We start from the raw sequence: 55,829 nt of genomic DNA, 5'->3' as shown, positions 1-55,829 counted from the left end.
CGTCCGCGTTCGCGTGGATCCTCTGCGCGGCCGGAGTCGGGCTCGTACTCCTCGCGGTGATGCTCGGACCCGCGGTGTTCGCGCGCACCGACCGCTACCTCGAGGCGACCCTGGCGCCGGACGCGAGCTCGGTCACCGTGCGCGCACATCCCGACTTCGCCCGATCGTGGTCCGGTCAGGCGCAGTGGTGACACCGATCAGCCGCTGACCGTCCACGGGTCGGTGCGCAGCGTCGAAACGCGGGTCCGCACCGCGGGGAGGGCGACGTTGACGAACTGTTCGGCCTGACCGCACCAGGGGAACTCGGTGGCCCAATGAGCGGCGTCGACGAGGGCGGGGCCGCCGCGTCGCAGATGTTCGTCGACCGGATGGTGGCGCAGGTCGGAGGTGAGGTAGGCGTCGACGCCCGCGCGGATGGCCTTGTCGAGATAGGAGTCGCCCGCGCCGCCGCAGACGGCTACGCGTTCGATGACGCGTTCGGGATCGCCCGCGGCGCGCACGCCCCAGACGGTGCGTGGCAGGCCTGCGCCGACGCGTGCGGTGAACTCGCGCAGGGTTTCGGGCTGTGCGAGTTCACCGATGCGGCCGATACCGAGCGAGGACGGCAGGGGCGCGCGTTCGGTGACGTGGTAGGCGGGTTCCTCGTAGGGGTGGGCGGCGCGCAGGGCGGCGAGAACGGCGAGCCGGGAGGTCGGGGGCGCGACCACTTCGACAGCGTCCTCGGTGACGATCTCGACCGTGCCGATCGCGCCGATCGCCGGGGCGGCGCCCGCGATGGGCAGGAATTGGCCGGTGCCCGCGGTGTACCAGGCGGCTTCGCGATAGTCACCGATCGCGCCCGCGCCCGCGGTGAACAAGGCCGACATCAAGGACGCCGTGTGGGTCTGCGGCACCTGGATGACCCACTTGTCCACGGAGGCTATCGGTTTGGGATCCAACGGGCCGGTGACAGTGAGGCCGACGGCCGCGGCCAGCGCGTCGGAGACGCCGCGGTCGGCGGAGTCGGCGTTGGTGTGCGCGGAGAACAGGGCACAGCCGGATCGGATCAGCCGGTGCAGCAGCGCGCCTTTCGGCGTATCGGCGGCGACGGTGTCGACCCCACGCAGCAGTAGCGGATGGTGGACGACCAAAGCCTGTGCGCCCCAGCCGATTGCCTCGTCGACCACAGCGGCGGTCGCGTCGACGGCGAAGACCACCTTGGTGACCTCCTGTGCGGGGTCACCGCAGACGAGTCCCACCGAGTCCCACGATTCGGCCAGTCGCGGCGGGTACGCCGCGTCGAGTACCCCGATCAGTTCGGCCAGGTCGGTCACCGCCGCCTCCTTCGTCGCGTGGGAATGCTCGTCACCACAGTGCCGCATTCAGTGTGTCGATCAACCGGTCGACTTCGGCGGCGCCACGGACCGCCACGCGGAGGTGGTCGGGCCCCAAGCCGGGGAACGTGTCGGCGCGGCGAACGGCGATGCCGCGGTCGGCGAGATGTTTACGCAGCAGCACGCCATCGGGAACGCGGAGCAGCAGGAACGGGCCGGTGGCCGGGGTGTGCACGTCGAGGCCGAGTGCGGTGAGACGGTCGATCATCGCGGTGCGGTCGACGGCGATGCGGTCCGCGTAGCGTCGCGACTCCGCGACGGCGGCGGGTTCGGCCGTCGCGATGATCGCCTCGAGCTGGAGGGTGCCGAGCGGCCAGTGCGGGCGGCCGTGGGCGAGCCGGGCCAGGACTTCGGGAGCGCCGAGGGCGTAGCCGCACCGGAGCCCGGCCAGTGCCCAGGTCTTGGTGAGGCTGCGGAAAACGATGACATCGGGGGCCGAAAGACCGGCCAAGGACTCCGGCTCACCGACAACCGGAGAACTCGCATCGACAAGGTCGTCGCCGGAGCCGACGAGCCCACCGATCGGCGATGGCGATTCGCCTGCGGCGGATCCGGCGGCGATGCCGGCGACAGCGTCCGCGAACGCTTCGTCGACGACGATGATTCTGCCTGGACGGCGCAGTGCCCGGATGGTTTCCACGGGGTGCAGGACCGAGGTGGGGTTGGTGGGGTTGCCGAGGACCACGAGGTCGGCGTCCTCGGGGACCAGGGCGGGATCGAGGGTGTACGGGCGTTCGAGGATCACCCTGGTGACCGGGACGTCTGCCTCGCGCAGTGCCAGTTCCGGCTCGGTGAAGGACGGGTGGACGACGGCGGCGAGGCGGGGGGCCAGGCGGGGCAGCATGGCGAAGCCTTCGGCGGCGCCTGCCAGCAGCAGGACCTCGTCGGGCGAGCGGCCGTGGCGGGCGGCCACCGCGGCGCGGGCGGCGTGCTCGTCGTCGGAACCCGGGTAGCGGCCGAGGTCGGCGAGGCGGGCGGCCAGGCGATCGCGCAGCCAGGCGGGCGGGGCGACGCCCTGGACGTTCACGGCGAAATCGAGCATGCCCGGGCGCGCCTCCACGTCGCCGTGGTGGCGCAACATCGCGGGGTCGACGGAGTCCTCGAGCACAACTGCACACCCTACGTGGCGGCGATTCGGCGCCACGGGCGAGAATGGCTCTCGTGGGTCCACTACATGTCTCGTTCATTTGCACAGGCAATATCTGCCGGTCACCGATGGCCGCGAAGATGTTCGAGGCGCACCTCTATCGAGCGGGTCTCGCGAACCGCGTGCGGGTGAGCAGCGCGGGCACCGGTTCGTGGCATGTCGGCGACGCGGCCGACCCGCGTACCGAGGCGACCCTGCGCCGCGCCGGCTACCCGACCGAGCACACCGCGGCGACCTTCGGTCCCGAGCACAGTGACGCCGACCTGATCATCGCCTTGGACACCGGCCACGATCGCGAGCTCGCGCACCGCGGCGTCCCCACCGAGCAGCGCAGGCTGCTGCGCAGCTTCGACCCCGCGGCCGACGGCCGCGACGTGCCGGACCCGTACTACGGCGACCAGTCCGATTTCGACCTCGTCCGCGACCAGATCGAGGCCGCCATCCCCGGCCTGCTCGACTGGGTCCACGCCGAGCTCGACGCGCGCAACCCCGCCGACGTGCAGCTCTGATGCGCAAACTCACCTTCCTGCTGCGCCCCAGCTGGCTGATCCTCGCGGTGATCGTCGCCGCGTTCGCCTACCTGTGCTTCACCGTCCTGGCGCCGTGGCAGCTCGGCAAGAACGACAGCACCGAACACCGCAACCAGCTGATCGCCGACTCCGTGCAGGCCGACCCCGTAGCCGTCACCGATGTCCTCGACGGCGACTCCGGCACCCACACCGAGTGGCGCAAGGTCACCGCGACCGGCGCCTTCGTCCCCGAGTCGACCGTCCTGGTCCGCCTCCGCCACCTCGACGGCGCCCCCGGCTACGCCGTCCTCGCCGCCTTCCGCCTCGACGACGGCCGCACCCTCCTGGTCGACCGCGGCCTGGTCGCCTCCGTCGACGGCACCCGCCCACCGGCGATCGCCGACCCGCCCGCCGGCCCGCAACGCATCGAAGCCCGAGTCCGAGCCTCCGAGGGCGTGGTCCCCGACAAAACGCCCAGCACCCAAGACGGCTTCCGCCAGGTGTACACGGTCGACACCACCCAGGAATCCGCCGTCCTCGGCACTCCCCTCACCCCCATTCCGACCGGCACCGACAAGGGCGGCTACCTCCAACTGGCCGCCGACCAGCCAGGCGCCTTCACCCCGACCCCCCTCCCCCAACTGGACGCGGGCCCCTACCTCTCCTACGGCCTCCAATGGCTCGCCTTCGGCCTGATGGCCCCCCTCGGCCTCGGCTATTTCGTCGTAGCCGAGCTCAAAGCCCGCCGCCGAGACCGCGCCCAACCGTCCACCCCGACGACCGCCACACCACCCGTAGACACCCCCCCCCCCACCCAACCCACCACAGAAGCCCGCCTAGCGGACCGCTACGGCCGCAACCGCTGACAGCTGCTCGGCCTCCCCCGAATCCAGCACGTCGTCCGCTAACTCAACCGTCTCCCAGCCGCACACCGCGAACCCCACACCTCTATCGCCACCCCGCCCCACCGTGCACCTCCCAGCCACACCGTGCATCCTCCGGTCACACACCATGCGCCCCAGCCGCACCATGCGCCACAGCCACACCGTGCGCCTCCAGCCACACCGTGCACCCTCCAGCCACACCGTGCACCCCAGGTCCGCCATGACCGCCCTCCCAACCCCGCCCCCGCGACCCCTAGGGAGCGGCGGCCACGAAGTGGCCGGTCCGCGGCCGGGCCGCGGACACGCGCGCGCCAGCGCGCCAATAAACACAGCCTCAAACCGTCTGGGACTACTTATCCCCCGTCATCCCGCTCACTACCAACCCGCACGCCTACCGCCCGCCCCGCAGCCAGGCGATCACACCCGCAACCACAACCGCCCCAACCTGCACAGCCCCGGACATCCGCACCGCACGCCGCAGATCCCCGGCAGTAGGTGTCGGCCCGTCACCCAGCGTCGGCCGAAGTTCGGTCCCATGCCGATACTGCGTACGTCCACCCAACCCGATACCGAGGGCTCCCGCCATAGACGCCTCGACAACCCCCGCATTGGGACTCGGATGCCCGGCAGCGTCACGCCGCCATGCGCGCAACGCACCCGAAGGTTTCCCGCCGACCACCGGAGCGAGGGCCGCCGTGAGCAGCCCGGTGACACGGGCAGGAACAAGATTGGCAACATCGTCGGTACGAGCAGCAGCCCAGCCGAACCGCTCGTACCGCTCGTTCCGGTACCCGACCATCGCGTCGAGAGTGTTGACCGCGCGATACCCCAGCACCCCCGGCACACCCGCGACCGCACCCCACAGCAACGGCGCGACCGCCGCATCCGAGGTGTTCTCGGCGATGGATTCGAGCGCGGCGCGCGCAAGCCCGTCGACATCGAGCACCGACGGGTCCCGCCCACACAGCGAAGGCAACAGGTCACGGGCACCGGCCAGATCGCCGGCGTCGAGACGATCGGCCATAGCGTGTCCGGCACGAACGAGGCTGCGACCGCCCAACGCGGTCCACGTAGCCACCGCGGTCAGCAGCACAGCACCAGCGCCCCTGCTCCGGGAAGCCAGCACACCGATCCCGACCACCGAGCCGACCGCGATCACCTCGTGCACCACCCCGGCACGTCGATCGTCGGCATAGGTCTCGGCTTCCAATGCCACTGCCGCCGAACCGAACCCGGCGACCGGATGCCACCGCTGCGGATCGCCGAAGACCCGATCGAGCACAAATCCCAGCACCAGCCCGACCGCCGTCGATGTCCCGTTCCGCACCGGCCGAGGGTAGCCCTCGACCCGAATGTCACACCCGCGACCACTGCTTCGTCATCACTGTGACGGCACTTCTAGACTCGCCGGGACCGAGCAAGATCAACCGAACGGGCGCACACCATGACCGCACCGCAGCCTCTCGATCAGGCCGAACTGGCCCGCCGCTTCGAGGAACACCGCCCCTACCTGCGGCGTCTCGCCTACAGCACACTCGGCAGCATCAGCGACGCCGAAGACGTGGTGCAGGACGCGTGGCTGCGCCTGCAACGGCAGTTCGACGCGGGCAAGGCGGACGAGATCGACAACCTGCGTGCCTGGCTCACCACCGTCATCGGCCGCCTCGCCCTGGACCAGCTCGGGTCCGCGCGCGCTCGCCGCGAACAGTACGTCGGCGAGTGGCTGCCCGAACCCGAGGTCACTTCCTGGGACGATCCGGCCGACCGCATCTCCCAGGACGAACGCGTCACCACCGCGCTGCTGGTCGTGCTCGAGTCGCTCTCGCCCGCCGAACGCACCGCGTTCGTATTGCAAGACGTGTTCGGCATGACCGGCCCCGAGGTCGCCGAGGTGGTCGGGCGTACGCCTGCCGCGGTCCGGCAGCTCGCCTCCCGCGCCCGCAAGCACGTCGAGAACGGCACTCCACGTTTTCCCGCTTCGCCCGCCGAACAGGAGAAGGTCGTCTCGGCGTTCTCGCTGGCCTGGCGCTCGGGTGATCTGAGTTCGCTGCTCGGCATTCTCGACGAGAACGTGGTCCTCACCGCCGACGGCGGCGGCAAGGTGCCCGCCATCCGTCAGCCGGTGCGCGGCGCGGAGCTCATCGCCAAGATGCTGCTCGGCTGGTACACCGCCGCGAACGGCTGGGGCCGGGCGGTGCTGGTCAACGGCATGCCGGGCCTGGTCGTCTTCGACGGCACCAATGTCGGCGTCTTCTCGTTCGTCATCGACGCCGGTCGCGTCGTCGCCATCAATGTGGTGCGCAATCCCGACAAGCTGCGCGACCTGCCCATCGACGGCGATCCGGACTGGTACCTGGGCGGCGGCCGGTAGCCGCGACGCGGCCCCGGTTACGCGCCGAGGGAATATCCGTGCGCGGCCGCGACTTCGGCGGACAGCAGCTTGCCGTCGACAGCCGTGAGTCCCGCGGCCAGACCGGGGTCGGCGGCACAGGCTCCGCGCCAGCCCTTGTCGGCGATCACCGTGGCGAACGGCAGGGTGGCGTTGGTGAGCGCCACCGTCGAGGTGTGCGGCACCGCGCCCGGCATGTTCGCCACGCAGTAGAACAGGGAATCCGCCACGGCGAAGGTCGGATTCGCGTGGGTGGTCGGCCGGGTCGAGGCGAAGCAACCGCCCTGATCGACGGCGATATCGACGAGCACCGAGCCGGGCCGCATCCGCGCGACGAGTTCGTCGGACACGAGTTTCGGTGCCCTGGCCCCCGGAACCAGCACCGACCCGATCACCAGATCCGCGGCGACAACGGCTTTTTCGATCTCGAGCGCGTGCGAGGCGAGGGTGCCGACCCGACCGGCGAAGCGAGCGTCGAGCTCGCGCAGGCGCGCCAGGTTCGTATCGAGCACGCTCACCACGGCGCCCATCCCGACCGCGATACTCGCGGCGTTCGTCCCCGCGACGCCGCCGCCGAGCACCACCACATCGGCCGGCCGCACCCCGGGCACTCCGCCGAGCAGCACGCCGCCGCCCCCCATCGGCGCCATCAGGTGATAGGCCCCGACCTGCGTGCTGAGCTTGCCCGCCACCTCGCTCATCGGTGCGAGCAACGGCAGCGACCCGTCGGGCCCGCGCACCGTCTCGTAGGCGATGGCGACGACTCCCGCGGACAGGATCGCGTCGGTGCACTCCTTCGATGCCGCCAGGTGCAAGTAGGTGAACAGCACCTGATCGCGGCGCATCAGTGAGTATTCCCGCGCGACAGGCTCTTTCACCTTCACCACCAGATCGGCCTGTGCCCAGACCTGATCGGCGTCGGCCACGATCCACGCACCCGTGGCGCGGTAGTCGTCGTCGGCGAAGCCGGACCCGACACCGGCCCCGGCCTGTACGAGCACCTCGTGCCCGTGCGCGACCAGTTCGGTGGCGCCGGCCGGAGTGAGCGCCACCCGGAACTCCTGCGGCTTGACCTCCGTCGGCACCCCGACGACTACGCCCGTTCGCGTCATCCGGCAAGCCTAGGACCTGGGCCGGAGCTCAGCCGTCGGCTCGATCGCGTGTCGCGGTCGCGCCGACTACGCCGGGGCCGGAACCGGCGGGCTGGACGTGGTTTCCGGGGCTGTCGCCGGGACGGTGGTGGTGGTCGGCGGTGCTGTTGTCTGCGTCGAGGTCACCGCGGGTGGCGTGGTGGTCGGGGCGAGGGTCGTCGTGACCGGCGGGACCGTTTCACCACACTCGTTGTGACCGCAGGAGTCTGTTCCGCACTCCGGGCCGGGCACACAGTTGTACCCGGGTGGGATGCCGCATTCGTTGTGACCGCAGGAGTCCGTTCCACACTCCGGCCCCGGTACACAGGTGTATCCGGGCGGGATCTCCCCTTGCGCGGGCGACCCCGGCGCGGCCTGCGTGGGTGAGTGGTAATACGACGACTCCGGCGTCGATCCACCACCCGAACCTCCCGGAACAGTGGATGCCGCAGGCGAACTCGTCGGCGTCACGGACGGCGTCGTGGTGGCCGACGTCTTCGATACCGAAGTCGATCCCGAATCACCGGAGTCACCACCGCCCGACGAACAGGCACCGACAGCGAACACCACCAAAGCCATCAGCACACCGAGCACGATCCGGAACAGGTTGCCCCTCGGTAACTTCCGCGACATGTCTTCTCCTCAGCCCAAGGCCCCGCACCTGGCAGGACCAGGTGCGGGGACGCACGAAAGATGTTAGATAGCAGAACTATTCGTTGAATCGCCGCTCACACGGAAAACATTTCACCTCGCACCGGCACGATCAGCTGGTGCGCGCGCTCGGCGTAGGCGAAGGTGCGCTCGAGATAGTCCAGCGACTCGCTGAAGTGACCCCACCCCTCCGCGTGCACGGCGACGATCACGGCATCGCCGAGCACCGCGGCGGCCGCGACGGCGGTGCGGGCGTTCAACGTGACATCACTGTCGCCGAACCGCCCCACATTGGCCCCGCCGATGTTCAGCACCGCGGCATCGATGCGCCCGACTCGCTCGACGATCCGCTCCACCAACTCCACCGAGGCGTTGTCGCCGGAGACGTACACCGTGGGCTCACCCGGCGCGCGCAGCACGAATCCGGTGACCACACCGCTGAACGGCTCGCATCCCGGCGGCCCGTGCAGTGCGGGCACCGCGGTGATCTCCACCGCGCCGACGGTCACCGTCTCCCACGGCGCCAGGCCACGCACACCCTCGATCCGGCTGGCGGCATCCGGTGTCGAGAGGACCGTGTCGACCTCGGCGAGAAGCGCACGGCCGGCGTTGTCGAGGTTGTCGGCGTGCTGGTCGTGCGAGAGGAGCACCACGTCGATCGTCCCGATCTCCTCGACCGGTACGGCCGGACCGCTGAGTTTGTGCAGGGTGATCGGACCCGGGTAGTCGCCGGGCTCGTCGAAGGTCGGATCGGTGAGCCAGGTCAGTCCGCCGTAGCGGAAACGCAGGGTCGGGCCGCCGATATGCAGGGCGGCTGCCAGGGCGGGGCGGGTGATCATCTCGGTCATGCCGATAACTTTCGCCGAGCGGGCCACCGCCCGACAGTGGCCTGCAGGCCGTACAACGCTAAGATCGGGCCATGACCTTGGTGGCCGTGATCGCGTTCGACGGAATCAGCCCGTTCCACCTGTCGGTGCCGAGCCTGGTGTTCGGCAGATCCGGTACCGGCGTCGACGACACGTCGCCCTATGACGTGCGGGTCTGCGCCGAGGAACCTGGAACACTGTCCACCGCGGCCGGTTTCGACATCACCGTCCGACACGGTCTCGATACCGTGAGCACCGCCGACCTGGTGGTCTTTCCCGGATGGGTCCGCGACCAAGGGATTTCGCCCGCGCTGAACGAGGCGGTCCACATCGCCCACGCCAGGGGCGCGCGGCTCGTCGGCCTGTGCCTCGGCTCCTGGGCGATCGCGGCGACCGGACTCGCCGACGGCCGCGAGGTCACCACCCACTGGGCCGCCGCCGACGCACTGGCTCTGGCCTACCCCGACGTCCACGTACGCGCCGACACCCTGTGGAGCGACCTGGGCGACGTGATCACCTCCGCGGGCGTCGCCGCCGCACTGGACTGCTGCCTGCACATCGTCCGCACCGATCTCGGCGTCCGCGCTGCCACCGAGCTGGCGCGATCGCTGGTCACCGCACCGCACCGCCACGGCTCGCAGGCGCAGTACATCCCGATCGCGGTGCCCGACGACGACCCCGACGACCCGATCGAATGCGCGATGGCCTGGGCTCGCGCCCGCCTCGACACCGCCGTCGACCTCGACCATTGGTCCCGCGAGGCGCTGATGTCGCGGCGCACCTTCACCCGCCGCTTCCGCGATCGCACCGGCACCAGTCCCCAGCAGTGGCTCCTGCAGCAGCGCATCGACCATGCCCGGCTGCTGCTGGAATCGACCGACGACACCGTCGACCGGGTCGCCCGCGATACCGGCTTCGGCAGCACGGTGAGCCTGCGCCACCACTTCCACCGCGTGCTCGGCACGTCTCCGGCGGCCCACCGCGCGCAGTTCCGCGGTGCGGCGCAATAATGACGTTCATGATCATCAAGGTGAGCGGGTTCACTCCCGAGATCGACGACACTGCCTGGATCGCGCCGAACGCGACCGTGATCGGGCGGGTCCGCCTGGGCGCCGAGGTCGGCGTCTGGTACTCGGCGGTGCTGCGCGGCGACCTCGAACAGATCAGCATTGGCGCGCGCACCAATATCCAGGACGGCTGCGTGCTGCATGCCGACCCCGGTTTCGCCCTCACCGTCGGCACCGGGGTCTCGGTGGGACACAACGCAATTCTGCACGGCTGCACCATCGGCGACGATGTTCTCGTCGGCATGGGCGCGACCGTGCTCAACGGCGCGGTGATCGGCGCGGGCAGCCTGATCGCGGCCAATGCCCTGATCCCTGAGGGCGCGCAGATTCCGCCCGGCTCACTCGTGGCGGGCGTGCCGGGCAAGGTGCGCCGCGAACTCACCCCGGCCCAGCAGGACGGCATCAAGCTCAACGCGGCGGTGTATCTGCACAATCTGACCAACCATCGCGACGCCGAGGTGTTGTGACCCGTCACACTGAGCAAGTGACCAGTAGGGAACCCTGATAGCATTTCTCCTGCGTATTGCGTCCGATCATAAGAGTGGCGGTCGGCACCGGATACGCGAGGCAGGAGGTATCACGGTGGCTTACGTGCATTCCGGTGTGCGCCGAGCGGCGGGACGGCTCAGCGTGGCCGATATCGCGGCCCAGCCCGGCGGGGTCGAGGCACTCCAATCCCGTGTTCACGAACTCCGTTCTCGCGGAGTACATTTCGCGGCCAATGCGATCGAGCAGGAGATGGCCGCCTTGGATCTGCCGCCGCGGGGATAATGGGGTAATGCCTACCGTTACGTCGATCCTCGCGCGGATACTCGAAAAGCCCGTCACCGACGGGGAGAAGCTGCTCGACAGCGCGCTGTCGGCATTTCTGGACTTCGGGATCAAGCGCACGAGCATGGGCGAGATCGCGCGGCGGGCCGGCATCAGCCCGGCCACCCTCTATCGGCGGTACGAATCCAAGAACGAGCTGGTCGAAGCGGTCGGCGTGCGCGAGGCGCAGCGCTATGTGACCGAGATCGATGAGCGAGTACGCGCGGTCACCGAACCCGGCGAGCAGCTCGTCGAGATCTTCGTCGCCTTCGTCACCACCATCGCAGGCAATGAGCTGCTGCGCCGGTTGCTCAGCACCGAGCCGGAGATCATCCTGCCCCGGCTCACCACCGACGCCGGGCCGATCCTCGCCGTCGGGCGCGCGTATCTGGCCGAGAAGCTGCGCGAGCTCCAGGTCAGTGCGCCGGTGCCCGAATTCGATCCCGATCTGGTCGCCGAGATCATGGCGCGGCTCGCCCTGTCGCTGGCACTGACCCCCGACGGACTCATTCCGCTCGACGACGCGGAAGCCGGGCGGGAGTTCGCGCGGCGCACACTGCTACCGATGGTCGGCCTCCGCGACATCCGCTGACACGCCGAAGGCCGCCGCCACCACCTCGTCGATGCCCGAATCAGCCACCGGTACACCGTCTTCCAGCAGCGCGCGCACCCTTCGCACGACCTCACCCGCCGCCGGGCAGCCAGGATCGGGCACCGGCAGTCGCGCCACGTACTGGGTGATCCAGCGGCGCCGGCCCGAGTACAGCCGGTTGCCGCAGACGGCGTCGTAGAACCGCAGTCCCAGTGCCGAGTTCGCCACGCCCATCAGCAGATACGCCAGATCGATGGCCGCGCGGCCCGTACCGAGATCGGTGAGCGAGATCCAGTAACAGTCACCGTTGACCACCGCACCCGATCGGTCGAGGGCGAATCGCGGACGTTCACTGATGTCGGGAAACACCAATTTCGCTGCGCCCCAGAGGTGTGGGCGCTGGGGAACCCAGATCTCGAACCACTTCCGGCCACCGTCGAGCACGTAACGTCTGCCCGACAGAGCTTGTTCGTGTGACTGTAAATACGCTGCCGCACAGGGGAATTCGGAAAGGTCGATCGGGGTGCGGCGGGGCTGCAGCAGATCGTAGGGATAGAGCACCTTCGTGCCGCGTGCCATCGCGACCCGCCAGGGTTGCAGATCGTGGTGAGTGATCAACTCCCGCAGCAGTTCCGGTTCCGGCGTAGGGTCCATCTGATCCCAGCGGTCCGAGATGAACACCCGATCGGCTGTCGTCTTGATCCCCACCCGGATCCGCGCGGCCTCCCCGAACGAGCGCCAGGTGCGGTCGGCGATCCGGCCGAGCCAGTCATCGACAGCGGGGCGCGACATGCGCCACGCGGTGTCACCGTGACGGCCGGAGCGGATACCGCCTCGCGGGGCGACCAGCCCCGCCGACTCCGCGTTCACCGCCGGTGGGGCCAACGACTTCGCCGGCCGCACCTCTGTCACGGGCGCACGGGCCACCGCGTCGCCTGTCGCCAGCACCCCGACCTCCACCGCGAACACCCGCCCCCCAGCGCCGACGCGGCAGGCATCCTCGCCCGCCAGCGCGTCGAAAAGCGCGGTGGTGCAGTCGGGTTCGACCCCCGATTCCTCATAGACCGAGACATAGCGGCAGTCGGGTGGTCCGGTGGCACGCAGGGCGACGGTGATCGCGGGCAGCACCGCGGCGGCGAAGAGTTTGGTGTCACCGAGGTCGTAGAGCTCCACCGGTGTCAGTTCATCGGTGAGAATTCGGCGCAGGTTCGATCCGGCCCGCGTGGTGAGAAAGCGGTTGGCACAGAGCAATCCGAGCACTCCCCCGGCAGTCAGCAGCCGCGGCGCGATGGCGACGAAGGGATGGGTGAGGTCGATCCGCCCGCGCAGGCCGAACTGTTTGCTCAGCAGTTGCGCGGTCGCGCCGCCCAACTGCTGGGTGCGGACATACGGCGGATTGCTGATGATCAAATCGAACGAGCCGTCGGCCAGCTGGGCCGCTGCTGCCAGGAAATCGCCGCCGCGGCACTCTATTTCGATGCCGAGCGCGGTGGCCCGGTCGGCGGTTTCGGCGACCGCGTGTCGATCCAGGTCATATCCCGTCAGGCGTACCGCCATATCCGGTGCGGTCGAGGCGACTTCCCGACGTACGGCCAGCAACAGCTCGCCGTCCCCGCACGCCGGGTCGAGCACGCGCAGCACGCCGGCGCGTGGGGTGTACCGCAGCGCTCGTCGCACCAGGAACCGCGCGAGCTCCGGTGGCGTGTAGTGCCTGCCGTGCCGTTTACGCTCCTGTGCGTCGCGGGCCTGCAAAGCCATGCGTTCGATTGTGCCCCGGAACCGCCCCGATGCGCCGCAGGCGCGAGCCGGGACGCAGCGCGACGACCTCACCTGCGCAAACCCGATCGAGTGTTTCAAACAGTGGTTTGCGCCACTTGATCAGGGGTGGAGCGAGCAGTGGGCGATAGGTAACGTCTGTCCGGTTTCACCCCGCTGCACCGAAGCCGAGGACGATGCCGAGACTCAGCACGCTGACCGCCGCACTCACCGCCGTAGCTCTCACCGTGCTGCCCGCGTTACCCCCGGTCCTCGCGCAGGCCGACCCCGGCCGGTACGCACCGACCATGCTCATCCTCGATGCCTCGGGCTCGATGGAGCGCCCCGATCAGGGTGGCACCATGATGGATTCGGCGAAGCGGGCCGTGCGCGCGTTCGTCGCCTCGGCGCCCGCCGAGTCCTCGGTCGGACTCACCACCTACGGCACCGGCACCAGCAATGCCGAGGCGGACAAGGCAGCAGGGTGCCGCGACGTCCAGGTGCTGCGGCAACCGACCACCATCGACAAGCCCGCCCTCACCACCGCTGTCGACGGTATCCACGCGCGCGGCTGGACCCCGATGGGCACCGCGCTGCGCCAGGCCGCCGACGCGCTGCCCGATTCCGGACCGCGTTCGATCGTGCTCGTCTCCGACGGTGACGACACCTGTTCACCGCCGGACCCGTGCGAGGTCGCCGAGGAGTTGAAGGCGCAGGGTCTGGACCTGATCGTGCATTCGATCGGGTTCGCCGTCGACGACAAGGCGCGCGCCCAGCTCACGTGCACGGCCCAGGCCACCGGCGGCACCTACAGCGATGCCGCCGACGGTGCCGCGCTGGAACGCATTCTGCCGCGGGTGAGTTCGGCCGCGCTGCGCAACTACCAGGCCACCGGCACACCCATCACCGGCACCGACGAATACCGGACCGCGCCGGTCGCGAAACCCGGCCAGTACCTCGACACCATCGGTCAGCAGCAGAAGCGCCTCTACGCGGTCGACGTGCCCGCGGGCGCGACCGCCCACTTCACCGGGATCGTCTCGTTCCCCCGGGCGAAGGGCGTCTCCACGACCGAGGACATGAACGCGCTGGAACTGCGGGTCTTCGGCCGCGACGGCGTCGACTGCGGTATTCGCGAGCGTGAACTCGAGACCAGGGCCAGCGACGGTGTCGCACTCACCGTCGCCAAGACCTTCGAGGGGGCGGCCGAGGAACCCACCAGCGCTGATTCCGCCAAGTGTAAGGGCGGCGGCCGCTACTACTTCGAGCTGAACTGGGATCTGGTGGCCAAGGGCTCGCCCGCGCGACTGCCGATGGAAATCCTCGTCGGCATCGAACCCGGAGTCACCGATCCCGGGCCGGCCGCGGTGAGCACCCCGGTGACCTTCACCGATCCGGCCGGGCCCGCCCAACCGATCAGCGGTGGCGGCTCGTTCACGACCGCCTCCACGCTGCCCGGCGGCGGCAACTTCACCGACACCCTCCAGTCCGGTGAGTACGTCTTCTACCGCGTGCGGCTCGATTGGGGGCAGGGACTGGCCTACCGCGTGCGGTTCGCCGAGACCGGCGGCGCGAACAGCACCGCCGCGTCGAATGTGGAGACCACCCTGTATTCGCCGCTCGGTCGCGACATCGACTCCGACACCACCGTTTACACGGGCAGGTCGAGCGCTGAGCTCGCACTGGCGTCGGTGCCGGTCCGGTATGCCAACCGGGATCAGTCAGACTCGCAGGTCCAACGGCAGGCGGTGGCCGGCTGGCACTACATCGCCGTCAAACTCGGCATCCCGATGGGCGCGGACGCGATGCCGCCGACGCCGATACAGCTCGACGTCGCCGTGTCGGGCGCGGCCGAAGCAGGGCCGACCTATGTCGGCGTCAGTGCTCAGCCGGAAGCCGAACAGACTGTCGCCGTGAGCGGTCCAGCGACGGTCGCACGGCCGTGGGCCCTGTACGCCCTGATCGGGGCGGGCGTGGCGCTGGTCGTCGGCGTCGGTATCGCGATCCTGGTCGTCGCTCGTCGACGCGACTGATTCCGGCTTCCGCCGGCACCCGAGTTCGTGGTGCCGGCGGGTTCCGCCGCGGTGACCGAACTGCTAAATTAGTCTCAAAATGAGACCAGTTCTCCGTACCGTAGGGAGCCGCGCGATGGCGCAGACCGAGCACGACAGCAGCGATTTCGCCACTCTCCAGCGGCTGGCCGACGAACGCTGGAGCTGCCGTCAGTTCACCTCCGAGCAGGTCGACCGCGCGACCATCGAACAGCTGCTGACCCTCGCCCAGCGCACGCCGTCGTGGTGCAATACCCAGCCCTGGCAGATCGTGGTCACCGCGGGCGAAGGCACCGAGCGGTTCCGCAAGGAACTCCTCGACCACATCCGAACCGCAGGCAACACACCTGATTTCGAATTCCCCGCCGCCTACGAAGGCGTCTACCGGGACCGTCGCCGTGCCTGCGGGTTCCAGCTCTACGACAGCGTCGGCATCGTCAAGGGCGACCACGAGAAGACCATGCGCCAGATGGTGCGCAACTTCGAATTCTTCGACGCCCCGCACGTCGCCATCGTCACCTCCGAAGCCGACCTGGGCATCTACGGCGCCGTCGACTGCGGCCTCTGGCTCGAGAACTTCCTCCTCGGCGCCCAAGCTCTCGGCCTCGGCGCCGCTCCCCAAGCCGCCCTGGCCTCCTACGCCCCCTTCATCCGCGACTACTTCGCCATCCCCGACAACCGCAAGGTCGTCTTCGGCGTCTCCTTCGGCCACCCCGACACCACCCACCCGATCAACGCCTTCCGCACCGCCCGCGCCCCCCTCGACGACCAGGTCACCTGGCACACGTCCTGACCGGGCGGATCACCGCGCCGCGTCAGGCAGGGTGCCCGGCCGAGGACATTCCGGGACCGGCTTGCGGTTCGACGTCGCGCGCGGTGATCTCCGCCGCGCACTCGTCGCACGTCAGATGCGCGTGCGCCTCCCCCGCGCAACCACGATGCCGGTATTCCACCGGCGGCCCATCCGGCGCCATGTAGGCATCGCCCCAATCGCGGATCGCCATCAGAATGGGGTAGATCGCGTGCCCCTTCTCGGTGAGGCGATACTCCTCGTAGACACCGTCATCAACCGGCCGCTTCACCAGAATCTCGTGTTCGACCAGCCGATCGAGCCGATCCCGCAGCCGACTCCGCGAAATCCCCAGCGCGCTCTGGAACGCGTTGAAACGCCGCACCCCGGCGAAGCTGTACTTCAGGATCAGCAAGGTCCAGCGATCACCGAAGATCACCAGCGGCCGCGTGATAGAGCACGGGACGTCTGCGAGTTCCTCATAGCGCACCCCGCCATTATCCCCCGAACACGCACGGCAGCGGCGCGGTAGACGGGGTTCGTCCCGAGCGGCCGGCTGACCCACGACGACCTCGGGCCCCGGAAGAATCTCCCGGGGCCCGAAGTCGTTGTGTCAGTTCAGATCACAGTGGGATGTTCTTGTGGTGGCTCTTGCGGGCCGGAGCCGCCGCGAGGGCCGCGGCGATGATGCTGCGGGTTTTGGCGGGGTCGATGACCTCGTCGACGACGCCGATGGCGACGGCGCGTTCGACGCCGCCCGCGAGCTGCTCGTGTTCGGCGGTGAGGCGCTCGTGGAGGGCTTCGCGCTCGGATTCGGGGGCGGCGGCGAGTGCCTTCTTGTGCAGGATGCCGACGGCGGCCTTGGCGCCCATGACGGCAACTTCGGAGCCGGGCCAGGCGTAGACGGCGGTGGCGCCGAGGGCGCGGGCGTTCATCGCGATGTAGGCGCCGCCGTAGATCTTGCGGGTCACCAGGGTGACGCGGGGAACGCGGGCTTCGGCGAAGGCGTGCAGCAGCTTCGCGCCGCGACGAACCACGCCCTCGAGTTCCTGGCCGACACCGGGCAGGTAGCCGGGAACATCGGTGACCACGACCAGCGGGATGCCGAACGCGTCGCACAGTCGCACGAAACGTGAAGCCTTCTCGGCACTTTCGGAGTTCAGGCAGCCGCCGAGGCGCAGCGGGTTGTTGGCCAGGACGCCGACGGTGCGACCGCCCAGACGACCGAGACCGGTGACCATGCTGCGGGCGTAACCACCCTGGAGTTCCTCGAAGGAGGACTCACCGTCGACGTTGTCGAGCAGCTCGTGCACGATCGGCTTCACGTCGTAGGCGCGCTTGGCCGACTCCGGCAGCATCGCCTTGAGATCGACATCGCCGTGCTCGGCCGCGACCAGGTCGAACTCGCCCTGCTCGGCGAACATCGACACCAGCCGGCGCGCGCGGTGCATGGCGTCGGCCTCGTCGTCGGCGGCGATGTGGCAGACGCCGGACTTCTTGAAGTGTGTGGTGGGACCACCGAGGGTCTCCATGTCGACGTTCTCGCCGGTCACCGAGCGCACCACGTCGGGCCCGGTGACGAACACGCGGCCCTCGGGCGCCATGATGACCACGTCGGTCAGCGCGGGACCGTAGGCGGCGCCACCGGCGGCGAAGCCGAGCACCACCGAGATCTGGGGAACGAGACCGGACGCGCGAACCATGGCCTCGAAGACCAGGCCAACCGCGTGCAGCGCCTCGACACCCTCGGCCAGGCGCGCGCCACCGGAGTGCCACAGCCCGACGACGGGAATGCCGGATTCGATCGCGGTGTCGATCGCGTCGACGATGTGCTTGCAGCCCTCCACACCCATCGCGCCGCCCATGACGGTCGCGTCGGAGCAGTAGGCCACGGTGCGGACCCCGTCGACCTCGCCGATCGCGGCGAGCACGCCGGAGCGGTCACGCGGATGCAGCGGCAGGACGGTGCCGGGGTCGAAGAAGCGCTGGAGCCGACCCAGTGGGTCGCGCGGATCGGTGGTGGTGTCTTGAAACGCGGGAGCAATGATGGTCATCGCGCTCACTCCTTCGTAAAGATTGCCGCGGCGGCGGCTGCTGTGGCGAACCGCCGGTGGGAGTCGAACCATTCAGTTGGCACGACCCCCACCGGGGATCGGAATGCAGTCGGCGGCTTATGCCCGACCGAAGGCGAGCGCGACGTTGTGCCCACCGAAACCGAAGGAATTGTTGATCGCGTACTCGATTTCCTGGCGACGGGCTTCCCCGTGCACCACATCGAGATCGATCTCCGGATCCTGGTTGTCCAGGTTCAGTGTCGGCGGAACAATGCCGTCCCGGATCGCGAGCACCGTGAGGATCGACTCCAGGGCGCCGACGGCGCCGATCGAGTGACCCAGTGCCGACTTCGGCGCGTACACCGAAGCGTGCTTACCGATCGCCTTGTGGATCGCGTTCGCCTCGGCGGAGTCACCGATGGGCGTCGCGGTCGCGTGGGCGTTGATGTGGGTGATGTCGCTCTTGGTCAGACCAGCGGTCTGCATCGCGCGAGTCATCGCCCTGGCCGCACCGGTGCCCTCGGGATCGGGAGCGACCAGGTGGAACCCGTCGGAGGTGATACCGGCACCCAGCAGACGAGCGTGGATGGTGGCACCGCGCGCCTTGGCGTGCTCTTCGGTCTCGATGACCATGAGCGCGCCGGCCTCACCGAAGACGAAACCGTCGCGATCCTTGTCGAAGGGACGCGAAGCACCCTTCGGATCGTCGTTGCGGGTACTCATCGCACGCATCATGGAGAACGCCGCGATCGGCACCGAGTCGATGAAGCCCTCGACACCACCGGTGACGACGATGTCGGCGTCACCCATCACGATCATCCGCCACGCGTTGGCGATGGCCTCCGAACCCGACGAGCACGCCGAGACCGGAGTGACCACTCCCGCCCTGGCCTTCAGCTCGAGACCGACGACCGCCGACGGACCGTTCGGCATGACCATCTGAACAGCCAGCGGCGAAATCTTGCGATAGCCACCGTTCTTCAGCTTGTCGACCGAGTCGATCAGGGCGTCGCCGCCGCCGAGTCCGGTGCCGATCGCGACGCCGAGACGGTCGTTGTCGACCTCAGGGCTGCCCGCGTTCTTCCACACCTCGCGACCGAGAACGGTCGCCAGGCGCTCGACATACGCCATGCGGCGGATCTCGACCCGGCTCAACAGGGTGTCGGGGCTGACCTTCAGGTGACCGCCGATTCGCACCGGCAGGTCGTATTCCTCGATGAAGGAATCCTCGAGAACGTCGATTCCGCTCTCACCGTTGAGGAGTCCCTTCCACGTCGCATCGACATCACCAGCGATCGACGTGGTCGCCGCCATCGACGTGACGACGACGTTGGGGAAGTTCCCGTTCAAAGTACTGGGAGCAGGAGTGGTCAAAGTTCGGCCCTACTCGCCGGCGCTGTCGAACTTGGCCTTGAGCTCGGCGGCGACATCGGCGTTCTCGGCCTCGAGCTTCTGGACGTAAGCGACGGAGTCGCCGACGGTCTTCAGGCTGGCCAGATCCTCATCGGGGATCTTGACGCCGTACTTGTCTTCCATCTGCACAGCGATCTCGACCATGGACAGCGAGTCGATGTCCAGGTCGTCGACGAAGGACTTCTCGAGGGTCACCTCGGAGGGTTCGATACCCGTAACCTCTTCGATGATCTTGCCGAGTTCTTCGACGATCTGTTCCTGGGTCAGAGCGGCCACTTTGGTGGCTCCCTTCTTGTTGCTATTTGTAGGGTTCGTGAACGGCCTGCACTTCGCTGTGCACGACCGCCGGGGGGAAAGCTAGCCCGAGGTGGTCAGTTCGGCCAACGCGGGGAGGTCTTCGGGGGTCTTCAGGGCCAGATTGGGCGTGCCCTTCAGTTCCCGTTTGGCGATGCCGACCAGCGTGCCCGCCGGCGGCAACTCGACCACGGCCGAGACGGCCGCGGCGCGAATGGTCTCGTTGCACAGGTCCCAGCGCACGGGGCGAGTGACCTGAGCGGCAAGTCTTTCGATCGCGTCGGCGCCCGAGGTGACCGGTTGTCCGTCGAAGTTCGACAGCAACGTCCGGATCGGGTCGCTCGGCGAGATCTGGGCGATGGCATCGGCGACAGCTTCCTGTGCCGGGGCCATGAAGACGGTGTGGAACGCACCGGCGACGGGCAACGCGCGGACCCGTGCCTTCTCCGGCGGGTTCGCGGCGAGCTCCGCCAGAGCTTCCAGGCGGCCCGCTGCCACGATCTGGCCTACCGCGTTGCGGTTGGCCGGGACGAGATCGAGTTCGGCGAGCCGTGCGAGCACGGTGGCCTCATCGCCACCGAGCACTGCGGACATGCCGGTCGGCTCCAGCGCACAGGCCTTGGCCATCTCCCGGCCGCGGATGGCGGCGAGGGCGACTGCCTCGTCGGCGGTGATGACACCGGCGACAGCGGCTGCGGCGAATTCGCCGACCGAGTGTCCGGCGACGACTGTATCCGCCGGAATCGACCCGGGGGTGATTTCGGCGAACGCGAGGAGTGCGGCGGCGACCACGAGCGGCTGCGTCACCGCGGTGTCGACGATCTCCTCGGCCGTCGCGGTGGTACCGAGACGGACCAGATCTAGGCCTGCGGCCTTCGACCAGAGCTCGAGGCGATCAGTCGCACCGGGAAGTGCGAGCCACGGCGTGAGCATGCCGGGTGTCTGGGACCCCTGTCCAGGGGTGAGCAACGCGATCACCCCCTAAGACAACACTGTGACCCCCGCCGCATGAGATGTCGGCGCGAATGAAGCTTTCCGATCGCTTTTGTAGGGGTCCCACAAAATCCGAGGTGGGGTGTCGGGATCGACCGATTCCCCAATCCCGTTACAGGGGGTCGTGAGCCAATGGGACAGGCGGGGTTTCTGTGACAGGAGGAGACGATTCGTTATGCGTTCGTGTCAAACGGCCCACTGTGGCTGCGATTCGGAGCACATAGGCGTCCCGCGGATTCATGGGATCGCGGCCGGTGACCTCGCCGATTCGTTTGAGTCGGTACCGAACGGTATTTGGATGGACGTACAGCTGCCGAGCGCAAGTTTCTACTGCTCCGCCACAATCCAGGTAGGCGTCGAGTGTGTCGGATAACGAAGATCCGGCAGCAGCCAACGGGAGCACAAGATACTCGTTCAACGCCTCTATCGCAGCTCTATCGCCCAGCAACGCGCGTTCCGGGAGCAACTCCGTGGCGTGAACGGGCCTTGGCGCCGCGCGCCAGCCCACCACGGCCTCCATTCCCGCCAGCGCCTCGATCGCCGACGCGTGCGCGGCGCCGAGGGTACGCATCGTCGGACCGATCACCACCGGACCGTCGGAGAACACCTCGGCCAGCAGGTCGGTGAGGAACGGCGAGCCCATGCCCGACTCCCCCAGGTGCCCGCTGACCACCATCACCAGCCGCGCACCCTGCACCACCGCCAGCGCGGCCCTGCCGTGTTTGGTCGCGATGGTGTGCACCGCACCGACCGTCGACACGCCCTGGTCCAGCGGCGGTGTGCCGACCAGCACTGTGGCGGGCGCCGTGGCGTCCCAGTTCAACGTGGCGGCCCGGGAAAGCATGTCCGGGCCCGTGTCGCCCCGGACCACCGCGTCGACCACCAGGGCCTCCAGGCGGGTATCCCAGGCGCCGCGCGACTCGGCGGCGCTGGCGTACACCGAGGCGGCCGCGAAGCCGAGCTCACGCCCGTACCGCAGCACCGCCTCGGTGAGCGCCACCAGCTGCCGATCGTTGCGCGCCAGCGCGGGCAGCCACTGCTCGAAGAAGTCCATGGCCACCCGCACCATGTCCACGGTCTGGCGCAGCGTGAGCCGCCGCGCCAGATCCTGTGGAATCACCTGGAACGCGTCCAGGCTGAAGCGGATATCGGAATCGGGATCCTGCAACCACTCCAGGAAGTTCACGACCGCCGTCTGCACCAGCATCTGCACGCCCGCTCGCTGCGCGGCGTCCAGATCGGCGAAGAACGGCAGCCGATCCTGCATCGACCCCACCGCCTCGGTGGACAGCCGGCCCGAGAACTGCTTGACCCGCTTGAGCAGCGTGTCGGGCAGCGGATCACGGGTCTGCCGATTCGGGGACAGAGCCCCCGTCGGCAGATAGACCTCGTGTTCGCTGGTGCCCTCGGTGATCCGACGGGGCCGCGGCGGTTTGCGCTCCACAGTCCAATAGTCCGCTACGCGAGTTCCTCTGCCGCGTCCGCACTCGGCTTCGGCGCGGCGGCCACGCTGTCGATGCCGTATTTCGCGGCCGCTTCCACCGCCTTGGCCTTGTCGAACGTGCCGTCCCGGACGAGACCCTCGAGCACCGCCACCACGATCGACTGCGCGTCGACGTTGAACACCCGGCGCGCGGCCGTGCGGGTGTCGGAGAAGCCGAACCCGTCGGTGCCGAGGGTGATGTAGTCGCCGGGCACCCACTGCCGGATCTGATCGGGCACCGCGCGCATCCAGTCCGTCGCGGCGACCACCGGTCCCCGCGCGGCCGAGAGCGCCTGGGTGACGTAGGGCGAACCCGAATCCGCGTCGGGGTGCTTGAGCGCCGCGATCTCCTTGTCGAGCGCCTCCCGGCGGAGCTCGCCGAACGAGGTCACCGACCACACATCCGCGGCCACACCCCACTCCTGGGCCAGGATCTCCTGCGCGCGCAGGCCGTCGGGCACGGTCACGCCGGACACGAGGATCTGGGCACGAACCTCGCCCTCACCGCCGCCCTGGTACAGGTACAGACCTTTGAGCAGACCCGCGACGTCGAGGTCGTCGGGCTCGGCCGGCTGCTGATAGGGCTCGTTGTACAGGGTGATGTAGTAGAAGATGTTCTCCCCGCCGAACGTGCCGACCGCGGGCACCTCGGTGCCGGGCAGCTGACTGGCCGGGGCCTCGCCGCCGCCGTACATCCGGCGCAGACCGTCGCGCACGATGTGCGCGATCTCGAACGAGAACGCCGGATCATAGGTCACCACAGCGGGATTCGACGACGCCAGCAGCAGCGACTGCCCGTCGTTGTGCTGCAGACCCTCACCGGTGAGGGTGGTGCGGCCCGCGGTGGCGCCGAGGACGAATCCGCGCGCGAGCTGGTCGGCCGCGGCCCAGAAGCTGTCGCCGGTGCGCTGGAACCCGAACATCGAATAGAAGATGTAGAGCGGGATCATCGGCTCGCCGTGGGTGGCGTAGGAGGTGGCGACCGCGGTGAACGAGGCGGTGGAACCGGCTTCGTTGATGCCCTCGTGCAGGATCTGGCCGACCGCGCTCTCCTTGTAGGCGAGCATCAGTTCCGCGTCGACCGAGGTGTAGAGCTGGCCGTTGCGGTTGTAGATCTTCAGCGTCGGGAACCACGAGTCCATGCCGAAGGTGCGGGCCTCGTCGGGAATGATCGGCACGATCCGCTTGCCGATCTCCTTGTCGCGCAACAGTTCCTTGACCAGGCGCACCAGCGCCATCGTCGTGGCGACCTTCTGCTTGCCCGAACCCTTGCGCACCGAGCGATAGGCCTCGTCGCCCGGCAGCTTCAGCGCCTTGGCGGACGAGCGACGCTCCGGCACGAAACCGCCGAGCGACTTGCGCCGGGCCAGCATGTACTCGATGGCCGGATCGTCCATGCCGGGGTGGTAGTACGGCGGCAGGTACGGATCCTTCTCCAGCTCGGCGTCGCTGATCGGGATGCGCTGCAGATCGCGGAAGTCCTTGAGATCTTGCAGCGCCAGCTTCTTCATCTGATGGGTGGCGTTGCGGCCCTCGAAGTGCTTGCCGAGGGTGTAGCCCTTGATCGTCTTGGCCAGGATCACCGTCGGCTGGCCCTTGTGCGCCATCGCCGCCGAATACGCCGCGTAGACCTTGCGGTAGTCGTGGCCGCCGCGCTTGAGATTCCAGATCTCGCTGTCGGACATGTTCTGCACCAGCGCTTTGGTGCGCGGGTCGCGGCCGAAGAAGTGGTCGCGCACGTACGCGCCGTCATTGGCCTTGTAGGTCTGGTAATCACCGTCGGGGGTGGAGTTCATCAGGTTCACCAGCGCGCCGTCGCGGTCGGCGCCGAGCAGCGCGTCCCACTCGCGACCCCAGACCACCTTGATCACGTTCCAGCCGGCGCCACGGAAGAACGACTCCAGTTCCTGGATGATCTTGCCGTTGCCGCGCACCGGGCCGTCGAGCCGCTGCAGGTTGCAGTTGATCACGAAGGTGAGGTTGTCGAGCGCCTCGTTGGCGGCCACCTGGATCAGGCCGCGCGACTCGGGTTCGTCCATCTCGCCGTCGCCCAGGAAGGCCCAGACGTGCTGGTCTGAAGTGTCCTTGATGCCGCGATCGGTGAGGTAGTGGTTGAACCTGGCCTGGTAGATCGCGTTCATCGGGCCCAGGCCCATCGACACCGTCGGGAATTCCCAGAAGTCCGGCATCAGCCGTGGGTGCGGGTAGGACGGCAGTCCCTTGCCCAGGCCGCCGTGGCTGTACTCCTGACGGAATCCGTCGAGCCGGTCCGTACTCAGGCGCCCCTCGAGGAAACCGCGCGCGTAGATGCCGGGCGAGGCGTGGCCCTGGATGTAGACGTGGTCGCCGCCGCCGGGGTGATCCTTGCCGCGGAAGAAGTGGTTGAAGCCCACCTCGTAGAGCGCCGCCGAGGACGCGTAGGTCGAAATATGGCCGCCGACACCGATTCCGGGGCGCTGCGCGCGATGCACCATGATCGCGGCGTTCCACCGGATCCAGGCGCGGAAGCGGCGCTCGACTTCCTCGTCACCGGGGAACCACGGCTCGTTCTCGGTGGGAATCGTGTTGACGTAATCGGTGGAGGTGAGCGCCGGAATCGAGACACGGCGTTCGCCCGCTCGCTCGAGCAGGCGCAACATCAGGTAGCGGGCGCGACCCGGGCCTTCCCGGTCGAGCATGTCGTCGAAGGATTCCAGCCATTCACTGGTCTCTTCGGGGTCGATATCCGGTAGATACGACGCCACTCCTTCGCGGATGACCCGTACCCGTTCACCGGTGGGTTTGGTGGTGGATTCACCGCCCCCGGTGGAGGTCGCTACTGGATCGTTGGAAGCTGCAGAGTGGATCAGGTCGGTCAAATCTGCTCCTCGTGATGGGGGCTGAACTGCTTGGTCGGCGTCGCTATCCCCGGGCCTGCCCGCTTGGTGTGCGGACCACCCGTTGCGAAAGGTTCGGGTGCACCCCCCATCCTTACCGAAACGGCTGCCGAGGTCATCACCTCAGCGCGAATACCATTAGGTAGGTTCTGCGGGGAAATACGAGTCGCGCACGTGAGTGAGAGGGAACGCCGGACGATGAGGGTGCTGCACGCGCGCCGACTGGGGCTGATCTGTGCCTTTGTCGCCGTGACCGCGGGTTCGGTGGTGGCGGGTTGTGCCGAGCAGATCCCCGGCACACCGACGACCGACGCGGCCGAAGTAGCCGCCTACAAGACCACCGCCGCGGCGTCGTCCTCGGCCGCCGCGTCCTCGCGCGCCGCGGCCGCGCGCGAGCGCGCGATCACCGACAACTGCGGCCAGTTCGCCACCACCACCGGCGCCGGCGTCACCGCGTACAACGACTTCGTCTCCGCACACGACACCAACGCTCCCGACTACGCCGCCAAGCGCGAGTCCGCGGCCACCACCCTCGACAACGCGGCGACCAAAGTGGAGTCGGGCGTCGTCGCCGCGGCAGGCGCGTTGCCGACCGAACTGGCCGACAAATTCACCGCGTACGTCGTCGCGGCACGCGAGCTGGCCGTGCAGACCAGAAAGATGACCTACAACTCACCTGTCGGCAAGCTCAACGAGGCCAGCCGCACCATCAACCAGGCACGCACCGCAGTCCACGACGCCTGTTGAGACGGCCGATTTTGCCCTCCCGACACGCGGCATACGGTCCCAATTCATCCGATCAGCTTGCGCTACGGCCGATAACCATGTTCGCTTGCACCTATCTTACTGTCGGAAGTTTAGGGAGGACACCACCGTGGTCGCCGCGGCGGACGCGCAGAACTACGCTCAGAAGCTTGGCATTTCTCACGGCTTGGTTGTTCAGGAATTGGGCTGGGACGAGGACACCGACGACGCATTGCGCGCCGAGATCGAGGAGGTCAGCGGCGGCGAAATGGTCGACGAAGACTCCGATGAGGTCGTTGACGCCGTCCTGCTGTGGTGGCGAGAAGGTGACGGCGATCTGGCCGACGAGCTGATGGATGCCATCAGCCCGCTGGCCGATGAAGGCTTCATCTGGGTCCTCACCCCCAAAACCGGTCAACAAGGCCATGTCGATCCGAGCGAGATCGCCGAAGCCGCACCCACGGCCGGCCTGACCCAGACATCCACCATCAGCCTCGGCAGCTGGACCGGCTCACGCCTCGTTCAGCCGAAGGCACCGTCCAAACAGCGCTGAATCCGCCGTTCGCTAGGGTCTCAGTTGGGCTCGCATGCCCGGCTGGGACCCGACACGACGGAGGATTCGTAGTATGCCGCTAGAAGTTGGCACTCTCGCGCCGGATTTCACGCTCAAGGACCAGAACAACCAGCCCGTCACCCTGTCGGATTTCCGCGGCAAGAAGAACGTGCTGCTGGTGTTCTATCCACTCGCCTTCACCGGCATCTGCCAAGGCGAGCTGTGCAAGGTCCGCGACGAGCTGCCCAAATTCCAGAACGACGACGCCGAGATCATCGCGATCTCCGTCGGACCGCCACCCACCCACAAGATCTGGGCCGCGGAACAGGGCTACCTGTTCCCCTTGCTGTCGGACTTCTGGCCGCACGGCGCCGTCACCCAGTCCTACGACGTCTTCAACGAGAAATCCGGTTACCCCAACCGCGGAACCTTCGTCGTCGACAAGTCCGGCTACATCACCTTCGCGGAGATGAACGGCCCCGGACAGGCCCGTGACCAGGCGGCTTGGGAGAAAGCTCTCGCCGCGCTAGATTCATAACCCGACACCGCCGGTACTCCCCGGCGGTGCCAGGGCGTATAGCTCAGCGGTAGAGCACTGGTTTTACACACCAGCGGTCGGGGGTTCGATCCCCTCTGCGCCCACATTTCACGTTGCAGGTGGAAGGCAATCGTCCTCGCACCGGCGCCGCGGCCCTCGCCATCACTGCCGGACTGGTCACCGCCGCCGGGCCCGCCGCCGCGGAAGCACCGTCGGGTTCGGGCAGCTCGTTGGGCACCGGCTCCTCCGCATTGGTGCAGTCCGTGCTCACCGCGATCGGATGCGCCGTCGGCGCCAACTCCTGCGGGCCCATCGTCATCCCTCTGTAAATCGTTCACCGGACAGGGATTCCGGTCGGCGCAGGGCTAGTGCTCGCAGTCGTTGTGGATCGGCGGGCAGTAGATGGTCGTGGCGCAGGCCAGGCAGGTGTGCGTTCGGTGGTGTCCGCCGATTCGGACGCAGGGCAGCACGCTGACGAGCGACCGGCCTGTCCCGAGCCGGTGTCCGTTCGGGCAGAAGCGCGGCGCTGGTTCCGTCCAGCGTCCATTGCGCAGGTAGAGCCGAATCGAGTCGCACATACGTTCGATTATGCACTTCGCTGGGTTGATGGCGCGACTGGGCACACCGCCGCCACTACGACTGAGCCACGTCCCCGATCGGGTCCGAACGCGGCGGTCAGTAGTCGAGGGCGTGTTCCGGCTGACAGACGTACAGGGGCGAGGGCAGGTAGCGGACGATGGCGTCCAGGAGCGGGGCGATGTCGTCGCGCGCGAGGGGTGTGGCGCACAGGATGGGCACGATGTCGCCGTTGCGGGTGCGGCGGCGGATGCGGGTGTGCAGGTCTCGAACAGTGAGCGAGTCCGCAGGGTGCTGTTCGGTCAGGGTCGCTACGAGTGAGCGGCACCACCGGTCGGCGGGTTGCCCTGGGCTTCCCGGGGATTCGGTTGCCGCGGCGTCTAGTGCCGACAGCGGGACCAGGTCGATGACGTCGAAGCCGACACCGGCGCCGACGGGGATCTGGAGGGCCAACGGTGCCGCCCCGCGAGCGTCGGCGATCGTACGGACACAGCGGTCGAAGTCGGCGGTGGGTTGATCGAGGCCGCCGACCAGGCACAGCCGGGCGACCTGGTGATCGTCGGCGACGCGCAACATGGTTTCGAGTCGCGGGGTGGCGTGCGCGGCGGCGTCCACGACAACGATGACCGCGTCGGCTACGCGGATGGATCGTTCGAGGTCGGCGATGAGCGCGTCGCCCGATAGCTCGGTGACGCGAATCGTGTGCTCGATTCCGTCCATCGACCAGCGGACCGTGTTCTCGCTGTCGCCGAAACATCGGCGCAGGCGATGGACCACCCGCGCCGTCCCGTCGACATCGCCGATGATCGTGACGTTGCGAATCGACTGCGGGTCAATAGCTTTGGTGCCCATCGCGCGGTACTCCAGATCGATGTCATCGCATCCTCGATCCGCTCACCGTACCTGCGCCCGAGCAGCGCTGGAACGGAATTCCGCCCCAAAGTAGAACGTGTTCCTATACCGTCGGCCACGTGCAGAAAGAACAACGCCCCGCCGTGGCTGACTGGTTCACTGCGGACGACGGCCAGGTACGCCTCAAAGGAACTCGCTGCGACGACTGCGGCACGCCGTACTTCCCGAAGAACACACTCGCCTGCCGCAACCCCCAGTGCACAGGTGCCCACGACGGCTCCGAGCTCGTCGAGTACCTGTTCTCCACGCGTGGCCGGATCTGGTCGTACGCGGACGCCCGGTACAAGCCGCCCGCGCCCTACGTCTCGGCCGATCCCTTCGTGCCCTACGTCGTCGCGGCAGTGGAGCTCGAGGTCGAGCAGATGGTGATTCTCGGGCAGGTCGTGCGCGGTCTCACCGTCGATGATCTGGCCGTCGGCATGCCGGTCGAATTGACCGTCGGGACGCTGTACGAGGACGAGGACGCGGAGCACACGGTGTGGATGTGGAGGCCGGTCAATGACTGACACGAATGATCGCGACATCGCCGTCCTCGGCGCGGGCATGCACCCGTGGGGCAAGTGGGGACGCAACTTCGTCGAATACGGCCTGGTGGCCGCGCGTGCGGCGCTGGCCGACGCCGGGCTGGACCACCGCGACGTCGGCTACATCGCCGGCGCCGACACCATCCGCAACGGCTACCCCGGCTTCGTCTCGGGCGCGACTTTCGCCCAGGCGCTCGGCTGGTCGGGTGCGCAGATCTCGAGTAGCTACGCCGCCTGCGCCTCCGGTGCGCAGGCCATCGCCAATGCGCGCGCCCAGATCCTGGCCGGGCTGTGCGAGGTGGCACTGGTGGTCGGCGCGGATACCACGCCGAAGGGCTTCTTCCAGCCGGTCGGTGGCGAGCGCCGCGATGACCCGGACTGGCTGCGCTTCCATCTGCTGGGCGCCACCAACCCGATCTATTTCGCGCTCTACGCCCGCCGCCGCATGGCGTTGCACGGCGCCACTCTCGACGACTTCGCCGCGGTCAAGGTGAAGAACTCCCGGCACGGCCTGAACAACCCGAATGCCCGCTACCGCAAGGAAGTCTCGGTCGAGGAGATCTCCGCCTCGGCGATCGTGTCGGATCCGTTGCGGCTGCTCGACATCTGCGCGACCAGCGACGGCGGAGCCGCGCTGGTGCTGACATCGATGGACTACGCACGCCGCCACGGCATCGCCGATCCGGTGCGCATCTGCGCGCTGTCGACGGTGACGCCGACATTCCCGAAAACCGTGCTCGATCTGCCGGATTTCTCGACGGATTCGGCTGTGTCCGTGGAGCCCCCGTCTCGCACCTTCCGGCCGGCCATCGCGCACGCCGCCTACGAAGAGGCCGGAATCGGTCCCGCCGACCTGTCCTTCGCGGAGGTCTATGACCTCTCCACCGCACTGGAACTGGACTGGTACGAGGACATCGGGCTGTGCGAGACGGGCGAAGCGGAGGCTCTGCTGCGCAGTGGCGCAACGACATTGGGCGGACGGGTGCCGGTGAACCCCAGCGGCGGCCTCGCCTGCTTCGGCGAGGCCATCCCCGCACAGGCCATCTCCCAGGTCTGCGAGCTCACCTGGCAGTTGCGTGGCCAGGCCGACGGCCGCCAGGTGGACAACGCCCGCGCGGGCATCGCGGTGAATCAAGGTCTCTTCGGCCATGGTTCGGCGATCATCGCCACTCGCTGACCCTGCATCACTCAGGTCGTTACCGAAACCCCGGGCTATGTCCGGGGTTTCGGCGTCAACCGGGTGCGCTCAGCCCGCTATATCGACGACTTCGCGCTCAGGAGTCAGGTCGGCTACCCGGTTGCGGGCGCGTTCGAGGGATCGCTGTAGGCGCTCGCCGCCGAATTCGTCGTTTCCCGTGTAGACGAACTCGACCTCCTCGATGCCGATGAAACCCAGAGCCGTGCGCAGGTACGGCTCCACGTGGTTCAGGCTCGCCAGCGGACCGCCCGTCTCGTAGCCCGCGTCGCCGGTGCCGACGATGACGAAGGCGCGCTTGCCGGAGGTGAGTGGTGTGTACGGAGCCGCGGCCTCGGGATCGAAGGAGAAGGTGCGGCCGACCCGGACGATCTGGTCGATGTAGGCCTTCAGCATCGCCGGTACCCCGAAGTTGTACATCGGCACGCCGAGCACCAGCACGTCGGAGGCGAACAGCTCGTCCACCAGCTGGTCGCTGTAGGCCAGGGTGTCGCGCATCGGCGCGGTGCGCTCCCCCGGCGGGGTGAAAGCGGCGGCGATCCAGTCCTCGGTGAGGTGCGGAGGTGGTTCGTGGCCGAGGTCGCGGCGGATCACCGCGTCACCGGGCCTGCCCTCGCTCCAGCGCGCGACGAACTCCCCGACCAGCGTGCGGGTGTGGGAGCGCGATCGGCGCGGGCTGGCATCGAGCTGAAGTAGCTGGGCCATCTCTGAAACTCCTGTCGGGACCGGGTCTGCTTGCTGGATCGAGCCTGCCCGACAGGGAATATCCGCGTAAGAACGCACATTTCTGTTACCCAGTACCCTTTTCCATACCTGTGCCGGTGAGACGAGGATGTGCATGGCGAGACGTAAGCAGGATCTCGATTTCGACTGCCCGGTCGAGGTCACCCTCGATGTGATCGGCGGCAAATGGAAGGGCATGATCGTCTTCCATCTGAGCGAGGGAACGGCCCGGTTCAACGAGATGCGCCGAGCCATGGCGCACGTGACCCAGCGAATGCTGACCGCGCAGCTGCGCGAACTCGAGCGCGACGGCGTACTCACCCGCACCGTGTATCCGGAGGTTCCGCCCCGCGTCGAGTACGAACTGACCGAGTTCGGCCGCGGTCTCGTCCCGATCATTCTGCTGATGGAGACCTGGGGCGAGCAGTACCGTGAGCAGCTACGTCCGGCCGGGTAGCACCTCGCGCGGCTGAGCGCCGACCCGCGACCTGTGCGCGCGGGGTATCGGCGTAGCGCGGAATTCGGGATACTGTTCGTTACCCCGCAGACCGGGCGCTTCGACATATCGGAGGACTGCCGTGGCCACAGTGTTGAGCGATCCGTCGACGATCCTGGCCGCGCCGGGCACCGAGGGCGGTGGCGCTGCCCTCGATCAGGTGGCGCTGATGACCGGCGCTGCCGCGGTGGTCGGTGCGGTGCTGCTGTGGGTGGCCTACCTGCACCGGACGCGACGCATCACCTGGCTGCAACGGCTGGCCGACTTCAGCGGCCGCCTCATGAACCGTCCCGGCTGGGTGGCGCTGCCGATCGCGATGTTCCTCGCGACCATCCTGACCGCGTTTCTCGGCTTCATCTGGGACGTGAGCCTGCATGTCGGCAAGGGCCGCGACGACGGGCCGCTGGCCAACCCGGCGCACTACTTCATCCTCGTCGGCCTGTTCTTCCTCTTCATGGCGGGCATGCTCGCGATCATCCTGCCGCTCGACGAGAAGCCGGGCAGGGCCGCGGTGAAGATCACCCGCGACTGGTACGCCCCCGTGGGCGGCATCTTGATCGCCGGTGCCGGTCTGTACGCGCTGATCGGCTTCCCGCTCGACGACATCTGGCACCGGCTGTTCGGCCAGGACGTCACGCTCTGGGGACCGACCCACCTCATGCTCATCGGCGGCGCCGGTCTGTCGCTGATCGGTGTGCTCCTGCTCGAACTCGAGGGCCGCTACAACCGGCCCGACCCCGAACGCACCGACGGGCGGATGCTGTGGGCGATCCAGGCCTTCGCTTTCGGCGGCCTGGTGATCGGGCTGTCGGTGTTCCAGGTGGAGTTCGACTTCGGCGTCGAACAGTTCCGGCTGGTGCTGCAACCGATGTTGATCGTCTTCGCCGCCACGATCGCGCTGATCTCGGCGCGATTGACGCTCGGACCACTCAGCACGCTGCTGCTCGTGGCCTTCGCCTTCTGCGTGCGGTACATCGTGGCGGTCCTCGTCGGCACCGGATTCGAGGCACCACGCAATGTGTTCCCGCTCTACCTCGGTGCCGCGATCGTGGTCGAACTGCTCGCCCTCCTGCCGCTGATCCGCCGACCGCTCTGGTGGGGCGCGCTCACCGGGCTCGGTGTGGCGACGGTCGGCATCTGGCTCGAATCGCTGTGGATCGAGCGGATGTTCGTCAACCCCTGGGTCGGCGGGATGTGGCTGGAACTGCTCGCGATGGCGGTGCCCGTCGGTGTGGCCGGCGGTGTGATCGGCGCGATGCTCGGCACCGTCTTGCGCGGTGAGGCACTGCCCAGACCCGCGGTGCGGCGTGGACTCGTGGTCGCCGCGGTGGTAATCGCGGCGGCGGCGACCGCGAACGGGCTGATCATCCGGGTACCGGAGAACGCGACGGCGACCGTCGCACTGACCGACACCGATCCCGAGCAGGGTGGGCGGATGGTCACCGCCGACATCCGGCTCTCCCCCGACGATCTCATCGGTTCCGATCCGGAGTGGGTGCAGATCCTGGCCTGGCAGGGCGGTACCGGCGACGACAGCCCCGGCCACGGCCTCGTCGTGGACAAGCTGCGTCGCGTCGCCGACGGCCACTTCGTCTCCACCCGGCCCGTCCCCGTGCACGGCACCTGGAAGACGGTGCTGCGCCTGCAGGACGGACGCATGCAATCCGCGCTCCCGATCTTCATGCCGCTCGATCGCGGCATCGGCGCCGCGGAGGTGCCCGCGCCCGCGAGCTTCACCCGGCCGTTCGTCGAGGAGATCTCGGTCCTGCAGCGCGAGCGGTCCTTCGATCACCCGTCCTGGCTGATCGGTCTGGCGGGCCTGGTGGTGCTGGCGTGCAGCCTGGCCTTGATCGCGGCGATGGCGTGGGGTGCGGCCCGCGTCAACGACCGCTATCTGGCGGCGGGCAGCACACCGGACCAGAAGGCGACGGCCGGACCATGATTCGCCAGGAGAACGTCGAGATCCTCGCCGACCACTCCCTCCTGCTGGCGATCCCGGCTTTCCTGCCCGCGGTGGCACTGGTCGGCCTGGTGCTGTTCATCGCGATGCGTGACCGGCGCGCGGAGAAGCGCGAAAACGAGGACGCACGAGCACAATCCGCGCCGATCGACCGCACCGAGGAGAATCCGTGACACATCGTCGGCTCCGGTACGGCCTTGTCACGATCGTCGCGGGTTCGCTGCTGGTGGGCTGCTCATCGGGTGCGGAGTCCGAGCCGGCCGACGAGCCCGCGAGCACGGCCCGCACCATCGACATTCGGATCGCGAACGGCGCGGTGTCCCCGGCCAATACGCGCACCGAAGCCGCGGTCGGGCAACGCATCGAGTTGCGGGTCGACAGTGACGCCACCGACGAACTGCATGTCCACTCGGCCCCCGCGCACACCTTTCCCGTCGCCGCGGCCTCCGGCCAGCAGTTCGACTTCACCGTGACGGTGCCGGGCCGGGTGGAGATCGAACTGCACCACCTCGGACGGACGGTGACGACGCTGCTGGTCCGGCAGTGAACCTCCTCGCCCATGGCCTCAACGGTGCCGCTGACCTGCCGATTCCGCTCACCTACGCGTTGATCGGCGCGGCGTGGGCGCTCACCTTCTCGTTCGCGCTGCTGTTCCTCGCCTGGCGTCGACCCCGGCTCGACCCCGACTCACCGGGATTTCCGCTGCCCACGCCGGTTCGCCGGATGATCGACGCCCGCGCGACGCGGACGGTCATCGCCGTTGCGAGCGTGGTGGTCACTGTCTGCGTGCTCGTCATCGCGGTGTTCGGCTCCTCGGATCCGGCCCTGAATCCGGTGCCGGGAGTGCTCTACATCGGCGTCTGGGTCGGGGTGATGGTGGCGTCCCTGCTGATCGGACCGGTCTGGAAGGTCGTATCCCCGGTCAGGGCGATCCATCGATTCGGCTGCGTACTGCTGCGACGCGCGCCGGAGCAGGGACTTCTCCGCTATCGCGAGGGGTGGGGCTACCTCCCGGCCGCTGCGGGCCTGCTCTCCTTCGTGTGGCTGGAATTGGCCTGGCGCGCACCGGGGTCGGTGAGCTCGGTGCTGACCTGGCTGCTCGGCTATCTGGTCGTGACCGCGATCGGTCTCACGCTGTTCGGCACCGTCTGGGCAGAGCGGGCCGATCCGCTCGAGGTGTACAGCACGCTGCTGGCGTACCTGAGCGCCTACGGCCGCGACCGCGCGGGGCAGCCGGTGTTGCGGATGCCGCTGAACAATCTCGCGGGGACTCCCGGACTCGCCGGATCTGTCGCGGTCGCGGCGACGCTGCTCGGATCCACCGCCTTCGACAGCTTCTCGACTTTTCCGCGGTGGCGCGAACTGGTCGACGACCTGGCCCCGGTCGTCGACGCGACGCTGGTGCGCACGGCCGGACTACTGATCTTCATCGGGGTGGTGGGCGGACTGTTCTCCGTCGCCGCGCGCGCCACCGGCGGCCTCTCCCGCGCCGATCGGGCGCTGCTGCCGCGGCGGCTGGCACTCAGTCTCACCCCGATCGTGGCGGGCTATCTGATCGCCCATTACCTCACATTCCTCCTCGAGAAGGGGCAGGCGACAGTACTGCTGTTCGCGGACCCGCTCGACCGTGGATGGAACATCGCGGGCCTGGCCGATCGCGAGGTCGCCTACGTGCTGTCGAGTCATCCGAGTGTGCTCGCCACCTGCAAAGTGCTCGCGGTCCTGATCGGCCACGTCCTCGGTGTCGCCGCCGCCCACGACCGCTGTCTAGTGCTTCTCCCGCCGCGTCACCGGCTGACCGGCCAGCTGGCATTGATGCTGACCATGGTCGGCTTCACGTTCACCGGGCTGTATCTGCTGTTCGGGGGTTAGCGGTGTCAGGGGCACAGGGCGCGGGTCAGGATGGCCATCATGTCCGGCTGTTCGCTGGGAGGCTCGGTCCAGACGATCGTGGCGGCCCGCCCGTCGGTGGTGGCGCCGGAGAAGGTGGCGTATCCGGTGATTCCGCCGGTGTGCCCGATATAGCTGGTGCCGCAGGACAGTTCGGCCGACATCACGCCGAGACCGTATTCGGGCATGCTGTCCACGCCGGTCGGCAAGGTGGCCAGCATCTGCTGTAGTTCCGGTTCCGCCACCACCTTTCCCGCCACCAGGTCGAGGAAGTATCGGTTCAGGTCGTCGCCGGTGGAGACCAGTGCACCTGCCGCCCACGGCACCGAGGGTTCGATCCGGGTGACGTCCGTGCGAGTACCGTCGATCGGCGCGTAGCCGTGCGGGTGCGGACCGCGGATATCGTGCTCGCCGGTGGCGGGCAGATAGGTATCGGCCAGGCCCAATGGGCGAATGATCCTGTCCTGCAAGGCATCCGTATAGGGGCGTCCGGTGATCCGCTCGACGAGCATCGCGGCAACCAGGTAGTTCGTGTTCGTGTAGGTGAAGCGGGCACCCGGTGCGAACTTCGCCGGCCGCCGCAGGGCGATGGCGAGCTGTTCGGCGGGTGTGAACGTCCGGTGGTCGAGAGCGGCGCGGTATTCGTCGATCTCCGGTGCGTCGGCGAACTCCGGTAATCCGCTGCGGTGCTGCAGGATCTGACGCACCGTGATGGCCCGTCCGTCGACGCCGTCACCGACGATCGAGTCGGGCAGGTAGGTATCGATCGGCTCGTCGAGCTGTATTCGCCCCTCGGCCACGAGTTGCAGCACGATCGCCGCGACAAAGGACTTCGACACGCTGCCCACCCGAACCCGCTGCGGCGGCTCGACCGGAATCGGCACCCCGGTGGCCTGATCGCCGACACCGGCCGCCAACGTGGTGGTCTTGCCGTTCTCGGTGAGCGTCGCGATCACCCCCGACACCCCCGAGGCCACTGCCGCGTCGATGTCGTCGCGAACCCGCTGCACCCGGTCGGACGATTCCGCGCGGTTCTCGGTGGGCGAGACCTCGGGACCGTCCTCCGGATTCGCACACCCCATCAAGGAGACGACAACCGCCATCGCGGCAACGATCGAGAATCTGCGCATGATCCGACCCTAGGAATCCCGCACCGCTGACACATCCGGAACAACCCTGGACCACACCCGGAGATCACGCTGCCGCCCCGTCGGGTCCTGACGACCGCCGACCCACTCGCATCCGCTGCGGCGCTGCGAGATTCACCTTCGCGAAAATGAGATGAGCCGGATCTGGTCCGCCGGGCAGAATGACTCGTGCTCATCGACCACTGGCCGCTGCTCGGACTGCGACTGTCCACACCCCGCCTGGAACTCCGCCTGCCCGCAGACGCGGAGCTCGCCGCGCTGGCCGATCTCGCGGCGGAAGGCGTCCACGACCCTGACCGCATGCCGTTCGCCGTCCCGTGGACAGACCTCCCTCCCCGCGAACGAGCACGCTCGGTGGTTCGACACCACTGGCTCCAACTCGGCAACTGGTCCCCCGACAACTGGACGCTGAACCTCGCGGTGTTCGAGCACGGCCGAGTCGTCGGACAGCAGGCGATCGCCGCCCGCGATTACGCGACTTTGCGTGAGGTCGACACCGGCTCCTGGATCGGTCTTCGACACCAGGGGCGAGGTATCGGCACCGAAATGCGCGCAGCGGTCCTCCACCTGGCCTTCGCTGGGCTCGCAGCCACCGACGCGACGTCCGGCGCCTTCGCCGACAACTCGCCTTCGTTGCGAGTCTCCGAGAAGCTCGGCTACGAGCCGGACGGGATCCGGCGCCTCACTGTGCGCGGGAAGGCCACCGTCCAGCGCCGAGTACGTCTCTCGCGCACGAAATGGGAGAGCCTGCAGCGGACAACCGTCGGGATCGACGGGCTCACTCCGTGTCTGCCCCTGCTCGGCGCGGCGTGAGCTGTCTTCGAGCGGTCGGCCGGATTGTCGACCGCTCGAAGCCGTCAGCTTCTAGGAAGGGACTCGATGGCTGTCACTGACCCTCAGCGTGCACTGACCGCCGTCACAGGAGCGCTGTAGCCGCCTCCTGGAGATGGTCTGCACCAGTCCGATCGCCCAGCACGTCGGACACCCGCGCAACGCGACCGAACCCACGGGCAACAGCAACAAGCTGAGCGGCCCGACCACCGGGATCAGCGCCACCGACCCGATGAGGGCACCGAACCCCACCCCGCCGCGCACCAGGTGCTCGAACATGGATTTACTCGCGAAATCATCGCTCATCATTTCCTCCAGGAGCCTCGTCAGGCGTGGCCCGTAGCGCTTGTTGAACTGTCGCCCGCGCCCGGTGCAGCCGAGATTTCATCGCCGCCGTACTGAGCCCGAGCGCATCGGCGACCATCCGCCCGCTGTAGCCCTGGATATCGCGCATGATCAGCACGCTGCGCTGGTCGGCGGGCAGGTCGGCGACCGCGGCCGCCACCCGGCCCGCCTCCAGACGTCGCAGTACTTCGTCCTCGGCCGAGGCAGCCGAGATGTTGTCCTGCACGAGGATTCGTCCCGGCAGACCCGTCCGCGCCCGCCGCAGGCACTCGTTGCGAACGATCCGGAACATCCACGACGCCAGCGCACCGGAGGCCCGCAACATCCCGATCTTGCGATACAGGATGATCAGCGCCTCCTGCGCCGCGTCCTCGGCGTCTTCCGGTGTGGCACACAAGGAATGGGCGAACCGCTGGATATGCGGATGCGAACCCGACACCAGCGCCGCGATCGAATCCACATCACCACCCTGTGCGGCGGCGATCAATCGCTCATCGGGCCACCGCGACTCACCCACGCCCAGCTCGTTTGCGCTTCACGACCACCATGCACGTGCAGAGCAACACCAGACCGACCACAACACCGATACCGACGACCACAACAAACCTCCGTGTCCTGTCCCGACGTCCGTCGCGACACACATAAGAGGCACCGGCGACCCGAAAGGATTCACCCGTCCCGAAACTCGTCGGCAACCGCCGCGCACCTCGATATCGTTCGAATCACGCATACAGGCACCTCGAAGCCCGTCAAGGCCGACGAGCGGTGATGAGCCAAGAGCGTGAGTCGAAATACACACCGGTTTCGGTCTCGTGGTCGGCCAGAATTTCACGCAGCCGGGCGCGGGCTCGGTCAGCTTTGGTGGGCTCGAGCGCGGTGAGGAAGGCGGTGAACCCTGTCAGGCGGAGGAGGTTGTCGTAGGCGGCCGCGCAGTCGGGACCGTAGTAGACGGGCTCGTCGAGCTCGGTGAAGTCGATGTCGGTGAAACCCGCTGTCGTCAGCATGGGTTCGGTCACGGTCGGGTCGGCCAGCGAGAACGGTCCGCGGCCGGGCGTGGCGATCGACGCGGCGAGGACGTCGCTGAACACCGTCGCCCATTCGTTGCGGTCGTGGCTTTGCCAGACCAGCCACGCGAGACGACCGCCCGGACGTAGAGCGCGCGCGATGTTGGTGAAAGCGGCGACCGGATCGGCGAAGAACATCACACCGAACCTGCTGATGCAGAGGTCGAAAGCGTTGGGCGGGAGGGTACTGTCCTGCGCATCGGCCAGCTCGAAACTGACATTCGACGGCCCTTCGTCGGCGCTGATGCGACGGGCCTGTTCGAGCATCACCTCCGAGATGTCGACCCCCACCGCACTCCCGTCGACGGCCGCGCGAGCCGCCTCCCGCGTCGTCTGCCCTGTGCCACAACCGATGTCGAGCACGCGATCACCAGTGCCGACCTTCGCTGCCGCGAAGAAGTGTGCCTGATGCAGACGTAGTTCGGCGTCGTAGTCGAACAGATCCATCGTTGTCCTCCGGACGCTGTGTGATCGGTGCGGGCCTCGGCGGGCGGCACGCACTCGGTCCATCTCACCATCACCGTCGTCCGCGTACCCGCTCATCGCGTCCGACGATCGAATCGACGTGACACCGACACGGCGACCCGCCAGGATGGGTCGATGTCGACACGAGAACTCGTCGTCCTCGGCACAGCCGGAGCTGTGCCCACCCGCCGTCGCAACCACAACGGCTACCTACTGCGCTGGGACGGGCAGGGCGTGCTGTTCGATCCCGGCGAGGGCACGCAGCGTCAGATGGCGCACGCGGGCGCCTCCGCGACCGAACTGAATTGGTTGTGTATCACCCATTTTCACGGTGACCACTCACTGGGTGTGCCAGGCATCGTGCAGCGACTGGGACGCGATGGGGTGCCCCACGGCGTGCACGCCGTCTACCCCGGCGAGAATGCCGAGTATTGGGACCGGCTGCGGTACGCGACGAGCTACTACGGCTCCCCCACGCTGATCGAGCACCCGGTGAGCGGCCCCGGCGAAACGTTGCAGGGCAACGGTTTCACCCTCACCGCGCTTTCCCTCGCCCACAGCATCCCCACGTACGGCTATCGCCTCGCCGAGCCGGACAGCCGGACGATTCTGCCCGAGAAGTTGCGTGAGCACGGCATTTCCGGCGCCGCGGTCCGCGAGCTGTCAGGTCCACTGCTGGAGGAATGCTCGGCGCCGAGGCCCGGCCAGAAGGTCGCCTTCGTCATGGATACGCGCCTGTGCGACAACGTCTTCGAGCTCGCGGATGGCGTCGACATGCTGATCATCGAGTCCACCTTCCTCGACTCCGAGACGGATCAGGCGCACGAACGCGGCCATCTCACGGCGCGTCAGGCGGGCGAGGTCGCGCGTTCCTGCGGCGTCAAAACTCTTGTTCTGACCCATTTCTCGGAGCGCTACACCGAAAGCGAGGACCACTTGTTCATCGAGCAGGCGAACTTCCCCGGCGCCGTCCTCGCCCACGATCTCGACCGTGTCGCCCTCCCACCGCGACGCACAGGCGGCTGAGGACAGCCGCGGCACACCGGCCGCGGCTGTCAGCGAACCTAGAAGCCGAAGCTTCCGGTCGAGGGCGTCGCGGCCGGAACGTTGACCGTGACCAACTCGGAGAACGCGAACTCGGCGCCGTTGACGCAGCCACCGCGGGCGGTGATCGTGGTGCCGGGCTCGAGGCCGTCGAGCGAGGTCACGACCGTCTTGCCGGGGTCGGCCAGTGATTCCGGGGCGCTGTCACCGAAGAACACGTGGTTGTTCTCGGGACCGACGCCCGCTTCGGCCCAGCACTGCCCCCGGTCGTTGGGGTTGCGCAGGGTGGCGGTGACGGTGCCCGCCGCGGTACCGGCGAAGGTGATCTCGGGCGCTACGAACGGGGTTGCCGCGCCCGCGGGCGCGCCGGGACCGAAGGCGACAACCGCGGCTGACGCGGCCAGGATGGCTCCAGAAATTCGTCTGTTCATCACATGTTTGATGCTGCACCACAACGGATTTCGACACAAGGACAGCGCTGCCCCAGCAATCGGGGGCTGGCGCCTCAGCGCGAAACCCGGCGTGCCTCGAGCGCATCCAGGATCAGGTCCAGACCGAAACCGAACTCGCTCGAGTAGTCGTACCCCGGTTGCAGCGCGTGGTCGACGATCATCTCGGTGAGATAGGGCAACTCATCTGCCGGAAGGTTCGCGAGAATGCCGCCCGCGACTTCCTCGACGTCGGCAGGCACGGACACGGGCAGGTTCGCCTCCTGCAGGACGAACCCGCCGACGTAGCTGTCGATCAGCGAGACCGCGTGCGCGGCCATCGGCAGCGAGAACCCGGCCTCGCGAAGAACTCCGAGAACAGCATCGTGATGACGCAGCGTCGCCGATCCGGGATTGCGGCGGGAATCCATCAGCCCGAGCGCCCAGCTGTGTCGCGCCAGAACCGAACGCGCCGAACAGGCCCTGCCCCGGATCGCATCCCGCCACTGCGCACTGCCCGCCTTCGGCAACTCGATCGCCGCGAACACCGCGTCGACGACCCCGTCGAGCATCGCGTCCTTGTTCGGCACATGGTTGTAGAGCGACATCGCCTCCACGCCGAGCTCCTGCGCCACCCGCCGCATCGTGATGGCCTCCACTCCCCCACGATCGGCGACCCGAATCGCGGCCTCCAGCACACGATCGCGGCTGAGCGGTTGTCGTACGGGCATGGAACCTCCTCGGTGACGAAGTGTTGACAAGCTTACAACCGTAAGTCAGCCTTACAGGTGTAAGTTCACACCGGCCCGAACAAGGGAGCACCCATGCCTATGCCGATTTGGTGGGGCCACATCAACAAACGCGTCTTCAACCCACGCGCTGTCGCAGGCGGAAAATGGCCGGTCCTCACCCACACCGGCCGTTCCTCGGGAAAGACCTACCGCACCCCACTCGACGCCCACCCCGTCGACGGCGGCTACCTGTTCGTCCTCGTCTACGGATCAGCCGCGGACTGGGTGCAGAACATCCTGGCCACCGGCACCGCGCAGCTCCGCAAGGACGGCCGGGAGGTAGCCCTCACCGCACCCCGCGTCGTCGGCAGAGACGAAGCGTTCCAGGCACTTCCCCCGGAAATCCCCCGCCCCCCGAAACTCCTCCGCATCACCGAGTTCCTCCGCATGAACCTCGCCGACTGACCTCAACCGGCCCGGTCACGATGAACGCGCACAGATCGGGCGTCAGCCCACATCCCGTCGCAGCCAGGTGACTTCCGCGCCGACATTGTCGGTTCCCTGACGGAACGCCTCGAGATCCTCGTCCCAGGGTGCGCCCAGGGCGCGGTCGAGTTCGGTGGAGAGGTCGAAGGTTCCGTGGACGTCCAGTTCTTTGGCGGCTTGGAGTAGGGCGCGTAATCGCATTTCGCCCAGCATCACGTCACCGTTGGCGCCGGTGGATCCGTGCCAGAGGCCCAGGGTGGGGACGAAGCTGTAGCGTTCGCCGTCGACGCCTTCGCTGGGGTCCTCGGTGACTTCGAAGCGGAGAACAGGCCAGGTGCGCAATGATTGGGCTATCCGGGCCGCGGTGCCGACGGGGCCTATCCAGTCGCTGCTGGCGCGGAGTTGCCCGTCGGCCGGTTGGGTGTTCCAGCGCAATTTCGCGGGGGACGACAGCGCGGTGGACAGCGCCCATTCCACGTGAGGGCACAACGCGGCGGGCGATGAGTGGATGTAGACCACACCCGCCGTCGCGTCAGCGAACTGACTCGATGCGCGCACTTACCAACACCTCCAGCCTCGACAAGGAACGTCTTCCCCAACGGCCCGTCGTGGTCTGGCGTGGCACGAGTGTACTGAAGTGTGCGGTGTTGCGCGTGTTACTTTACTGCGTGTTATGTGTCTCTGCGATAACGGAATCGCTGAATTTCGGCCACGCCGCTCTGGCCCAGTCACCGAAATTCTCGTCGCTCAACGCGATTGTTGCCACTCCGATTTCCGGGTCGACCCAGAGGAACGTGCCGGACTGGCCGAAGTGCCCGTAGGTGCGGGCGGAATTGGTTGTCCCCGTCCAGTGCGGGGTTTTCCCGTCGCGGATTTCGAATCCCAATCCCCAGTCGTTGGGGCGCTGGGAGCCGAATCCGGGGAGGACGCCGTTGCGGTCGGGGAATTGCACCGAGGTCGCGTCGTCCAAGGTTTGCCGGGATATCAATTGAGGTGTCAGCAACTCGGCGGCGAATAGCGTGAGGTCGGCGAGGGAGGCGCTGCACGCATGGCCGGCGGACCCGTCGAGGACCGCCGTGCGCATACCGAGCGGCTCGAAAACCGCCTCGCGCAGATACAGCGGAAATTCGATCCCGGTCACGTCGGTGAGGAAATCGGCGAGCAGTTCGAAGCCCGCGCTCGAGTAGATGCGCCGCGCCCCGGGTGCGGCGAGAACTTCGGGAGTGGCGAACGCGACGCCCGAGGTGTGGGCCAGCAGATGCCGCACGGTAGAACCGGGCGGACCCGCCGGTTGGTCGAGTTCGACCGCGCCTTCCTCGAGCGCCACGAGGGTGGCGTAGGCGACGAGCGGTTTGGTGACCGAGGCGAGCCGGAACACCCGCTCGGTGTCGCCGATGCTCGACACACTGCCGGCCGTGACCACGGCGGCGGCGGCGTTCTCGACCGGCCAGTGCTGAACCTGCTGCAACGATCGCATATCGGCAGCGTACGAGACGCGGCTACGATCGTGGACACCATGAGTCCCGCACCATCGATCCACGGCGACGTGGCGGCCGGTTTCGGCCCCGTCGCCGACGCCTTCCGCCGCAACTTCACCGATCACGGCGAGATCGGCGCCGCCGTCGCCGTCTACTCCGGTGACCAGCCACTGGTCGACCTGTGGGCGGGCCATCGCGACCGACAGCGCGAGGTGGCCTGGGAGCGCGACACGATCGTGCCGGTGTTCTCCTCGTCGAAGGGAATGTCGGCGTTCACCCTGGCGACGGCGGTGTCGCGGGGGCTGCTCGACTACGAGGCGCCGGTGGCGAAGTACTGGCCGGAGTTCGCCGCGCACGGCAAAGAGCGCATCACGGTGCGTCAGCTGATCGACCATCAGGCCGGTCTGTCGGGACTGGACCGGATCGTGAAACTGCGCGAACTGGTCGACCGCGACGCCCTCGGCGAGCTGCTGGCCGCGCAGAAGCCGGCCTGGGAGCCGGGCACCCGGCACGGTTATCACGCACTCACACTGGGCCTGTATCAGAGCGAATTGCTGCGGCGGGTGGATCCGGCGGGCCGCAGTCTCGGGCGGTTCTTCGCCGAGGAGATCGCGGGCCCGGTCGGCGCCGATCTGTTCATCGGACTGCCCGAGACCGAGTCGATGGACCGGGTCGCCCAGCTCTCGGCGACCAAGGGCTGGGACATCTGGCGCTACGAGCGGCGTGATCTGCCGCTGCGCATCGGCGGTGAGGTCTATGCCAAGCGCGGACACTCCTACGCCGCGCTGACCAATCCGCGCCCTGGCGCCCCCGCCCGCGCCGCGCGACGGGAGTTCCTGGAAATCGAATGGCCCGGCATGAACGGCGTCGGCAATGCCCGCGCGCTGGCGCAGGTCTACGGCGCCGCCGCGGGCCGCACCGGCGTGCTGCCGATCAGCGAGGACGTTCTCGACCTGCTGGCCGCCGCCGACACCGCCGACGATGTGCCCGCCGAAGACCTGGTGCTGCACACCAAGAGCCGCTACCACCTCGGTTTCCGCAAGTCGCGCGGCACGTTCCGCTTCGGCTCGGACAAACGCGCGTACGGCACCACCGGTTTGGGTGGCTCCTTCGGATTCGCCGACCCGGCAACCGGAGTGGGCTTCGGCTACAGCATGAACCGTCTCGGTATGGCGATTCTCGACGATGTGCGCAGCCGTAACCTGCGCGAGGTCGTCGTGCGGTGCGCCGCCTGAGTCAGCGATCCGAACTGACGAGCACCACGCTCGCCGGTGTTCCGTGAGACGAACACGGGCGAGCGTGGTGACCTCGATCAGTGCGCGGTAACGCCGGTCAGCTCGTTCGGCGTGGCTGCCAGAGTCACGCTGGCGGTGATGTTTCCGGCGGCCAGGTCGACACGGTGCACCTGCTTGGACGCGGGGTCGCTCACGTAGGCGACGCCGTCGCGAACGAACAGATTCGGGCGGGCGACCTGCCAGTCGAGCGGCTCCTGCCAGCTGCCGATCACCGGAATGGTGCGAACCACCGCGCCCGCGACGGGGTCGATGACGTGGATCTTGCCGTCGGTGCCCAGCACCAGCGCCTCACCCTGCGGGCCGCGAGCCAGCGAACGGAAGGTGTAGCTGGTGCCGATATCGACCAGCCGCAGCGTGCCGTCGACGGTGTTCACCAGCGAAATCTGCTGCGGGCGTTCGAGTTCGGCGTCTTTGTCCTGCTTGTAGTCACCGAGCACGATCGGCGACGCGTCGCTGCCGGACATGTTGCCGATCCGCCCGTAAGCGGTCGGGCTGGTGACCTTGGTGATCTTGCCGTCGCGGTAGACGACGGCGCCGGTCTGGCAGCCGATCACGACCGCCTCGCCCTGAGCCGCCGCTTCACCGTGCACGCCGGGGCAGTCCTCGTTGCGGGTGAGCTCCTTGCGGTCCTTGTCGAGCGCGACGACGCCGACCCGCTTGTCCTCGGTGCCGAGGGTGAGCACCATGTTCCCGTTGCTCAACTCGATCGCGACACCGTGGTGCGGAGCGGCGGCCTTGTAGACCTCCGTCGGCTTGCCGCTGTCGACCTGCGCGGTATCGAGCACAGTGACCTCACCGGAGCCGTCGGCGAACAGCACCGTCTTGCCCGCGTGCCGGACGACATGGCCCGGCTTGGCGGCGGGGAACTGGGTTCCGGTGAACGCGGCGTCGTAGGCGTCGAAGACGCGGAAGCCGTCCTTGGTCGACACCATCAGATGGTCGTCGTCCCCGACCGGGTTGAGCCGGTTGTAGCCGTCGATCTTCACCTCGCCCCGCTGGGCCAGTGACGCGCCGTCGAGGACGTAGATGCCGCCGTCGTAGGTGAGGGCGATCGGTTCGGCGCCCGGCGTGTGCGGGTGGTCGTGACCGGAATCCTCTGTGCCGCAGCCGCTCAGCGCCATCGCCGAGGCGAGTGCCGCGGACATGGCCACCATGGTGGTGGTCCGTGACCTGTTCATGTAGTGCTCCATCTCTTGTGCGTGAATTACGTGCTCGGCCCGGATAGACCACGGGCGATGGCCTCGGTGTTGGCGCGAGCCATCTCCAGATAGGTGGCCGCGCCGTCACCGGGTGCGGTGAGCGACTCGGTGTGCAGGGCGATCACCTGCACCTGTAGCCCGGTGTGTTCGGCCAGGACGCGCGACAGCCGATCGGGCTGTGCGGAGTCGGCGAAGATCGCACTCACACCCGCGGTCCTGATCGCGGTCGCGAGGTCGTCGAGATCGGAGGCGCTCGGCGAGGCCAGGGTGGTGCCGCTGGGGATCACCGCGCCGATCACCCGGAATCCGAATCGCTGTGCGAGATAACCGAAGACGTGATGGTCGGTCACCAGCTGCCTGCGCTCGGCCGGGACGGCGGCGAACCGATCGGTCATCCACCGGTCCAGCTCGTCGACCTCGCCGAGGTAGCGCCGCGTGTTCGCCCGCACCGCGTCGGCGTCGATGCCGTCGACCCGGGCGAGCACCTCGGTACTGATCGCCTCGACGGCCGTGCGCACCCGGCGCGGATCGGTCCAGAAGTGCGGATCAGGTTGTCCCGCCGACTCATCGGAGGCATAGGTGATCGGATCCACCCGCTCGGCCACGGCGAGGGTGGGAACCCCGGCACTGGTGGCAGCCCCCACATGCCGGGCCACGCCTTCCTCGAGCCCGAGCCCGTTGTGCACCACCAGCGCCGCCCGCTCGATCTCGGCTGCTTGACGTGCGGAGATACCGAACGAATGCGGATCGGCGCCCGCCTGCATCAGCACTGTCACCGGCACCGTGTCACCGACAACGGCCCGGGTCAGATCGCCGAGGATATTGGTGGTCACCACGATCCCGGACCGCTCGGCCCCGCTGCTGCACGCACTCACCAGCGGCACGAGCAGGGCAGCCGCGAACAGGAGCGGGACTGCGCGTCGGATCGTCCCCGTGATTCGACCAATGTCGTAGCGGCGCAACGGTATAGACGGCAGGGCAATTGCCCGCCGTCGGCTCGAGGGGAGAACGTGAGAGATGTGCGCGCGCTTCACAGGCCGGTCTCCACCATCAGCGAGGGCGCGATGTCCAGCGAGAACGTGCGCGCGACGCGAAGATTGTCGTTGTAGGCGATCTCGTGGACGGTGCGCGCCCGAGAGTCGTTGATGTAGGCGCGCTCCGGATCGACACTGATCACCGGATCTCCTTCGACCGCCCCGGCGATCAACGCGGTCCGCGTTGTCTCCGTGCCGGTTACGGGGTCGATGCCGTGCAGCACACCATCGCGGGTGAGCACCAGCAGCGGCGATCCCTCACCGGCGGTGTTCACCGCGACCGCGTCGGAGATCGCGGTTCGAGTCCAGGTCTTCTTCCTGATGTCGAGCGTCCACACACCGTCGCGTCCGAGCGCGGTCAGCGTGGTGCTGCCGGGGCGGTGGGTGAAGGCGCTCGCCCGGTCCGAGGTCTGCGCCGGATAGGGAATCTTCTCGGCGACGATCTCGCCCTCGCGCTGGGCCACCACGAGCGCGCCGTCGGCACAGCCGACAACAACTCCGCGCCTGGTCACGGCCTGCCCTTTCGGCTGCGGACACGGGGGAGCCTGCACTTGCCCCGCCGCGCCGTCACGCCCGCGCACCTCGACTCGACCCGAACTGTCAGCCACCACGATCTGCTCGGCATACGGCACCGCGATGCCCTCGATTCGGCGTTGCGTCCGAGCGACACCGCCGTCCAGAGCCGGACGGTCGAACAAGATCGACGCGCCGGAGTCCAGCACCACCGACGCGACGGCAGCATCGCTGTACGCACCGACGACCCCGCGGCCGCCTTCCGGTGCGGGAGAAACGCTCCCGGCGCCGGGCCCCGTATCCGCAGCACTGTCGGCCGCGGCGATCACCCCGATCTCCCGGACAGGGGCTTTGTAGTAGTGCCGGTGGTCGCCGTGGTCGACGGTCCACGCCCCGCTGTCCACGACCTGGATCGACGCACCTGAACTCAGGTACGCGAAACGCCCGTCCCCCACCGCTCCAACGGTTGACACCTTCTGGTCGCCACTGTTCGGCGACGGCGCGGTGCCACCCGGCGCGCTCGAATGCGGCTGCGCTCGACCACTTTCCGCTGAGCCGGCGTCAACGGCCGTGATCTCCCCGCTCAACAGATCGATCACCCGCACAGCCCCGGCCTCGTCGGCGACAACCACGCGTGTCTGTGCCTCGCTCATCTCCTCCGCGCCCGCGACGAACCCGTGCGGCGCCGTCTCCTCGACGACCGGCACCTCTGTTGCCCCGCAGCCCACCAACGGCACAGCGGCGAGCGCGACCACGCCCACCCGGCCGACCCGTTCCCGCACCGCGGAAATGAGCGCGGACACGAAGAACGAGCCGACGGCCACCGCCGCGATGGTGGCCCCCGCCGCGGTTCCCGCGTGCCACGAAATGACCAGGCCCCCCACGGTGGACAGTCCACCGATCAACGCGGCAACCGCCATCACCACCGGCACCCGGTTCGACCAGAACACCGCGGCGGCGGGCGGCGCGATCAGCAATCCGAAGACCAGCAGCGTCCCCACGACGTGAAACGACGCCACGATCGCCAGGGTCACCAAACCCACCAGCGCCGCGTGCGCCAGCTTCGGACGCAGCCCGAGGGTGTGCGCCTTGCGTGCATCGAAGGTGAGCGCCACGAACGCGCGATGCCCGAGCACCGCCACCACCAGCGCGACGACAAGGGCCGCAACTAGATACCACAGGTCGACGGCGCGCACGGCCAGCACATCACCGAACAGGAACCCGGTCAGATCCACCGCGAAGGACTGCGACCGCGACACGATGATCACCCCGGTCGCGAGCATCCCGACGAACAACAGCCCGATCGCGGTATCCGGCGCGAACCGCTTGCCACGGCTCAGCACCGACACCCCGGCGGCCATGGCGGTGCAACTGATCGCGGCGCCGATCATCAGGTTCCCGCCGAGCAACGCCGCGACCGCGACGCCGGGCAGCATCCCGTGCGCCATCGCGTCGCCGAGAAATGCCATGCCGCGCACCACCACCCAGGTCCCGGCGAGGGCGCACACGCACGACACGAGCAGCCCACCCCACAGCGCGCGTTGCACGAAAGCCACCTCGAACGGGGCGAACAGCCAATCCATAGCGCGAGACGATATACTGAAAATGATTATCGTTTCAATTGAGGTGAGATGCAGCACACAGATGACGCAGCAATCCGGATCGAGCGGCTGACCGCCGGTTACGCCCGGCGGCCCGTACTCCACGAGGTGACGGCCACGATCCCGCGCGGGCAGGTGACCGCGATCGTCGGACCCAACGGCTCGGGGAAATCGACCCTGCTCGGCGTTCTCGCCGGCACCGTGACCGCGCAGGACGGGACGGTGCACCGCACCACCACCCGGCGACCCGCCTTCGTGGTGCAGCACACGGCGATTCCGCAGACTCTGCCGATCACGGTGCGAGAAGTGGTCGCGATGGGGCGCTGGGCGCACCGCGGACCGTGGCGGCGACTGACCCGTGCGGATCGCGAGATCGCGCGCACCTGCCTGGAACGAATGGAGCTCACCGATCTGGCGACCCGGCGGCTCGACACCCTCTCGGGCGGTCAACGCCAACGCACGCTGCTCGCACAGGCTTTGGCGCAGGAGTCCGATCTACTGCTGCTGGACGAGCCGGCGGCGGGCTTGGACGAGGCGTCTCAGGCCAAGATCTCCGGGGTCCTGGCGCAGATCAGCGCGGCCGGTGTGACTGTCGTCCAGGCCACCCACGACCTGGACGAGGCGAGCCGGGCAGACCACTGCCTGCTGCTGCGGGACGGGCGGCTGAAGGCCGCGGGTCATCCGGAGAAAGTGCTGGTCAGAGCCTAGAGTCGAGGACATGACCGAGAAACCCGACTCCGTCGACGCCTATCTGGCGGCCCAACCGGCGTCAGAGCGCGCTGTCCTGCAGCGGATCCGCGAAACGATCCACCGCGCGGTGCCCGACACGGGCGAGAAGATCAGCTACGCCATCCCGGCCGCCACCATCGACGGCCGGGTGTTCATCTTCTTCGCGGGCTGGAAGTCCCACGTGAGCGTGTACCCCGTCCCCGAGGGGGACGAGGCGTTCGAGAAAGCCGTCGAGCCCTACAACTCGGGCCGTGGCACCTTGAAATTCCCCCTCGGCGAACCGATTCCGTACGACCTGATCGCCCAGGTCGCGGTCCGCCTCGCCGAGCGGGCGGCCAAGAGCTGACTACCAGTCGGCTTCGGTGAAGCGGATGATGCCGCGGATGTTCTTGCCGTCCAGCATGTCCTGGTAGCCCTGGTTGATCTCTTCGAGCGAGTAGCTGCGCGTGACCATGTCGTCGAGATTGAGCTGGCCCGCCTTGTAGAGCGAGAGCAGGCGCGGCGCGTCCTGACGGGCGTTGCCGCCACCGAAGATCGTGCCCTTCACCGTCTTCTGCAACATCGACAGCAGGAAGCTGTTCATCTTGACGTCGCCGGCGTCCATGCGCCCCATCGAGGTGACGACCAGAGTGCCCGCCTTGCCGGTGAGGATCAGGCCCTCTTCGACGTAGTCGCCATGCATCTCACCCATGGTGAGGATGACCTTCTCGGCCATCCGCCCCTCGGTGGCCTCGATCATCGGCATGATCGCGGCGGCCATGCTCTCGTAGGTGTGGGTGGCGCCGAACTTCTGCGCCTGTTCGCGCTTCCACGGATTCGGGTCGATGGCGATGACCTTCGACGCGCCGGAGAGCACGGCCCCTTGCAGCGCGCTCATGCCGACGCCACCGATACCCGCGATCACCACGGTCTCACCCGGCTGCACCTGTGCCACATGGGTCGAGGATCCGAAGCCGGTCGGCACGCCGCAGCCGACGAGGCAAGCCACCTCGAACGGGATGGTGGGATCGATCTTCACCACGGACGTGTGGTGCACCGTCATGTACGGGGAGAACGTGCCGAGCAGGCACATCGGGATGACATTCTCGCCACGCGCCTGGATGCGGTACGTGCCGTCCGAAATAGCCTGCCCCATCAGCAGTCCCGCGCCGAGGTCGCACAGCGCCATGTTTCCGGCGACGCACGAGGGACAGCGGCCGCAGGCGGGGATGAACGACAGGATGACGTGGTCACCCACGGCCAGGTCGGCCGGACAGTTCGGGCCGAGCTTGGTGATCACACCCGCGCCCTCGTGCCCACCCATCACCGGGTAGGACGGCATCGGCGTCGCGCCGGTGACGATGTGATGGTCGGAGTGGCACATGCCCGCCGTTTCCATCCGGATCTGCACTTCACCGGCGACGGGGTCGCCGACCTCGATCTCCTCGACCGACCATTCCTGGTCGGTGCCCCACAGGATCGCGCCCTTCGTCTTCATGCCGGTAGACCTCTCGCCAAGCTCGTGCCTCGTTGTGACTGCACTCACCCTAGCCACAAATCACCGGTTTCTGAAACACGTTCTAGAAAATATTCGAGAGATTTCTATCCGCGCACGTCATGGACGTGGTGCACGACGTCGTGCAAGAAGTACCGGCCCAGCGAGGTGACCGTGAACAGCGAACCGTCGCTGCGCGCGCCCCGCAGATCGAGCCGATCGGCGGGCACCGCACCGAACGCGGCAGCCACACGATCGGCGGCGAGCGCCAGCTCCCGGGCGACCACGGCGGGATCCTGCTGGTCGTAGCGATCGGCGACGGCGGTCGCGTCCTGATCCCAGTTCTCGAACCGCGGCGCCTCGACCCCGTCACCGTCGAGCATCAGCGCGAGCCTGGTGTCGAAGATCCGGCACACATCGCGCACATGAGCGCCGTATTCGAGAACCGACCAGGTCAGCTCGTCGGGACGCACTCGCGCGTCGTCGCGTTCGAGCGCCGTGCCGATCCTGGCGGCGCTGTCGAGCACGAGCGCGGGGACGGCCGAGTACGCGGTGGCCTCGGCATCGAATCCGCACTCCGAGCAGGCGCGTTCGAGGACCCAGGTCCAATTCTTGGTGTCGGGGACGATCATGGAAGTCAGCCTAAATTGTCCTCTTTTTATGCTCCATCAATATCCAGCCAACTATCGGCGAGATCCGGCATCATTCGGCGAGCTGAGTCGCCTGCTCGAAGAGTTCCAGCGTCACCGCGTGCAGGAAGTCGCCGACCGGTTTCGGCGCCTTGCCCGCGAACGCCCGCGCGTAGGTGCCCTCGAGGACGATGCCCAGCTTGAAGCAGGCCAGCACGGTGTACCAGGTGACGGCACTGAGATCGCGGTCGGAGAACTTGCCGTAGTGCTCGATCATCTCCGCCTCGGTCGGCAGACCGCCGACGGTGCCGAGGGTGCCCATCAGACCCGCCCCGACGGTGCCGGGCTCGGGCCGGGTCGCCAGCTGCCAGCCCAGGTCGAGCAGCGGATCGCCGATCGTCGACATCTCCCAGTCGACCATCGCCGCCACCTCGGGGCCGTCGTAGTCGAACATCATGTTCGCCAGGTGACAGTCGCCGTGCATGATGCCGGGCAGCCAGTCCGCAGGCCGGTGCCGCTCGAGCCAGTCGCCGATCCGCTCGACACCGGGGATCTGCGGGCCGGGGTAGCCCTCGTTGGCGTTGTAGGAGTCGAGTTCGCGTAGCCAGCGCGGGACCTGCCGCTCGAGGAAACCCGCGGGACGGCCGTAGTCGTCGAGGCCGAGCGCCTGATAGTCGAGGGAGCCGAGCCGGGCGATGGCCTCGACCGCGGACAGACCCATCTGGCGCCGGACCTCGGGATCACCAGCGTGCAATTCGGGCAGTTCCGTCTGTGGGTTGAAGCCGCGGATGGGCTCCATCAGATAGAACACCGCGCCGATCACCGATTCGTCGTCGCAGGCCGCGATCACCCGGGGCGAACGCACCTCGGTGTCGGCGATCGCGCGCAGCAGCCGTGATTCCCGGCCGATCACCTCATTGCTCTTGGCGCGCAGATGCTTGGGCCCGCGCCGCAGCACGTACTCACGCCCGCCCCGGGTGAAGCGCAGCATCACATTCTGCGTGCCGCCGCCGAGAGCGGTGACCGCGTCGAATTCCGTCCCGGGCAAGCCCTGTTCGTCCATCCACCGTCCGATCGCCGCGAAATCGGCGATCGCCGGGTCAACATCGACAGGTTGAGAAACAGCCATGCCGCACATTGTGCCCGGAGTTCGGCGGGGGCTGCGCGGGAATGCGCACGCGCACGCCCGGCGTAATGTTTCTGCCACGATGCGCACGCTCTTGATCGACAACTACGACTCGTTCACCTACAACCTCTATCAGCTGATCAGCGAGGTCAACGGGAGCGAGCCGACCGTCGTGCGCAACGACGAGGCCGACGGCTCCCTCGACCTCGATCAGTTCGACAATGTGGTGATCTCGCCCGGACCCGGCCGCCCGGACCGCGCCCGCGACATGGGGGTGTCGACAGCGCTGATCGCGCAGACCGATCTGCCGCTGCTGGGCGTGTGCCTAGGCCATCAGGGGATCGTGCTCGGCGCGGGCGGAACGGTGGAGCGCGCGCCACAGGCCAGGCACGGTTTCCTCGACCAGGTGACCCACGACGATCGGGATCTGTTCGCCGGTCTGCCGCAGGGCTTCACCGTGGTGCGCTACCACTCGCTCGCGGCGCGGGAGCCGCTGCCCGCGTCGCTCGAGGTGACCGCGTCGACCAGCGATGGGGTGATCATGGGGGTGCGCCATCGCGAGCGGCCGCAGTGGGGTGTGCAGTTCCACCCCGAGTCGGTGTCGAGCGAATTCGGCGCCGCGCTGCTGCGCAACTTCGCCGATCTCACCAAGGCGCGTGCACGGGTAGCCGCACCGGTGGTCGTGCGCGGACCCGCGGTCGTGGCGCCCGTTTCCCATGAACGCTCATTCAGCCTGCGGCACAAGGTGATCGAACGCGCGATCGATACCGAAGCGATCTTCCTGCGCCGTTGTGCCGACGCTCCGAGCGCGTTCTGGCTCGACAGTGAGCACGTCGAACCCGGTCTGGACCGGTTCTCCTTCCTCGGCGACGCGCGCGGGCCGCATGCCGAAATCGTCGGTTACCGGATCGGCGACGCCCGCGTCACCGTGACGGACGTCGCGGGCACCCGTACCGTCGCGGGCACGGTCCTGGACTATCTCGATCGCGAACTCCGGGCGCGGCGCTGCGATACCCCGCCGTTGCCTTTCGATTTCGCGGGCGGCTACGTCGGCTATCTCGGTTACGAGGTGAAGGCCGACTGCGGTGCGAACATCGCGCACCGCTCCCCCACCCCCGATGCCCAGTGGATCTTCGCCGACCGGCTGATCGTCGTCGACCACGAGGCCGGGCGAACTCACCTGCTCGCCCTGTGCGAACCCGCCACCGCCAGCGACGCCGAGCAGTGGCTGCGCGAGACTTCCGAGTCCCTCGACGATCTCCCCACCTGGGCCAATCCCGCCGACCTGCCCGTGCCCGCCGATCCCGACGCCGTGCAGGCGCATCTGGTGCGTGGCCGCGACCGCTATCTCGCGGATATCGCGGTGTGTCAGGACCGGCTGCACGCGGGCGAGTCCTACGAGATCTGCCTGACCGACGCGGTCGCCGTCGCCGCGGCGCCCGAGGACGGATTCGCCTTCTACCGGCGACTGCGTCGCTGCAATCCGGCACCGTACGCCGCCTACCTCCGCTTCGACGGTCTGGATGTGGCGTGTTCCTCGCCGGAACGGTTCCTGAAGATCGACCGGGATCGGGTGGTCGAGAGCAAACCGATCAAAGGCACCGCCCCGCGCGGACGGACCGCCGACGAGGACGAGCGCCTGCGTCGCGCGCTGGCCGACGACCCGAAGACCCGGGCCGAGAACCTGATGATCGTCGACCTGTTGCGCAACGACCTCGGCCGCGTCTGTGACGTGGGTTCGGTGCACGTCCCGAAGCTGATGGATACCGAAACCTATTCCACCCTGCACCAATTGGTGTCGACCGTGCGTGGCACGCTGCTTCCCGGCGCCGGGGTGATCGACTGTCTGCGCGCCTGCTTCCCCGGCGGTTCGATGACCGGCGCGCCGAAGCTGCGGACCATAGAGATCCTCGACGAACTGGAAACCCAAGCGCGCGGCATCTATTCGGGCACCATCGGTTTCCTCGGCCTGAACGGCACCGCCGACCTCAACATCGTCATCCGCACGGCAGTCCGCTACGACGACGAGTGGCGGATCGGCGCAGGCGGCGCGATCGTCCTCGATTCCGATCCCGAGGACGAGTACGCGGAGATGGTGCTCAAGGCGGCGGCGACATTCCGGGCTCTGACTCCCAGGATGTGAGTTCGATGCCCACGCGGCAACACCGATCGGGCCACATCGCGGCCGAATCGGACGGCGTTCGAGGAATCAGCGTCGCCGACGGCCGCGTTTGTCCGGCTCCGGTGCCGGTGCGGGTTCCTCGCCCCCACGCCCCGTGATCCGCCCGAGCAACCCGACACCGGGCAGCTTCGCTACCGCGCCGAACACGTCCTCCCCCAGGGAGATCATCGCCTCGAGCCGTGGCAACAACCGGTCATAGGTGGCGAACACCGGATCAGCCAGCGCCAACGTCCGATCGAGCCGATCGATCGTGCTGTTGAGCCGATCGACCGCGATCGACAGGTTCTCCACCAGATCCGGCAACTGCGCGGCCAGCTGCGCCGACGCGGGCGGCAACCGAACCGCCGCGTCGAAGGCGTACCCCGCAGTCTGCTGAGCGGCATCGATAGCCTGTCCCGCCGCAGTCTGCGCCGCCCCCACCGCCGCCTGAGCCGCCGACAGCAACTCCGCCCCCGGCACCTTCCGCGCCTGCGCCGGAGCAGGCTCCTCCGCGCGCCCCCGTCTCCTCGGGTTCGTCATAACACCACTGTGCCCCAAGGACGCCACAGACGCAGGGAAGCACACCCCGCACCGCCTCGTGTCACGCCAGAACTCCGCCGCCTACCGCACCACCCCAAACCCGCAGACCGCCCTCACCCCCGACCACACGGTCCACCCCAGCCGATCCCCCTCTTCAACAACCCACCCAACCCACCCACCGCACTCCCGACCCCTAGGGAGGGACGGCCACGAAGTGGCCGGTCCGCGGCCGGGCCGCCGGTCAGGCGCCGGTGCGTAGGCGACGAAGGA

At 68.0% G+C, this 55,829-nt stretch carries 58 protein-coding genes and 1 tRNA gene (1 of these 59 running past the window's edge); 29 read left to right on the top strand and 30 right to left on the bottom strand.

The genetic code is table 11. The features are described from left to right. A protein-coding gene (locus ACWF99_RS33005; RefSeq protein WP_378639439.1) for a hypothetical protein crosses the window boundary here: on the top strand, positions 1–191 show its 3' end. Its footprint begins 412 nt before the window's first position; 191 of the gene's 603 nt are visible here — the last part of the coding sequence; its start codon lies off the left edge, out of view; the stop codon is at positions 189–191. Between the two features lie 6 nt (positions 192–197). Here ACWF99_RS33005 and ACWF99_RS33000 read toward each other — a convergent pair whose 3' ends face one another. Together ACWF99_RS33000 and cobC are read right to left on the bottom strand one after the other, a co-directional pair. Continuing rightward, a complete protein-coding gene (locus tag ACWF99_RS33000; RefSeq protein WP_452538306.1) occupies positions 198–1,361 on the bottom strand; it encodes a Nif3-like dinuclear metal center hexameric protein in 1,164 nt (387 codons plus the stop codon). Further along, positions 1,345–2,454: an Rv2231c family pyridoxal phosphate-dependent protein CobC gene (gene cobC / locus ACWF99_RS32995; protein ID WP_452538312.1), complete on the bottom strand. Its 1,110-nt coding sequence runs from the start codon at positions 2,452–2,454 to the stop codon at positions 1,345–1,347. Before cobC ends, ACWF99_RS33000 begins: the two co-directional genes overlap by 17 nt. A gap of 71 nt (positions 2,455–2,525) precedes the next feature. Between cobC and ACWF99_RS32990 the strand changes: the two genes are divergently transcribed. Together ACWF99_RS32990 and ACWF99_RS32985 are read left to right on the top strand one after the other, a co-directional pair. Further along, positions 2,526–3,029 carry a low molecular weight protein-tyrosine-phosphatase gene (locus tag ACWF99_RS32990; RefSeq protein ID WP_378639435.1) on the top strand — a complete coding sequence of 168 codons (504 nt, stop codon included), beginning with the start codon at positions 2,526–2,528 and terminating at the stop codon, positions 3,027–3,029. Continuing rightward, positions 3,029–3,895 carry an SURF1 family cytochrome oxidase biogenesis protein gene (locus tag ACWF99_RS32985; protein ID WP_452538305.1) on the top strand — a complete coding sequence of 289 codons (867 nt, stop codon included), beginning with the start codon at positions 3,029–3,031 and terminating at the stop codon, positions 3,893–3,895. The genes ACWF99_RS32990 and ACWF99_RS32985 overlap by 1 nt, the downstream gene beginning before the upstream one ends. A 409-nt stretch (positions 3,896–4,304) precedes the next feature. On the opposite strand, the gene ACWF99_RS32980 is transcribed toward ACWF99_RS32985, so the two are convergent. Next, positions 4,305–5,240 carry a cobalamin biosynthesis protein gene (locus ACWF99_RS32980; protein WP_452538304.1) on the bottom strand — a complete coding sequence of 312 codons (936 nt, stop codon included), beginning with the start codon at positions 5,238–5,240 and terminating at the stop codon, positions 4,305–4,307. 117 nt (positions 5,241–5,357) lie between these two features. On the opposite strand from ACWF99_RS32980, the gene sigJ reads away from it, so the two are divergent. Continuing rightward, entirely contained in the window at positions 5,358–6,284 is a 927-nt protein-coding gene (gene sigJ, locus ACWF99_RS32975) for an RNA polymerase sigma factor SigJ (RefSeq protein WP_378639125.1), read from the top strand. 17 nt (positions 6,285–6,301) lie between these two features. Here sigJ and ald read toward each other — a convergent pair whose 3' ends face one another. From ald to ACWF99_RS32960, 3 genes are all read right to left on the bottom strand, one after another. Continuing rightward, positions 6,302–7,414 carry an alanine dehydrogenase gene (gene ald, locus ACWF99_RS32970; RefSeq protein ID WP_378639123.1) on the bottom strand — a complete coding sequence of 371 codons (1,113 nt, stop codon included), beginning with the start codon at positions 7,412–7,414 and terminating at the stop codon, positions 6,302–6,304. Between the two features lie 66 nt (positions 7,415–7,480). After that, positions 7,481–8,065 (bottom strand): hypothetical protein, encoded by a 585-nt coding sequence (locus tag ACWF99_RS32965; protein WP_378639122.1) that lies wholly within the window; start codon positions 8,063–8,065, stop codon positions 7,481–7,483. A gap of 95 nt (positions 8,066–8,160) precedes the next feature. Then, complete coding sequence (locus ACWF99_RS32960) at positions 8,161–8,931, bottom strand: MBL fold metallo-hydrolase (RefSeq protein ID WP_452538303.1); 771 nt, start codon at positions 8,929–8,931, stop codon at positions 8,161–8,163. 71 nt (positions 8,932–9,002) lie between these two features. Here ACWF99_RS32960 and ACWF99_RS32955 point away from each other — a divergent pair, with 71 nt between their 5' ends. From ACWF99_RS32955 to ACWF99_RS32940, 4 genes are all read left to right on the top strand, one after another. Then, positions 9,003–9,959, top strand: coding sequence for a GlxA family transcriptional regulator (locus ACWF99_RS32955; protein WP_452538302.1), 957 nt, complete (start codon positions 9,003–9,005; stop codon positions 9,957–9,959). 8 nt (positions 9,960–9,967) lie between these two features. Next, entirely contained in the window at positions 9,968–10,483 is a 516-nt protein-coding gene (locus tag ACWF99_RS32950) for a gamma carbonic anhydrase family protein (RefSeq protein ID WP_101469311.1), read from the top strand. A gap of 115 nt (positions 10,484–10,598) precedes the next feature. Then, the gene (locus ACWF99_RS32945) at positions 10,599–10,787 is read left to right on the top strand and encodes a hypothetical protein (RefSeq protein WP_378639113.1); all 189 of its coding nucleotides are present in this window, start codon (positions 10,599–10,601) and stop codon (positions 10,785–10,787) included. A 7-nt stretch (positions 10,788–10,794) separates the two neighbouring features. Further along, entirely contained in the window at positions 10,795–11,418 is a 624-nt protein-coding gene (locus tag ACWF99_RS32940; RefSeq protein WP_378639111.1) for a TetR/AcrR family transcriptional regulator, read from the top strand. On the opposite strand, the gene ACWF99_RS32935 is transcribed toward ACWF99_RS32940, so the two are convergent. Then, positions 11,386–13,176 carry an Eco57I restriction-modification methylase domain-containing protein gene (locus ACWF99_RS32935; RefSeq protein ID WP_452538301.1) on the bottom strand — a complete coding sequence of 597 codons (1,791 nt, stop codon included), beginning with the start codon at positions 13,174–13,176 and terminating at the stop codon, positions 11,386–11,388. The genes ACWF99_RS32940 and ACWF99_RS32935 overlap by 33 nt on opposite strands. A gap of 194 nt (positions 13,177–13,370) precedes the next feature. Between ACWF99_RS32935 and ACWF99_RS32930 the strand changes: the two genes are divergently transcribed. Continuing rightward, the gene (locus ACWF99_RS32930) at positions 13,371–15,206 is read left to right on the top strand and encodes a vWA domain-containing protein (RefSeq protein ID WP_452538300.1); all 1,836 of its coding nucleotides are present in this window, start codon (positions 13,371–13,373) and stop codon (positions 15,204–15,206) included. A 115-nt stretch (positions 15,207–15,321) separates the two neighbouring features. Next, positions 15,322–16,017, top strand: a complete 696-nt coding sequence (locus tag ACWF99_RS32925; protein ID WP_452538299.1) for a nitroreductase — start codon at positions 15,322–15,324, stop codon at positions 16,015–16,017. 22 nt (positions 16,018–16,039) lie between these two features. Here the strand turns inward: ACWF99_RS32925 and ACWF99_RS32920 are convergent, their stop codons facing one another. From ACWF99_RS32920 to aceE, 7 genes are all read right to left on the bottom strand, one after another. Further along, a complete protein-coding gene (locus ACWF99_RS32920; RefSeq protein WP_378639100.1) occupies positions 16,040–16,504 on the bottom strand; it encodes a winged helix-turn-helix transcriptional regulator in 465 nt (154 codons plus the stop codon). A gap of 133 nt (positions 16,505–16,637) precedes the next feature. After that, on the bottom strand, positions 16,638–18,068 hold the full coding sequence (locus ACWF99_RS32915; protein WP_364410755.1) for an acyl-CoA carboxylase subunit beta: 1,431 nt from the start codon (positions 18,066–18,068) through the stop codon (positions 16,638–16,640). Between the two features lie 117 nt (positions 18,069–18,185). Beyond that, positions 18,186–19,442, bottom strand: coding sequence for a KasA/KasB family beta-ketoacyl-ACP synthase (locus tag ACWF99_RS32910; RefSeq protein WP_266299014.1), 1,257 nt, complete (start codon positions 19,440–19,442; stop codon positions 18,186–18,188). Positions 19,443–19,451: 9 nt separating this feature from the next. Beyond that, a complete protein-coding gene (gene acpM / locus ACWF99_RS32905) occupies positions 19,452–19,757 on the bottom strand; it encodes a meromycolate extension acyl carrier protein AcpM (protein ID WP_056821158.1) in 306 nt (101 codons plus the stop codon). A gap of 81 nt (positions 19,758–19,838) precedes the next feature. Further along, complete coding sequence (locus ACWF99_RS32900) at positions 19,839–20,753, bottom strand: ACP S-malonyltransferase (RefSeq protein WP_452538298.1); 915 nt, start codon at positions 20,751–20,753, stop codon at positions 19,839–19,841. A 127-nt stretch (positions 20,754–20,880) separates the two neighbouring features. Continuing rightward, a complete protein-coding gene (locus ACWF99_RS32895; RefSeq protein ID WP_378639139.1) occupies positions 20,881–22,182 on the bottom strand; it encodes a PucR family transcriptional regulator in 1,302 nt (433 codons plus the stop codon). Positions 22,183–22,226: 44 nt separating this feature from the next. Further along, on the bottom strand, positions 22,227–25,109 hold the full coding sequence (aceE, locus tag ACWF99_RS32890; protein WP_378639091.1) for a pyruvate dehydrogenase (acetyl-transferring), homodimeric type: 2,883 nt from the start codon (positions 25,107–25,109) through the stop codon (positions 22,227–22,229). Between the two features lie 216 nt (positions 25,110–25,325). Here aceE and ACWF99_RS32885 point away from each other — a divergent pair, with 216 nt between their 5' ends. The 5 genes from ACWF99_RS32885 (at position 25,326) to ACWF99_RS32865 (ending at position 27,291) form a co-directional block, all read left to right on the top strand. Then, on the top strand, positions 25,326–25,874 hold the full coding sequence (locus ACWF99_RS32885) for a hypothetical protein (RefSeq protein ID WP_378639088.1): 549 nt from the start codon (positions 25,326–25,328) through the stop codon (positions 25,872–25,874). Between the two features lie 127 nt (positions 25,875–26,001). Further along, on the top strand, positions 26,002–26,424 hold the full coding sequence (locus ACWF99_RS32880; protein WP_101469203.1) for a DUF3052 domain-containing protein: 423 nt from the start codon (positions 26,002–26,004) through the stop codon (positions 26,422–26,424). Positions 26,425–26,497: 73 nt separating this feature from the next. After that, positions 26,498–26,962, top strand: coding sequence for a peroxiredoxin (locus tag ACWF99_RS32875; RefSeq protein ID WP_067456651.1), 465 nt, complete (start codon positions 26,498–26,500; stop codon positions 26,960–26,962). Positions 26,963–26,994: 32 nt separating this feature from the next. After that, positions 26,995–27,066 (top strand) — tRNA-Val (locus ACWF99_RS32870). Between the two features lie 15 nt (positions 27,067–27,081). Next, a complete protein-coding gene (locus tag ACWF99_RS32865) occupies positions 27,082–27,291 on the top strand; it encodes a hypothetical protein (protein ID WP_452538297.1) in 210 nt (69 codons plus the stop codon). Between the two features lie 346 nt (positions 27,292–27,637). Here ACWF99_RS32865 and ACWF99_RS32860 read toward each other — a convergent pair whose 3' ends face one another. After that, positions 27,638–28,390 carry a GTP-binding protein gene (locus ACWF99_RS32860; protein ID WP_452538296.1) on the bottom strand — a complete coding sequence of 251 codons (753 nt, stop codon included), beginning with the start codon at positions 28,388–28,390 and terminating at the stop codon, positions 27,638–27,640. A gap of 119 nt (positions 28,391–28,509) precedes the next feature. On the opposite strand from ACWF99_RS32860, the gene ACWF99_RS32855 reads away from it, so the two are divergent. Together ACWF99_RS32855 and ACWF99_RS32850 are read left to right on the top strand one after the other, a co-directional pair. Further along, positions 28,510–28,956 carry a Zn-ribbon domain-containing OB-fold protein gene (locus ACWF99_RS32855; protein WP_378639079.1) on the top strand — a complete coding sequence of 149 codons (447 nt, stop codon included), beginning with the start codon at positions 28,510–28,512 and terminating at the stop codon, positions 28,954–28,956. After that, positions 28,949–30,151: a lipid-transfer protein gene (locus ACWF99_RS32850; RefSeq protein ID WP_452538295.1), complete on the top strand. Its 1,203-nt coding sequence runs from the start codon at positions 28,949–28,951 to the stop codon at positions 30,149–30,151. Before ACWF99_RS32855 ends, ACWF99_RS32850 begins: the two co-directional genes overlap by 8 nt. A 69-nt stretch (positions 30,152–30,220) precedes the next feature. On the opposite strand, the gene ACWF99_RS32845 is transcribed toward ACWF99_RS32850, so the two are convergent. Next, the gene (locus tag ACWF99_RS32845) at positions 30,221–30,874 is read right to left on the bottom strand and encodes an FMN-dependent NADH-azoreductase (protein WP_452538294.1); all 654 of its coding nucleotides are present in this window, start codon (positions 30,872–30,874) and stop codon (positions 30,221–30,223) included. Between the two features lie 133 nt (positions 30,875–31,007). Here ACWF99_RS32845 and ACWF99_RS32840 point away from each other — a divergent pair, with 133 nt between their 5' ends. The 5 genes from ACWF99_RS32840 (at position 31,008) to ACWF99_RS32820 (ending at position 35,220) form a co-directional block, all read left to right on the top strand. Next, positions 31,008–31,349: a winged helix-turn-helix transcriptional regulator gene (locus tag ACWF99_RS32840; RefSeq protein WP_378639071.1), complete on the top strand. Its 342-nt coding sequence runs from the start codon at positions 31,008–31,010 to the stop codon at positions 31,347–31,349. Positions 31,350–31,557: 208 nt separating this feature from the next. After that, the gene (locus tag ACWF99_RS32835; RefSeq protein WP_452538311.1) at positions 31,558–33,330 is read left to right on the top strand and encodes a hypothetical protein; all 1,773 of its coding nucleotides are present in this window, start codon (positions 31,558–31,560) and stop codon (positions 33,328–33,330) included. Then, complete coding sequence (locus tag ACWF99_RS32830) at positions 33,327–33,521, top strand: hypothetical protein (protein WP_452538293.1); 195 nt, start codon at positions 33,327–33,329, stop codon at positions 33,519–33,521. The genes ACWF99_RS32835 and ACWF99_RS32830 overlap by 4 nt, the downstream gene beginning before the upstream one ends. After that, complete coding sequence (locus ACWF99_RS32825; protein WP_378639065.1) at positions 33,518–33,895, top strand: hypothetical protein; 378 nt, start codon at positions 33,518–33,520, stop codon at positions 33,893–33,895. Before ACWF99_RS32830 ends, ACWF99_RS32825 begins: the two co-directional genes overlap by 4 nt. Continuing rightward, positions 33,892–35,220: a hypothetical protein gene (locus tag ACWF99_RS32820; protein WP_452538292.1), complete on the top strand. Its 1,329-nt coding sequence runs from the start codon at positions 33,892–33,894 to the stop codon at positions 35,218–35,220. Before ACWF99_RS32825 ends, ACWF99_RS32820 begins: the two co-directional genes overlap by 4 nt. 5 nt (positions 35,221–35,225) lie before the next feature. Here ACWF99_RS32820 and ACWF99_RS32815 read toward each other — a convergent pair whose 3' ends face one another. Beyond that, a complete protein-coding gene (locus ACWF99_RS32815; protein ID WP_452538291.1) occupies positions 35,226–36,368 on the bottom strand; it encodes a serine hydrolase domain-containing protein in 1,143 nt (380 codons plus the stop codon). 186 nt (positions 36,369–36,554) lie between these two features. Between ACWF99_RS32815 and ACWF99_RS32810 the strand changes: the two genes are divergently transcribed. Continuing rightward, positions 36,555–37,199: a GNAT family N-acetyltransferase gene (locus ACWF99_RS32810; protein ID WP_452538290.1), complete on the top strand. Its 645-nt coding sequence runs from the start codon at positions 36,555–36,557 to the stop codon at positions 37,197–37,199. Positions 37,200–37,512: 313 nt separating this feature from the next. Here the strand turns inward: ACWF99_RS32810 and ACWF99_RS32805 are convergent, their stop codons facing one another. Both ACWF99_RS32805 and ACWF99_RS32800 read right to left on the bottom strand, forming a co-directional pair. After that, the gene (locus ACWF99_RS32805; protein WP_378639051.1) at positions 37,513–38,079 is read right to left on the bottom strand and encodes an RNA polymerase sigma factor; all 567 of its coding nucleotides are present in this window, start codon (positions 38,077–38,079) and stop codon (positions 37,513–37,515) included. A gap of 232 nt (positions 38,080–38,311) precedes the next feature. Beyond that, positions 38,312–39,073, bottom strand: a complete 762-nt coding sequence (locus ACWF99_RS32800; protein ID WP_452538289.1) for a class I SAM-dependent methyltransferase — start codon at positions 39,071–39,073, stop codon at positions 38,312–38,314. A 153-nt stretch (positions 39,074–39,226) separates the two neighbouring features. On the opposite strand from ACWF99_RS32800, the gene ACWF99_RS32795 reads away from it, so the two are divergent. Then, positions 39,227–40,117 carry a ribonuclease Z gene (locus tag ACWF99_RS32795; RefSeq protein ID WP_452538288.1) on the top strand — a complete coding sequence of 297 codons (891 nt, stop codon included), beginning with the start codon at positions 39,227–39,229 and terminating at the stop codon, positions 40,115–40,117. Positions 40,118–40,155: 38 nt separating this feature from the next. Here the strand turns inward: ACWF99_RS32795 and ACWF99_RS32790 are convergent, their stop codons facing one another. Continuing rightward, a complete protein-coding gene (locus tag ACWF99_RS32790) occupies positions 40,156–40,566 on the bottom strand; it encodes a hypothetical protein (RefSeq protein ID WP_378639045.1) in 411 nt (136 codons plus the stop codon). A 74-nt stretch (positions 40,567–40,640) separates the two neighbouring features. After that, on the bottom strand, positions 40,641–41,294 hold the full coding sequence (locus tag ACWF99_RS32785) for a TetR/AcrR family transcriptional regulator C-terminal domain-containing protein (protein WP_378639043.1): 654 nt from the start codon (positions 41,292–41,294) through the stop codon (positions 40,641–40,643). Between the two features lie 93 nt (positions 41,295–41,387). On the opposite strand from ACWF99_RS32785, the gene ACWF99_RS32780 reads away from it, so the two are divergent. Beyond that, positions 41,388–41,759 carry a nitroreductase family deazaflavin-dependent oxidoreductase gene (locus ACWF99_RS32780; protein WP_452538287.1) on the top strand — a complete coding sequence of 124 codons (372 nt, stop codon included), beginning with the start codon at positions 41,388–41,390 and terminating at the stop codon, positions 41,757–41,759. Positions 41,760–41,801: 42 nt separating this feature from the next. Here ACWF99_RS32780 and ACWF99_RS32775 read toward each other — a convergent pair whose 3' ends face one another. Together ACWF99_RS32775 and ACWF99_RS32770 are read right to left on the bottom strand one after the other, a co-directional pair. After that, positions 41,802–42,338: a DUF3145 domain-containing protein gene (locus ACWF99_RS32775; RefSeq protein ID WP_378639037.1), complete on the bottom strand. Its 537-nt coding sequence runs from the start codon at positions 42,336–42,338 to the stop codon at positions 41,802–41,804. Between the two features lie 103 nt (positions 42,339–42,441). Beyond that, positions 42,442–43,257 carry a serine hydrolase domain-containing protein gene (locus ACWF99_RS32770; RefSeq protein ID WP_378639035.1) on the bottom strand — a complete coding sequence of 272 codons (816 nt, stop codon included), beginning with the start codon at positions 43,255–43,257 and terminating at the stop codon, positions 42,442–42,444. A gap of 39 nt (positions 43,258–43,296) precedes the next feature. Here ACWF99_RS32770 and ACWF99_RS32765 point away from each other — a divergent pair, with 39 nt between their 5' ends. After that, positions 43,297–44,493, top strand: coding sequence for a serine hydrolase domain-containing protein (locus ACWF99_RS32765; RefSeq protein WP_452538286.1), 1,197 nt, complete (start codon positions 43,297–43,299; stop codon positions 44,491–44,493). A 77-nt stretch (positions 44,494–44,570) separates the two neighbouring features. On the opposite strand, the gene aztD is transcribed toward ACWF99_RS32765, so the two are convergent. The 3 genes from aztD to aztB all read right to left on the bottom strand — a co-directional run bounded on the left by aztD (position 44,571) and on the right by aztB (position 48,939). After that, positions 44,571–45,731, bottom strand: coding sequence for a zinc metallochaperone AztD (gene aztD, locus ACWF99_RS32760; protein ID WP_452538285.1), 1,161 nt, complete (start codon positions 45,729–45,731; stop codon positions 44,571–44,573). Between the two features lie 26 nt (positions 45,732–45,757). After that, positions 45,758–46,630: a zinc ABC transporter substrate-binding protein AztC gene (gene aztC, locus ACWF99_RS32755; protein ID WP_378662755.1), complete on the bottom strand. Its 873-nt coding sequence runs from the start codon at positions 46,628–46,630 to the stop codon at positions 45,758–45,760. A 152-nt stretch (positions 46,631–46,782) separates the two neighbouring features. Beyond that, positions 46,783–48,939: a zinc ABC transporter permease AztB gene (gene aztB / locus ACWF99_RS32750; protein WP_452538284.1), complete on the bottom strand. Its 2,157-nt coding sequence runs from the start codon at positions 48,937–48,939 to the stop codon at positions 46,783–46,785. On the opposite strand from aztB, the gene aztA reads away from it, so the two are divergent. Continuing rightward, on the top strand, positions 48,931–49,608 hold the full coding sequence (gene aztA, locus ACWF99_RS32745) for a zinc ABC transporter ATP-binding protein AztA (protein ID WP_452538283.1): 678 nt from the start codon (positions 48,931–48,933) through the stop codon (positions 49,606–49,608). The genes aztB and aztA overlap by 9 nt on opposite strands. Positions 49,609–49,618: 10 nt before the next feature. Next, the gene (locus ACWF99_RS32740) at positions 49,619–49,975 is read left to right on the top strand and encodes an iron chaperone (protein ID WP_452538282.1); all 357 of its coding nucleotides are present in this window, start codon (positions 49,619–49,621) and stop codon (positions 49,973–49,975) included. On the opposite strand, the gene ACWF99_RS32735 is transcribed toward ACWF99_RS32740, so the two are convergent. The 3 genes from ACWF99_RS32735 to ACWF99_RS32725 form a co-directional block, all read right to left on the bottom strand. After that, entirely contained in the window at positions 49,976–51,106 is a 1,131-nt protein-coding gene (locus ACWF99_RS32735; protein WP_378639020.1) for an NDMA-dependent alcohol dehydrogenase, read from the bottom strand. Between the two features lie 104 nt (positions 51,107–51,210). After that, entirely contained in the window at positions 51,211–51,735 is a 525-nt protein-coding gene (locus ACWF99_RS32730; RefSeq protein WP_452538281.1) for a DinB family protein, read from the bottom strand. Positions 51,736–51,805: 70 nt separating this feature from the next. Then, a complete protein-coding gene (locus tag ACWF99_RS32725) occupies positions 51,806–52,870 on the bottom strand; it encodes a phosphotransferase family protein (RefSeq protein WP_378662752.1) in 1,065 nt (354 codons plus the stop codon). A 70-nt stretch (positions 52,871–52,940) separates the two neighbouring features. On the opposite strand from ACWF99_RS32725, the gene pabB reads away from it, so the two are divergent. Further along, on the top strand, positions 52,941–55,001 hold the full coding sequence (gene pabB / locus ACWF99_RS32720) for an aminodeoxychorismate synthase component I (protein ID WP_452538280.1): 2,061 nt from the start codon (positions 52,941–52,943) through the stop codon (positions 54,999–55,001). Positions 55,002–55,067: 66 nt separating this feature from the next. Here the strand turns inward: pabB and ACWF99_RS32715 are convergent, their stop codons facing one another. Continuing rightward, entirely contained in the window at positions 55,068–55,559 is a 492-nt protein-coding gene (locus ACWF99_RS32715; protein WP_378639012.1) for a hypothetical protein, read from the bottom strand. Positions 55,560–55,829 lie beyond the last annotated feature (270 nt).

This window comes from Nocardia sp. NPDC055002 (assembly GCF_053608825.1).
This window is presented reverse-complemented; position numbering and strand designations above follow the sequence as displayed.

What these genes read in the sequence shown, in the direction of transcription:
- ACWF99_RS32960 (WP_452538303.1), bottom strand. Translation starts at nt 8,931, where the DNA reads ATGACCGAGATGATCACCCGCCCCGCCCTGGCAGCCGCCCTGCATATC.
- ACWF99_RS32985 (WP_452538305.1), top strand. Translation starts at nt 3,029, where the DNA reads ATGCGCAAACTCACCTTCCTGCTGCGCCCCAGCTGGCTGATCCTCGCG.
- sigJ (WP_378639125.1), top strand. Translation starts at nt 5,358, where the DNA reads ATGACCGCACCGCAGCCTCTCGATCAGGCCGAACTGGCCCGCCGCTTC.
- ACWF99_RS32935 (WP_452538301.1), bottom strand. Translation starts at nt 13,176, where the DNA reads ATGGCTTTGCAGGCCCGCGACGCACAGGAGCGTAAACGGCACGGCAGG.
- ACWF99_RS32990 (WP_378639435.1), top strand. Translation starts at nt 2,526, where the DNA reads ATGGCTCTCGTGGGTCCACTACATGTCTCGTTCATTTGCACAGGCAAT.
- aztA (WP_452538283.1), top strand. Translation starts at nt 48,931, where the DNA reads ATGCAGCACACAGATGACGCAGCAATCCGGATCGAGCGGCTGACCGCC.
- ald (WP_378639123.1), bottom strand. Translation starts at nt 7,414, where the DNA reads ATGACGCGAACGGGCGTAGTCGTCGGGGTGCCGACGGAGGTCAAGCCG.
- ACWF99_RS32735 (WP_378639020.1), bottom strand. Translation starts at nt 51,106, where the DNA reads ATGAAGACGAAGGGCGCGATCCTGTGGGGCACCGACCAGGAATGGTCG.
- ACWF99_RS32835 (WP_452538311.1), top strand. Translation starts at nt 31,558, where the DNA reads ATGACCGGCGCTGCCGCGGTGGTCGGTGCGGTGCTGCTGTGGGTGGCC.
- ACWF99_RS32915 (WP_364410755.1), bottom strand. Translation starts at nt 18,068, where the DNA reads ATGACCATCATTGCTCCCGCGTTTCAAGACACCACCACCGATCCGCGC.
- cobC (WP_452538312.1), bottom strand. Translation starts at nt 2,454, where the DNA reads ATGTTGCGCCACCACGGCGACGTGGAGGCGCGCCCGGGCATGCTCGAT.
- ACWF99_RS32930 (WP_452538300.1), top strand. Translation starts at nt 13,371, where the DNA reads ATGCCGAGACTCAGCACGCTGACCGCCGCACTCACCGCCGTAGCTCTC.
- ACWF99_RS32790 (WP_378639045.1), bottom strand. Translation starts at nt 40,566, where the DNA reads ATGAACAGACGAATTTCTGGAGCCATCCTGGCCGCGTCAGCCGCGGTT.
- ACWF99_RS32950 (WP_101469311.1), top strand. Translation starts at nt 9,968, where the DNA reads ATGATCATCAAGGTGAGCGGGTTCACTCCCGAGATCGACGACACTGCC.
- ACWF99_RS32840 (WP_378639071.1), top strand. Translation starts at nt 31,008, where the DNA reads ATGGCGAGACGTAAGCAGGATCTCGATTTCGACTGCCCGGTCGAGGTC.
- ACWF99_RS32770 (WP_378639035.1), bottom strand. Translation starts at nt 43,257, where the DNA reads ATGCGATCGTTGCAGCAGGTTCAGCACTGGCCGGTCGAGAACGCCGCC.
- ACWF99_RS32875 (WP_067456651.1), top strand. Translation starts at nt 26,498, where the DNA reads ATGCCGCTAGAAGTTGGCACTCTCGCGCCGGATTTCACGCTCAAGGAC.
- ACWF99_RS32830 (WP_452538293.1), top strand. Translation starts at nt 33,327, where the DNA reads ATGATTCGCCAGGAGAACGTCGAGATCCTCGCCGACCACTCCCTCCTG.
- ACWF99_RS32780 (WP_452538287.1), top strand. Translation starts at nt 41,388, where the DNA reads ATGCCTATGCCGATTTGGTGGGGCCACATCAACAAACGCGTCTTCAAC.
- ACWF99_RS32965 (WP_378639122.1), bottom strand. Translation starts at nt 8,065, where the DNA reads ATGTCGCGGAAGTTACCGAGGGGCAACCTGTTCCGGATCGTGCTCGGT.
- ACWF99_RS32940 (WP_378639111.1), top strand. Translation starts at nt 10,795, where the DNA reads ATGCCTACCGTTACGTCGATCCTCGCGCGGATACTCGAAAAGCCCGTC.
- ACWF99_RS32845 (WP_452538294.1), bottom strand. Translation starts at nt 30,874, where the DNA reads ATGGCCCAGCTACTTCAGCTCGATGCCAGCCCGCGCCGATCGCGCTCC.
- ACWF99_RS32785 (WP_378639043.1), bottom strand. Translation starts at nt 41,294, where the DNA reads ATGCCCGTACGACAACCGCTCAGCCGCGATCGTGTGCTGGAGGCCGCG.
- ACWF99_RS32725 (WP_378662752.1), bottom strand. Translation starts at nt 52,870, where the DNA reads ATGTGCGGCATGGCTGTTTCTCAACCTGTCGATGTTGACCCGGCGATC.
- ACWF99_RS32885 (WP_378639088.1), top strand. Translation starts at nt 25,326, where the DNA reads ATGAGGGTGCTGCACGCGCGCCGACTGGGGCTGATCTGTGCCTTTGTC.
- ACWF99_RS32765 (WP_452538286.1), top strand. Translation starts at nt 43,297, where the DNA reads ATGAGTCCCGCACCATCGATCCACGGCGACGTGGCGGCCGGTTTCGGC.
- aztD (WP_452538285.1), bottom strand. Translation starts at nt 45,731, where the DNA reads ATGAACAGGTCACGGACCACCACCATGGTGGCCATGTCCGCGGCACTC.
- pabB (WP_452538280.1), top strand. Translation starts at nt 52,941, where the DNA reads ATGCGCACGCTCTTGATCGACAACTACGACTCGTTCACCTACAACCTC.
- ACWF99_RS32850 (WP_452538295.1), top strand. Translation starts at nt 28,949, where the DNA reads ATGACTGACACGAATGATCGCGACATCGCCGTCCTCGGCGCGGGCATG.
- ACWF99_RS32860 (WP_452538296.1), bottom strand. Translation starts at nt 28,390, where the DNA reads ATGGGCACCAAAGCTATTGACCCGCAGTCGATTCGCAACGTCACGATC.
- ACWF99_RS32730 (WP_452538281.1), bottom strand. Translation starts at nt 51,735, where the DNA reads ATGATCGTCCCCGACACCAAGAATTGGACCTGGGTCCTCGAACGCGCC.
- ACWF99_RS32955 (WP_452538302.1), top strand. Translation starts at nt 9,003, where the DNA reads ATGACCTTGGTGGCCGTGATCGCGTTCGACGGAATCAGCCCGTTCCAC.
- ACWF99_RS32740 (WP_452538282.1), top strand. Translation starts at nt 49,619, where the DNA reads ATGACCGAGAAACCCGACTCCGTCGACGCCTATCTGGCGGCCCAACCG.
- ACWF99_RS32795 (WP_452538288.1), top strand. Translation starts at nt 39,227, where the DNA reads ATGTCGACACGAGAACTCGTCGTCCTCGGCACAGCCGGAGCTGTGCCC.
- ACWF99_RS32815 (WP_452538291.1), bottom strand. Translation starts at nt 36,368, where the DNA reads ATGCGCAGATTCTCGATCGTTGCCGCGATGGCGGTTGTCGTCTCCTTG.
- ACWF99_RS32925 (WP_452538299.1), top strand. Translation starts at nt 15,322, where the DNA reads ATGGCGCAGACCGAGCACGACAGCAGCGATTTCGCCACTCTCCAGCGG.
- ACWF99_RS32800 (WP_452538289.1), bottom strand. Translation starts at nt 39,073, where the DNA reads ATGGATCTGTTCGACTACGACGCCGAACTACGTCTGCATCAGGCACAC.
- ACWF99_RS32715 (WP_378639012.1), bottom strand. Translation starts at nt 55,559, where the DNA reads ATGACGAACCCGAGGAGACGGGGGCGCGCGGAGGAGCCTGCTCCGGCG.
- ACWF99_RS33000 (WP_452538306.1), bottom strand. Translation starts at nt 1,361, where the DNA reads ATGCGGCACTGTGGTGACGAGCATTCCCACGCGACGAAGGAGGCGGCG.